Origin of the sequence: Neisseria montereyensis, assembly GCF_024834045.1 — a bacterium.
GTDB classification, from domain to species: Bacteria; Pseudomonadota; Gammaproteobacteria; order Burkholderiales; family Neisseriaceae; genus Neisseria; species Neisseria montereyensis.
The window spans coordinates 1-57,671 of the sequence record NZ_JANUXW010000008.1 but is presented as its reverse complement, the minus strand read 5'-3'; the positions used below and the strand labels follow the sequence as shown (position 1 = coordinate 57,671).

Annotated in this window: 52 protein-coding genes and 1 tRNA gene (1 of these 53 running past the window's edge); 30 read left to right on the top strand and 23 right to left on the bottom strand. The window is 45.5% G+C overall.

Annotated features, from left to right (window positions below; all coding sequences use genetic code 11):
* From tpiA to NXS09_RS08585, 5 genes are all read left to right on the top strand, one after another.
* Nucleotides 1–419, top strand: the 3' portion of a protein-coding gene (gene tpiA, locus NXS09_RS08605) for a triose-phosphate isomerase (RefSeq protein ID WP_259292139.1). 337 nt of this gene lie to the left of the window's left edge; only the last 419 of its 756 coding nucleotides appear in the window; its start codon lies off the left edge, out of view; its stop codon occupies nucleotides 417–419.
* Nucleotides 420–424: 5 nt separating this feature from the next.
* On the top strand, nucleotides 425–769 hold the full coding sequence (gene secG / locus NXS09_RS08600; RefSeq protein ID WP_259292138.1) for a preprotein translocase subunit SecG: 345 nt from the start codon (nucleotides 425–427) through the stop codon (nucleotides 767–769).
* 22 nt (nucleotides 770–791) lie between these two features.
* Nucleotides 792–877: transfer RNA gene (locus NXS09_RS08595), tRNA-Leu, on the top strand.
* Between the two features lie 398 nt (nucleotides 878–1,275).
* Nucleotides 1,276–1,491 carry a hypothetical protein gene (locus NXS09_RS08590; protein WP_259292137.1) on the top strand — a complete coding sequence of 72 codons (216 nt, stop codon included), beginning with the start codon at nucleotides 1,276–1,278 and terminating at the stop codon, nucleotides 1,489–1,491.
* 325 nt (nucleotides 1,492–1,816) lie between these two features.
* The gene (locus tag NXS09_RS08585; protein WP_259292136.1) at nucleotides 1,817–2,689 is read left to right on the top strand and encodes a YoaK family protein; all 873 of its coding nucleotides are present in this window, start codon (nucleotides 1,817–1,819) and stop codon (nucleotides 2,687–2,689) included.
* 143 nt (nucleotides 2,690–2,832) lie between these two features.
* Here the strand turns inward: NXS09_RS08585 and NXS09_RS08580 are convergent, their stop codons facing one another.
* The 7 genes from NXS09_RS08580 to NXS09_RS08550 form a co-directional block, all read right to left on the bottom strand.
* Nucleotides 2,833–3,996 carry a polyamine ABC transporter substrate-binding protein gene (locus NXS09_RS08580; protein WP_259292135.1) on the bottom strand — a complete coding sequence of 388 codons (1,164 nt, stop codon included), beginning with the start codon at nucleotides 3,994–3,996 and terminating at the stop codon, nucleotides 2,833–2,835.
* A gap of 376 nt (nucleotides 3,997–4,372) precedes the next feature.
* Complete coding sequence (gene dnaK / locus NXS09_RS08575; protein WP_259292134.1) at nucleotides 4,373–6,301, bottom strand: molecular chaperone DnaK; 1,929 nt, start codon at nucleotides 6,299–6,301, stop codon at nucleotides 4,373–4,375.
* Nucleotides 6,302–6,562: 261 nt separating this feature from the next.
* Complete coding sequence (gene grpE, locus NXS09_RS08570; RefSeq protein WP_259292133.1) at nucleotides 6,563–7,132, bottom strand: nucleotide exchange factor GrpE; 570 nt, start codon at nucleotides 7,130–7,132, stop codon at nucleotides 6,563–6,565.
* A 245-nt stretch (nucleotides 7,133–7,377) separates the two neighbouring features.
* The gene (locus NXS09_RS08565; RefSeq protein ID WP_434803017.1) at nucleotides 7,378–8,175 is read right to left on the bottom strand and encodes a cytochrome c1; all 798 of its coding nucleotides are present in this window, start codon (nucleotides 8,173–8,175) and stop codon (nucleotides 7,378–7,380) included.
* Nucleotides 8,175–9,524 carry a cytochrome b gene (locus tag NXS09_RS08560; protein ID WP_259292131.1) on the bottom strand — a complete coding sequence of 450 codons (1,350 nt, stop codon included), beginning with the start codon at nucleotides 9,522–9,524 and terminating at the stop codon, nucleotides 8,175–8,177. Before NXS09_RS08560 ends, NXS09_RS08565 begins: the two co-directional genes overlap by 1 nt.
* An 11-nt stretch (nucleotides 9,525–9,535) precedes the next feature.
* Nucleotides 9,536–10,120, bottom strand: a complete 585-nt coding sequence (petA, locus tag NXS09_RS08555) for a ubiquinol-cytochrome c reductase iron-sulfur subunit (protein ID WP_259292130.1) — start codon at nucleotides 10,118–10,120, stop codon at nucleotides 9,536–9,538.
* 122 nt (nucleotides 10,121–10,242) lie between these two features.
* Nucleotides 10,243–10,992 carry a Nif3-like dinuclear metal center hexameric protein gene (locus NXS09_RS08550; protein ID WP_259292129.1) on the bottom strand — a complete coding sequence of 250 codons (750 nt, stop codon included), beginning with the start codon at nucleotides 10,990–10,992 and terminating at the stop codon, nucleotides 10,243–10,245.
* A 334-nt stretch (nucleotides 10,993–11,326) separates the two neighbouring features.
* On the opposite strand from NXS09_RS08550, the gene NXS09_RS08545 reads away from it, so the two are divergent.
* Together NXS09_RS08545 and cysE are read left to right on the top strand one after the other, a co-directional pair.
* Nucleotides 11,327–11,599, top strand: a complete 273-nt coding sequence (locus NXS09_RS08545; RefSeq protein WP_259292128.1) for an oxidative damage protection protein — start codon at nucleotides 11,327–11,329, stop codon at nucleotides 11,597–11,599.
* Nucleotides 11,600–11,820: 221 nt separating this feature from the next.
* On the top strand, nucleotides 11,821–12,633 hold the full coding sequence (gene cysE / locus NXS09_RS08540; protein WP_259292127.1) for a serine O-acetyltransferase: 813 nt from the start codon (nucleotides 11,821–11,823) through the stop codon (nucleotides 12,631–12,633).
* A gap of 108 nt (nucleotides 12,634–12,741) precedes the next feature.
* On the opposite strand, the gene fumC is transcribed toward cysE, so the two are convergent.
* The 3 genes from fumC to NXS09_RS08525 all read right to left on the bottom strand — a co-directional run bounded on the left by fumC (nucleotide 12,742) and on the right by NXS09_RS08525 (nucleotide 18,415).
* Complete coding sequence (gene fumC / locus NXS09_RS08535; protein ID WP_259292189.1) at nucleotides 12,742–14,130, bottom strand: class II fumarate hydratase; 1,389 nt, start codon at nucleotides 14,128–14,130, stop codon at nucleotides 12,742–12,744.
* A gap of 228 nt (nucleotides 14,131–14,358) precedes the next feature.
* Nucleotides 14,359–16,215 (bottom strand): glycine betaine ABC transporter substrate-binding protein, encoded by a 1,857-nt coding sequence (locus NXS09_RS08530; RefSeq protein WP_259292126.1) that lies wholly within the window; start codon nucleotides 16,213–16,215, stop codon nucleotides 14,359–14,361.
* A 154-nt stretch (nucleotides 16,216–16,369) separates the two neighbouring features.
* A complete protein-coding gene (locus NXS09_RS08525) occupies nucleotides 16,370–18,415 on the bottom strand; it encodes a M3 family metallopeptidase (protein WP_259292125.1) in 2,046 nt (681 codons plus the stop codon).
* A gap of 309 nt (nucleotides 18,416–18,724) precedes the next feature.
* On the opposite strand from NXS09_RS08525, the gene NXS09_RS08520 reads away from it, so the two are divergent.
* The 4 genes from NXS09_RS08520 (at nucleotide 18,725) to NXS09_RS08505 (ending at nucleotide 22,579) form a co-directional block, all read left to right on the top strand.
* Nucleotides 18,725–19,033 (top strand): ArsR/SmtB family transcription factor, encoded by a 309-nt coding sequence (locus NXS09_RS08520; RefSeq protein WP_259292124.1) that lies wholly within the window; start codon nucleotides 18,725–18,727, stop codon nucleotides 19,031–19,033.
* Between the two features lie 21 nt (nucleotides 19,034–19,054).
* Nucleotides 19,055–19,825 carry an exodeoxyribonuclease III gene (xth, locus tag NXS09_RS08515; protein WP_259292123.1) on the top strand — a complete coding sequence of 257 codons (771 nt, stop codon included), beginning with the start codon at nucleotides 19,055–19,057 and terminating at the stop codon, nucleotides 19,823–19,825.
* Between the two features lie 142 nt (nucleotides 19,826–19,967).
* Entirely contained in the window at nucleotides 19,968–21,674 is a 1,707-nt protein-coding gene (locus NXS09_RS08510; RefSeq protein ID WP_259292122.1) for an ATP-dependent nuclease, read from the top strand.
* A gap of 56 nt (nucleotides 21,675–21,730) precedes the next feature.
* Complete coding sequence (locus NXS09_RS08505) at nucleotides 21,731–22,579, top strand: DNA adenine methylase (RefSeq protein WP_259292121.1); 849 nt, start codon at nucleotides 21,731–21,733, stop codon at nucleotides 22,577–22,579.
* 157 nt (nucleotides 22,580–22,736) lie between these two features.
* Here NXS09_RS08505 and NXS09_RS08500 read toward each other — a convergent pair whose 3' ends face one another.
* On the bottom strand, nucleotides 22,737–23,513 hold the full coding sequence (locus tag NXS09_RS08500; protein ID WP_259292120.1) for a ferredoxin--NADP reductase: 777 nt from the start codon (nucleotides 23,511–23,513) through the stop codon (nucleotides 22,737–22,739).
* A gap of 221 nt (nucleotides 23,514–23,734) precedes the next feature.
* Between NXS09_RS08500 and lspA the strand changes: the two genes are divergently transcribed.
* The 3 genes from lspA (at nucleotide 23,735) to NXS09_RS08485 (ending at nucleotide 25,483) form a co-directional block, all read left to right on the top strand.
* Complete coding sequence (lspA, locus tag NXS09_RS08495; protein WP_259292119.1) at nucleotides 23,735–24,241, top strand: signal peptidase II; 507 nt, start codon at nucleotides 23,735–23,737, stop codon at nucleotides 24,239–24,241.
* Between the two features lie 22 nt (nucleotides 24,242–24,263).
* The gene (gene ispH / locus NXS09_RS08490; protein ID WP_259292118.1) at nucleotides 24,264–25,202 is read left to right on the top strand and encodes a 4-hydroxy-3-methylbut-2-enyl diphosphate reductase; all 939 of its coding nucleotides are present in this window, start codon (nucleotides 24,264–24,266) and stop codon (nucleotides 25,200–25,202) included.
* Between the two features lie 74 nt (nucleotides 25,203–25,276).
* The gene (locus NXS09_RS08485; protein ID WP_259292117.1) at nucleotides 25,277–25,483 is read left to right on the top strand and encodes a hypothetical protein; all 207 of its coding nucleotides are present in this window, start codon (nucleotides 25,277–25,279) and stop codon (nucleotides 25,481–25,483) included.
* Nucleotides 25,484–25,586: 103 nt separating this feature from the next.
* On the opposite strand, the gene NXS09_RS08480 is transcribed toward NXS09_RS08485, so the two are convergent.
* Nucleotides 25,587–26,978, bottom strand: a complete 1,392-nt coding sequence (locus NXS09_RS08480) for a nucleobase:cation symporter-2 family protein (protein ID WP_259292116.1) — start codon at nucleotides 26,976–26,978, stop codon at nucleotides 25,587–25,589.
* A gap of 382 nt (nucleotides 26,979–27,360) precedes the next feature.
* Here NXS09_RS08480 and dapA point away from each other — a divergent pair, with 382 nt between their 5' ends.
* The 4 genes from dapA (at nucleotide 27,361) to rsmG (ending at nucleotide 32,985) form a co-directional block, all read left to right on the top strand.
* Nucleotides 27,361–28,236, top strand: coding sequence for a 4-hydroxy-tetrahydrodipicolinate synthase (dapA, locus tag NXS09_RS08475; RefSeq protein ID WP_259292188.1), 876 nt, complete (start codon nucleotides 27,361–27,363; stop codon nucleotides 28,234–28,236).
* Between the two features lie 24 nt (nucleotides 28,237–28,260).
* Entirely contained in the window at nucleotides 28,261–29,394 is a 1,134-nt protein-coding gene (locus NXS09_RS08470) for an NlpB/DapX family lipoprotein (protein WP_259292115.1), read from the top strand.
* A 315-nt stretch (nucleotides 29,395–29,709) separates the two neighbouring features.
* Complete coding sequence (locus tag NXS09_RS08465) at nucleotides 29,710–32,229, top strand: TonB-dependent receptor plug domain-containing protein (protein WP_259292114.1); 2,520 nt, start codon at nucleotides 29,710–29,712, stop codon at nucleotides 32,227–32,229.
* Between the two features lie 126 nt (nucleotides 32,230–32,355).
* The gene (gene rsmG, locus NXS09_RS08460) at nucleotides 32,356–32,985 is read left to right on the top strand and encodes a 16S rRNA (guanine(527)-N(7))-methyltransferase RsmG (protein WP_259292113.1); all 630 of its coding nucleotides are present in this window, start codon (nucleotides 32,356–32,358) and stop codon (nucleotides 32,983–32,985) included.
* 84 nt (nucleotides 32,986–33,069) lie between these two features.
* Here the strand turns inward: rsmG and NXS09_RS08455 are convergent, their stop codons facing one another.
* The 3 genes from NXS09_RS08455 to NXS09_RS08445 are packed head-to-tail and all read right to left on the bottom strand — an operon-like array spanning nucleotide 33,070 to nucleotide 35,070.
* On the bottom strand, nucleotides 33,070–33,564 hold the full coding sequence (locus NXS09_RS08455; RefSeq protein WP_259292112.1) for a DMP19 family protein: 495 nt from the start codon (nucleotides 33,562–33,564) through the stop codon (nucleotides 33,070–33,072).
* A 6-nt stretch (nucleotides 33,565–33,570) separates the two neighbouring features.
* Nucleotides 33,571–34,740: a lipopolysaccharide assembly protein LapB gene (gene lapB, locus NXS09_RS08450; protein WP_259292111.1), complete on the bottom strand. Its 1,170-nt coding sequence runs from the start codon at nucleotides 34,738–34,740 to the stop codon at nucleotides 33,571–33,573.
* 6 nt (nucleotides 34,741–34,746) lie between these two features.
* On the bottom strand, nucleotides 34,747–35,070 hold the full coding sequence (locus NXS09_RS08445; protein ID WP_259292110.1) for a LapA family protein: 324 nt from the start codon (nucleotides 35,068–35,070) through the stop codon (nucleotides 34,747–34,749).
* Nucleotides 35,071–35,444: 374 nt separating this feature from the next.
* Between NXS09_RS08445 and NXS09_RS08440 the strand changes: the two genes are divergently transcribed.
* Nucleotides 35,445–36,998 (top strand): AmpG family muropeptide MFS transporter, encoded by a 1,554-nt coding sequence (locus NXS09_RS08440; protein ID WP_259292109.1) that lies wholly within the window; start codon nucleotides 35,445–35,447, stop codon nucleotides 36,996–36,998.
* Nucleotides 36,999–37,101: 103 nt separating this feature from the next.
* Here the strand turns inward: NXS09_RS08440 and NXS09_RS08435 are convergent, their stop codons facing one another.
* The 6 genes from NXS09_RS08435 to NXS09_RS08410 all read right to left on the bottom strand — a co-directional run bounded on the left by NXS09_RS08435 (nucleotide 37,102) and on the right by NXS09_RS08410 (nucleotide 41,138).
* Nucleotides 37,102–37,341, bottom strand: coding sequence for a hypothetical protein (locus tag NXS09_RS08435; protein WP_259292108.1), 240 nt, complete (start codon nucleotides 37,339–37,341; stop codon nucleotides 37,102–37,104).
* 75 nt (nucleotides 37,342–37,416) lie between these two features.
* A complete protein-coding gene (gene pyrI, locus NXS09_RS08430; protein ID WP_259292107.1) occupies nucleotides 37,417–37,875 on the bottom strand; it encodes an aspartate carbamoyltransferase regulatory subunit in 459 nt (152 codons plus the stop codon).
* 19 nt (nucleotides 37,876–37,894) lie between these two features.
* Nucleotides 37,895–38,815, bottom strand: a complete 921-nt coding sequence (pyrB, locus tag NXS09_RS08425; RefSeq protein ID WP_151052911.1) for an aspartate carbamoyltransferase — start codon at nucleotides 38,813–38,815, stop codon at nucleotides 37,895–37,897.
* A 222-nt stretch (nucleotides 38,816–39,037) separates the two neighbouring features.
* Nucleotides 39,038–39,172, bottom strand: coding sequence for a hypothetical protein (locus NXS09_RS08420; RefSeq protein ID WP_259292106.1), 135 nt, complete (start codon nucleotides 39,170–39,172; stop codon nucleotides 39,038–39,040).
* Nucleotides 39,173–39,181: 9 nt separating this feature from the next.
* Nucleotides 39,182–40,036: a GNAT family N-acetyltransferase gene (locus tag NXS09_RS08415; protein WP_259292105.1), complete on the bottom strand. Its 855-nt coding sequence runs from the start codon at nucleotides 40,034–40,036 to the stop codon at nucleotides 39,182–39,184.
* A gap of 127 nt (nucleotides 40,037–40,163) precedes the next feature.
* Nucleotides 40,164–41,138, bottom strand: coding sequence for a KpsF/GutQ family sugar-phosphate isomerase (locus tag NXS09_RS08410; protein ID WP_259292104.1), 975 nt, complete (start codon nucleotides 41,136–41,138; stop codon nucleotides 40,164–40,166).
* Between the two features lie 86 nt (nucleotides 41,139–41,224).
* Here NXS09_RS08410 and tal point away from each other — a divergent pair, with 86 nt between their 5' ends.
* Nucleotides 41,225–42,280, top strand: coding sequence for a transaldolase (gene tal, locus NXS09_RS08405; RefSeq protein WP_259292103.1), 1,056 nt, complete (start codon nucleotides 41,225–41,227; stop codon nucleotides 42,278–42,280).
* A gap of 310 nt (nucleotides 42,281–42,590) precedes the next feature.
* Complete coding sequence (locus NXS09_RS08400) at nucleotides 42,591–46,112, top strand: Tle-like phospholipase domain-containing protein (RefSeq protein ID WP_259292102.1); 3,522 nt, start codon at nucleotides 42,591–42,593, stop codon at nucleotides 46,110–46,112.
* Nucleotides 46,113–46,206: 94 nt separating this feature from the next.
* Here NXS09_RS08400 and gdhA read toward each other — a convergent pair whose 3' ends face one another.
* Nucleotides 46,207–47,550: an NADP-specific glutamate dehydrogenase gene (gdhA, locus tag NXS09_RS08395; protein ID WP_259292101.1), complete on the bottom strand. Its 1,344-nt coding sequence runs from the start codon at nucleotides 47,548–47,550 to the stop codon at nucleotides 46,207–46,209.
* Nucleotides 47,551–47,903: 353 nt separating this feature from the next.
* Between gdhA and NXS09_RS08390 the strand changes: the two genes are divergently transcribed.
* The 9 genes from NXS09_RS08390 (at nucleotide 47,904) to hpf (ending at nucleotide 56,996) form a co-directional block, all read left to right on the top strand.
* Nucleotides 47,904–48,698, top strand: coding sequence for a thymidylate synthase (locus NXS09_RS08390; RefSeq protein WP_259292100.1), 795 nt, complete (start codon nucleotides 47,904–47,906; stop codon nucleotides 48,696–48,698).
* 141 nt (nucleotides 48,699–48,839) lie between these two features.
* The gene (locus tag NXS09_RS08385; protein WP_259292099.1) at nucleotides 48,840–50,474 is read left to right on the top strand and encodes an ABC transporter substrate-binding protein; all 1,635 of its coding nucleotides are present in this window, start codon (nucleotides 48,840–48,842) and stop codon (nucleotides 50,472–50,474) included.
* A 188-nt stretch (nucleotides 50,475–50,662) separates the two neighbouring features.
* Entirely contained in the window at nucleotides 50,663–52,288 is a 1,626-nt protein-coding gene (locus tag NXS09_RS08380) for a DNA recombination protein RmuC (protein WP_259292098.1), read from the top strand.
* Nucleotides 52,289–52,446: 158 nt separating this feature from the next.
* On the top strand, nucleotides 52,447–52,983 hold the full coding sequence (locus tag NXS09_RS08375) for a KdsC family phosphatase (RefSeq protein WP_259292097.1): 537 nt from the start codon (nucleotides 52,447–52,449) through the stop codon (nucleotides 52,981–52,983).
* Nucleotides 52,980–53,558, top strand: a complete 579-nt coding sequence (gene lptC, locus NXS09_RS08370) for an LPS export ABC transporter periplasmic protein LptC (protein WP_259292096.1) — start codon at nucleotides 52,980–52,982, stop codon at nucleotides 53,556–53,558. The genes NXS09_RS08375 and lptC overlap by 4 nt, the downstream gene beginning before the upstream one ends.
* Nucleotides 53,539–54,051, top strand: coding sequence for a lipopolysaccharide transport periplasmic protein LptA (lptA, locus tag NXS09_RS08365; protein ID WP_259292095.1), 513 nt, complete (start codon nucleotides 53,539–53,541; stop codon nucleotides 54,049–54,051). The genes lptC and lptA overlap by 20 nt, the downstream gene beginning before the upstream one ends.
* Nucleotides 54,052–54,255: 204 nt before the next feature.
* Nucleotides 54,256–54,984 (top strand): LPS export ABC transporter ATP-binding protein, encoded by a 729-nt coding sequence (lptB, locus tag NXS09_RS08360; RefSeq protein ID WP_259292094.1) that lies wholly within the window; start codon nucleotides 54,256–54,258, stop codon nucleotides 54,982–54,984.
* Nucleotides 54,985–55,192: 208 nt separating this feature from the next.
* A complete protein-coding gene (rpoN, locus tag NXS09_RS08355; RefSeq protein WP_259292093.1) occupies nucleotides 55,193–56,542 on the top strand; it encodes an RNA polymerase factor sigma-54 in 1,350 nt (449 codons plus the stop codon).
* A 133-nt stretch (nucleotides 56,543–56,675) separates the two neighbouring features.
* Nucleotides 56,676–56,996 carry a ribosome hibernation-promoting factor, HPF/YfiA family gene (gene hpf / locus NXS09_RS08350; RefSeq protein ID WP_259292092.1) on the top strand — a complete coding sequence of 107 codons (321 nt, stop codon included), beginning with the start codon at nucleotides 56,676–56,678 and terminating at the stop codon, nucleotides 56,994–56,996.
* Nucleotides 56,997–57,080: 84 nt separating this feature from the next.
* Here the strand turns inward: hpf and NXS09_RS08345 are convergent, their stop codons facing one another.
* Nucleotides 57,081–57,371 (bottom strand): ComEA family DNA-binding protein, encoded by a 291-nt coding sequence (locus tag NXS09_RS08345; RefSeq protein ID WP_259292091.1) that lies wholly within the window; start codon nucleotides 57,369–57,371, stop codon nucleotides 57,081–57,083.
* Nucleotides 57,372–57,671 lie beyond the last annotated feature (300 nt).

Genomic DNA, 57,671 nt, shown 5'->3' with positions numbered 1-57,671 from the left:
AACGCAAAAAAATCGTCAATGTTTTAAATGTCGGCCTCACCCCGTTATTGTGTGTCGGCGAAAGTTTGGAAGATCGCGAAGCCGGCCGCGAGCAGGAAGTGATTGCTCATCAATTATCCATTTTAGAAGGATTGGGCACCGACAATATCGCCGTCGCATACGAACCGGTATGGGCCATCGGCACGGGTAAAGTCGCCACAACCGATCAAATTGCCGCCATGCACGCCTTTATTCACCAACAAATCTTGTCTTTATGCGGCAACAATGTTAATATCCGCATCCTTTACGGCGGAAGTGTCAACGCAAAAAACGCAGCCGACATTTTTACCGTACCGCATGTAGACGGTGCTTTGGTAGGCGGCGCATCATTGTCTTACGACTCGTTTGCCGCTATTATTGATGCCGCACAAGAAGCATAGAGATTATGGAAGCCTTTAAAACCGTTATTTGGATTATCAACATCTTTTCCGCATTAGCCGTTATCATCCTTGTATTAATGCAACATGGTAAAGGTGCGGATGCCGGTGCCACATTCGGCTCCGGAAGCGGCAGTGCGCAAGGGGTGTTCGGATCAGCAGGTAATGCCAACTTTTTAAGCAGAAGCACGGCTATTGCAGCAACCATATTTTTTGCTACCTGCATGGCAATGGTTTATATTAATACCCATTCACCCAGACACGGTTTAGACTTCAGCACAGTCGAACAGAGTGCTCCGGAAAATACACAAAGCACTCCGACAAATACGACTCCGGCCTCACCGGGTCAATAATATTGATGGTTTTACACTTTACGCCGACATGGTGGAATTGGTAGACACGCTATCTTGAGGGGGTAGTGACCGTAGGTCGTATGAGTTCAAGTCTCATTGTCGGCACCATAAAAAAGAAACCGGCTCTCTATTTGAGAGTCGGTTTCTTTTTTATGGCATCCCATTCTATGTTCGGAAATATCTCTTGTTGATGTTTAATACTGCCAAATATACATTTATTACAAATATACCCAATCCGTATCTATCACTTTTATTACCAATATTATCTTACATTGCCATATCAATCATTAACATCAAAAAGATATCCTCAATACTCCCCAAAGTCCGCCACTTAAACAGCCATACGATAAAATTCAATATGAAATATATTTATATCATTGAATTAATTTAATATTTTTTAACTACATAATAAGTTTAATGTGCAAACTTTTCTAGATAGTTTCACTCTTATCAGCACATGTTTCGTGACATGCTATTTTTATTTCAATTCATAAGAGGATATATAGATGAAAAAATTTACTTTATTGATTTCAACCGCCCTAATGTCTGCCGCTGTTATGGCCGCTCCCGCTAACGGAACAGGTGCTAAGAAAGCAGATACTACAGTTACTGCAGCAAAAGCCGGCCAAACAAAAACCCAAGGCCAATCCACAAGCTCAACGGCTGATGCAAAACCCATTAATGCTTCTGATGCCAAAACTGCCAGTGGCGTAAACTTTTAAAAGACTGAGTAAAAGAAAAGATTAGGTTCTGTTTCTCAGATAAACACCTAATCACTATTTTCTTGATGAGTCGTTTTAACCACAAAAAGCCTGTTTCTCACAACAGGCTTTTTTCTTGAAAAATCAATTAAGAACACGTAATATCGCAAACACACAATACGCTGCCAAAAATAAGGCCGTCTGAATATATTTAGTTGAATAAGCTAAAATCATAAAAATAAATACTCGTTCAGATACAAACACTATATTATATTGAGGCTTTCTTCTTTCAGACGACTACATACAATAAATTACGCATCCATTTATTCAGATTTCACAATATTTCATGGCAGATAAAACATCCTCCCCTATCCGACCCAGACCCAAACCCCGATCAGCCCCACCCTTTTGGCAGGCTGACAAACCTTATCTACATGAACACAACATTAGTGACGTCCGCTTCCGTATTCTCGGCTATTTAATGGCATTATTGGCCGGAGCCATTAATGCCGGCGGATTTTTTGCCGTTGCCCGTTATACCTCCCATGTTACCGGAATTGTTTCCCAAGCAGCCGATATGGCTTATCTAGGGGAATGGAAAATCTTTATCGTGGCTATGTTGAGCCTCAGTTGTTTTATTCTCGGAGCAGCACATTCGAGCTGGATTGTATTGTGGGCAAAACGAAGACGCTTTCGCGGCGGATTTGGTTTTTCCATGTGGGTAGAAAGCTTATATTTACTGATTTTTGGGATATTAGGGGTTACCGCATTCCAATGGGACAACAGCGATATGCCTTTATTTGCTATATTTTCATTGTGTTTTATTATGGGGATGCACAATACGGTAATCACCATTTTATCCGGCGGAGCCATCCGCTCAACCCATATGACCGGCACAGCAACCGATTTGGGAATTGAAATTTCCAAAATGCTGTATTACAGCCGCAGCGATAATCCCAAACTGCCTCATGTTAAAGTTAACGTCCCCAAAGCCAAGCTTCTCAACGGGTTACTTATTGCCTTTATCACCGGCGGTATTATCGGCGCATGGGGCTACCATACCGTCGGCCACCATTTTGCCTTACCTGTTGCACTAATTTTATTTATACTGGGTTTCGGTTCCGTCGGCTACGATGTGAAATTAAGGCTGAAATTAATATTTATACGCCGTCTGAAACGCCATAGAATGCGTAGAAATAAAAAGTCTCATACCAAATAAAATATACACACAAATAAAGAATCTTAAAGCATAAAGGCCGTCTGAATCATATAGCCCCAAATTCACTCTATTCGTTACACGAAAAAAACACGGCATCAACAGATGCCGTGTTTTTACCTATCACTTAATACATTCAAACGGCCTTACTGACCGGCTTTCAAGCCTTGCCACAAACGGACACCCAATTTAACGGCATCAGCAGATTTAGGCAAAACAACAAAACTGTTCGCCTTCACCTCATCACTTGGAAAGATAGAATTATCTTCCGCATATTGTTTATCCATCAGTTCGCGGGCAGGTTTGCTGGCAGGTGCATAGGTAACGGCATTACCATTTTGTGCTGCCACTTTAGGATCCAAAGTATGGCTGATATATTTATGCGCATTGGCAACATTTTGTGCATCTTTCGGAATCATAAACGAATCAATCCAGATACCCACACCTGTTTTCGGCGTCAACACTTCAATATCCACACCGTTACCCGCTTCTTTGGCACGATTTTTGGCAATATTCAAATCGCCGCCATAACCAATCGCCACGCACAGATTACCGGCTGCCATATCGTCGATATAGCCGGACGAGCTGAAACGCTTCACATCAGGGCGCACTTTCTTCATCATATCCACAGCCGCCTTCAAATCATCGGCATTTTCACTGTTGGCATCTTTGCCCAAATAATTCAAAGCCAAAGGAATTTGCTCGGTAGGGCTATCTAAAAAGCTGATGCCGCATGATTTCAACTTGGCCGTGTATTCGGGATTAAATACCAAATCCCATTCATTTTCAGGTAACTGGTCGGTGCCAAGGGCTTTTTGAACCTGATCTTTATTTATTGCCAAGGTATTAATGCCCCAAAAATACGGTACGGCATATTTATTACCCGGATCCACTTTATCCATCATCGTCAATAATTCGGGATCAATATTGCCATAGTTGGCGATTTGGTTTTTATCGATTTCTTGATAAGCTCCGGCTTTAATCTGACGGCCTACATTGGCAATTGACGGCGCTACCAAATCATATCCCGATTTACCGGTCAGCACTTTAGCTTCCAGCGTTTCATTGCTATCATAATAGTCATAACGTACTTTGACGCCGTTGGCTTTTTCAAATTCGCTAACGGTTTCCGGCGCCACATAATCCGACCAGTTATAAATATTCAAATCACCCGTTGCCTGCACGATTTCTTCCTGCCCCCCGCTTGCTGCCGTGTTATCTGCAGCTTGTTGCGTATCACCACTTCCCGAACCACCACATGCAGCCAGAACCAAGCCTGCCAGCGCAGAAACTAACCAAGTTTTTTTCATCTTTCATATCCTTCAAATACTGTACCGTAACAGGCACAAAAATTACCATACCACAATTACCCAAACCGTATGCAGCAAATACCGAGCACTCGGTAATAGAGCGCATTAAACGGCAAAATACTTTCAAACGCAAGGCTTTACTATAAAAAAACAAACATTTTTTAACAGAAAAACCATACCACTTCCATTAAACAACATCACACTGCATTATCCGATTATCGTCCGTAAACAAATATCAAAGCTTCCTAATCTGTTCAGACGGCCTTTGCCTATGCCTCCGAATAAAATACAAACAGCCGAACCCTAATAAAAGGTTTCGGCTGTTTATAATTATCCAATAAACAATGGATATTTTTTAATTTGAGAATAAAAAATCTTAATCTTTCTGATCTTTCACTTCTTCAAACTCAGCATCTACAACATCATCATTGTTGTTTTTAGCACCGCCTTCGGCTTGTCCCTCTGCAGCATTGGCTTCAGCTTGTGCTTGTGCATAAACCATTTCGCCTAATTTTTGGCTGGCAGCGCCCAAAGCTTCCGCTTTAGCATCGATATCGGCTTTATCTTCACCTTTCACCGCTTCTTCGGCAGCTTTCAAAGCGTCTTCGATTTTGGCTTTTTCATCGGCATCCAATTTATCACCATAGTCACCCAATGATTTTTTCACAGAATGAATCAAAGCTTCGGCTTGGTTGCGTGATGCTACCAACTCGGTCAGTTTTTTATCTTCTTCCGCATTGGCTTCGGCATCTTTAACCATACGTTCGATTTCTTCCTCGCTCAAACCTGAAGAACCTTGGATGGTAATATTCGCTTCTTTGCCGGTACCTTTATCTTTGGCGGATACATGCAGAATACCGTTGGCGTCAATATCAAAAGTTACTTCAATTTGCGGCATACCGCGTGGAGCCGGAGCGATATCGCCTAAATTGAAATTACCCAATGATTTATTGGCAGACGCACGTTCGCGTTCACCTTGCAACACATGAATGGTTACTGCACTTTGGTTATCTTCGGCAGTTGAGAACACTTGTGACGCTTTAGTCGGAATGGTGGTGTTTTTATTAATCAGCTTCGTCATCACACCGCCCATGGTTTCAATACCCAAAGACAGCGGGGTTACGTCAAGCAATAATACATCGCTACGGCCGCCACCTAATACTTCACCTTGAATAGCGGCACCGATGGCAACAGCTTCATCAGGGTTCACGTCTTTACGCGGCTCTTTACCAAAGAATGCTTTAACGGCATCTTGCACTTTAGGCATACGGCTTTGGCCACCGACCAAAATCACATCATCAATATCGCCCACGCTTAAACCGGCATCTTTTACGGCTACACGGCAAGGTTCGATAGAACGTTCAATCAAATCTTCAACCAAGCTTTCGAATTTGGCACGGGTAATTTTCATTGCCAAGTGTTTCGGGCCTGTTGAATCCATAGTGATATAAGGCAGATTCACTTCTGTTTGTTGGCCGCTAGACAATTCGATTTTGGCTTTTTCGGCAGCTTCTTTCAAACGTTGCAATGCCATTACATCTTGTTTTAAATCAATGCCTTGCTCTTTTTTGAATTCGGCAATGATATGATCAATCAAGCGTTGGTCGAAGTCTTCACCACCCAAGAAAGTGTCACCGTTGGTTGCCAAAACTTCAAATTGTTTTTCACCGTCAACATCGGCAATTTCAATAATTGAAATATCGAATGTACCGCCACCTAAGTCATACACGGCAACTTTGCGATCGCCTTTGGTGTTTTTATCCATACCGAAAGCCAATGCGGCGGCAGTCGGTTCGTTGATAATACGTTTTACATCCAAACCGGCAATACGGCCGGCATCTTTGGTCGCCTGACGTTGGCTGTCGTTAAAGTAAGCCGGAACGGTAATCACAGCTTCTGTAACGGTTTCACCCAAATAAGCTTCCGCAGCTTGTTTCATTTTACGCAATACTTCGGCAGAAACTTGAGGAGGCGATAATTCTTTACCTTGCGCTTTCACCCAAGCATCACCATTACCGGATTTAATGATTTCAAAAGGCATTAAATCAAGGTCTTTTTGTACTTCTTTATCTTCAAATTTATGACCGATTAAACGTTTGGCGGCATAAATAGTATTTTTAGCGTTGGTAACGGCTTGTCGTTTGGCCGGCGCACCTACCAAGATTTCGCCACCGTCAAGATATGCAATCACAGAGGGCGTGGTTCTGGCACCTTCTGCATTTTCAATTACTTTGGTTTGGCCGTTTTCCGAAATAGCCAAACAAGAGTTGGTTGTACCTAAATCGATACCGATAACTTTTGCCATTTATGTTGCTCCTTCAAATTTAAATAAATAATTTATAAACTTTATTCGAGGTTGTCCTCTTGTCGGATTCGTAAATAAGGCAGTTTCATAACTTTTCAAGCCTGAAATATCATTTTTTTCATTAAATATTGATTCAATATTGATTTTTAATTCAAATGCTTGATTTACTTATCCACAAGTTTTTTCAGACGGCCTGCCTTAATGGCACATCATCTAAAAAAATTAACCGCTATCCCTTAATCATATTTTGTAAAAAAATGATTAACTGTCGCTTTCTTTTTTCTTGGCCACCGTCACCATAGCCGGACGCAGTACACGGTCGGCGAGTTGGTAGCCTTTTTTCATAATACCTACAATAGTATTCGGCTCCTGTCCGCTCTCAACCGTTTGTATGGCCTGATGGAAGTGCGGATCCAATTTATCGCCTTGAGCAGGATTGATTTCAGTGATTTGAGTATGTTCAAATGCTTTATTCAATTCATTTAAAGTCATTTGCACACCTGTTTTTAAAGCATCAAAATTACCACTTTGATCAAGCAACGCCATTTCTAAATAATCTTTAACCGGCAACATTTCCGCGGCAAATTTCTGGCCGGCATATTTATGTGCGGCCTGAATTTCTTCTTGGTGACGACGGCGCAAATTTTGCTCATTAGCCAATCCGCGCAATTGCTCCTCTTTTAATTTAGCCTCTAATTCTGTCACTTTCGCTTCCAAATCTTCATAAGAGGGCTTTTCCTGCTGTTGCTCTTCTGCTTCTGCTTCATTTTCATTGGCTTCAGATGTTTCTAATACATCTTCAACTTCCGTAGTTTGGTTTTGTTCGGTCATTTTTATTTTCCTATATGTATAGAGAGAAAATTAATGGTTTTTATATAAGGCCGTCTGAATAATATTCAAGCAGTTCACACGGAATAATCCAACCATTATTCACTAATAATCGATATGCATTGATAAACCCTACAAACCGTATCCGAAACACAAGAAACCCACCAAATGCCTTATATTTATTTTGAGGCAAATAAAAAAGGCAAAGCTCATAATCGGCTTTGCCTTTTTAATAATAGAAATACAATTTAATGTACGTCTTTCCAATATTCTTTTTTCAAGAAGTATGCCAACGGCAACATGAACGCTATCAGGAAAATCAATACCAGATAACCGGTACGTTTACGCTGCAACTGAGCCGGTTCGCCCATATATACCAAGAAGTTGACTAAGTCTCGCGCATAATCGTCGTATTCTTTAGTAATCACTTTACCATTAGGCAAACGACGAGATTGAAGCCCGGTTGACTCCCAATACAGCTTGGGCACCATATTGCCATGCTCGTCTTCTTCCATCACCGGCTGTCCGTCTTTATCCAACTCTACCGCCTGCACACCTTGGTGCTGCCATAGCGGATGCGGCATACCGACTTTATCAAAAACAATATTATTCCAACCTGTCGGCCGCGTCGGATCTTTATAGAAACCGCGCATATAGGCATAAAGATAATCGGCACCGCGCGAACGGGCAATCAGTGATAGATCCGGAGGAGCGGCACCAAACCATTTGGTTGCATCTTGGGGATCCATTGCAGACTGCATCACGTCACCGACTTTATCGGTGGTAAACATCAGATTTTTCTTAATCTCATCCTCAGTCAACCCAATATCCTGTAAGCGGTTAAAACGCATACTGGTTGCCGAGTGACAAGATAAGCAGTAGTTTGTAAAAATCTGTGCACCACGTTGCAAACTGACTTGATCTCTCAAATCGATATCGACTTTTTCATACTCTCCGCCTTCTGCGGCTACTGAGCTTAACGGTACTGCCAACAATAAGGCAGCAACCCATGTTGTTAAAACTTTTTTCATTTTCGCTGCCCTCATTAGATATTGCTCGCAAACAGATATGCACCAACCACGGTAATGGCAACATAAACAAAGAACATCAGTTTTTGCTTGCCTGTACTCATAGTGACACGTTCCGGAACCGGACGATTTTTATCCAATTTCGTGTAGAACGGCATACCCAGGAAGAATACAAAATAAATGAAAGACAGAATACGGGCGACAAGTGTCCGGGTATCGGTTGCAACCATCGCACCTAAAATACCCAAGCCGATAAAGGAAATGATAAACAACACCAGCATCACCTTGAAAATCGGGCCGCGATAGCGCACAGATTTAACAGGCGAGCGGTCAAGCCAAGGTAACAAGGCAATCAAGACTACTGCCGCACCCATACCGATTACACCCCAAACCTGTGTACCAAAGAAAGAAGGAATCGCACGCAAAATGGCATAGAACGGTGTGAAATACCATACCGGTGCAATATGCGGCGGTGTTTTCAACGGGTTGGCCGGATCAAAGTTCGGCGCTTCAAGGAAGTATCCGCCGCCTTCAGGCGCAAAGAACAGAATGGCACAGAATACAATCAGAAATACCACCACACCTAAAATATCTTTAACCGTATAGTAAGGGTGGAAAGGAATACCGTCTAACGGAATACCGTTTTCATCTTTGAGTTTTTTGATTTCAACGCCGTCCGGATTATTAGAACCTACCTCATGCAAGGCAATCAGGTGGGCGGCAATCAAGCCTACCAACACCAGCGGTACGGCAATCACATGCAATGCAAAGAAACGGTTTAAGGTTACATCGGATACGTTGAAGTCACCACGAATCCAAGTCGACAAATCAGGGCCGATAACGGGAATGGCGGAAAACAGGTTAATAATCACCTGCGCACCCCAGAAAGACATTTGTCCCCAAGGAAGCAAATAGCCCATAAAGGCTTCGGCCATCAAGGCAAGGAAAATCAAAGAACCGAACACCCACACCAACTCACGCGGTTTTTTAAATGAACCGTAAATCAACCCGCGGAACATATGCAGATAAACTACGATAAAAAACATGGAAGCACCGGTAGAGTGCATATAACGGATAATCCAGCCACCAGACACATCTCGCATAATGTATTCGACGGCAGTAAATGCGGCAGGCAGATGGTAGCTGTTCAGATTACCATCCGGCTTATAGTTCATGGTTAGAAAGATACCACTGACAATTTGGATAACGAGCACCAACATTGCCAAAGAGCCGAAAAAGTACCAGAAGTTAAAGTTTTTAGGCGCGTAATACTCGGTTACGTGCTCTTTCATCATTGAAGACAAAGGGAACCTTGCGTCCACCCAGCCTAACAATGATTTTTTTTCATTATTGGTTTGGTTTGCCATGATAAGTCCCTTTATTTGTCGTCGCCAACCAGGATGGTGGTGTCGCTCGAATATTTATAGGGGGGAATAACCAGATTGGTAGGTGCGGGAACGCCTTTGAACACGCGACCGGCCAAATCGAATTTAGAGCCGTGACACGGGCAGAAAAAACCGCCTTTCCAACCCGGGCCCAAATCTGCCGGGGCGACATCGGGCCGAAAAGTAGGCGAACACCCCAAATGGGTACAGATACCGATAGCAACAAAAATATTTGGCTTAATCGAACGGGTTTCGTTTTGACAGTATTCCGGCTGATGGTCAACCTCCGAATTGGGATCGACTAACTCACCATCCAGACTGGCTAAGTCTTTTTGTTGCGTTTCAGTGCGGTTTAAAACCCAAATCGGCTTACCCTGCCATTCGGCGGTAATAAGCTGCCCAGGTTCGATTTTACTCACATCCACTTCGACAGGAGCGCCTGCGGCTTTTGCTTTTTCCGAAGGGAAAAAACTGGCCAGAAACGGCGTTGCAACGCCAAGCGCGGCTACACCGCCCGCTCCGGCTGTCGCCAGCGTTAGGAAGCGGCGGCGGCTTTGGTTGATTTCTTGATTTTCCATTATTCAGTCATCCTAATTATTGGGAATACCGAGCCATTAAACTCTTTAATTCTACCTGATTTTGTAGGGATACTTAAAGCATTATTTAAAATAAGGTAAAAGTTTTCGTGTATTTTTTGACTTTATGCCGGATTTTGTTCATCGAAAAATACATTTGCAATATTGAATTGTGCTGCCAAGGCATCGCCTAACGCCCGAATACCGTAGCGTTCGGTTGCATGGTGTCCCGCACTGATAAAAGCGGTGTCGGTTTCATTGGCCAGATGAAATTGTGCTTCTGAAATTTCACCGGTCAGATAGACATCGGTTCCTTCGTCGATGGCCGTCTGAAAGAAACCCTGCGCCCCGCCCGTACACCAAATAATCCGCTCTACCATACGGTTGCCTTGTCCTACCGCTATCGGGGCGCGCCCAAGATTTTGTTGCAACTGCCGGCAAAGTTCGTCAAGTGTTTGCGGCTGTTTCAGACGGCCTGAGTTCAATAAATTCTGCTCGCCAAACTGTTTTTCCGTTTCCCAATTCATCAATTTGGCCAGTTGGGCGTTATTGCCTAATATCGGATGGGCGTCTAGAGGTAAATGATAGCCTGCCATATTGATTTCATTTTTGAGCAATGTTGCGATACGGGCTTTTTTCCAGCCGGTGATGGTGACAGGCTCGCTCTTCCAAAACAATCCATGATGCACCAACAGCATATCGGCACCTTGTTCTACTGCATAGTTAACAGCTGCCAAACTTGCAGTAACGGCGGTCACCACTTTTCGAATTTCGTTTCTACCCTCAACTTGCAAACCGTTCGGCGCATAATCCTGAAACAACGCCGTTTGCAAAGTTTGACTACACCAGTCCAATATGGTCTGTCGCGTGATCATACATTTTCTTTCTTTTAATTAACGGTTAAGGGTAAATATAGAGATTTGAATTTAAATACTTTACCATTACAACCCTAAACAACTGTTGATAAAAATCAGATTGAGCTTTACTTTTTTAAATTTAGACCCATAAACAAAATACTCTGTTCACCCAAAATGCTTCATTTCCAACCTCGGGCGCATTGTACTGTAAAAGCTTTGATTAATGGCCTAAAGAAGTCGATAGACAGCAAACCGATATAAATCGACCAAGATAATGTGCCCCTAGATATACAAAGCTGTACCGCTCCGTTAAAATCTAGGCCGTCTGAAACACACTAAAAAGGAAATAGCCATGTCCCGTATGGTTTACTGCGTCAAGTTGGGCAAGGAAGCGCCCGGTATGAAATTCCCTCCGCTGCCTAATGCTCTGGGCAAACGAATTTTTGAAAACGTATCACAAGAAGCGTGGGAAGCCTGGACCCGCCACCAAACCATGTTGATTAACGAAAATAGATTGAGCTTGGCCGACCCCCGTGCCCGTGAATATCTTACCCAACAAATGGAAAATTACTTTTTCGGTGACGGTGCCGCCGATCAGGTAGACGGCTATGTGCCCGAATCCTAATACCGTCCCGAAGTAAGTTTGCTTAATTCTTAAGAATAGATATAGTTTATTTATCTTACGAAACTCACAGCCTGCCGAAGTCCTATTCGGTAGGCTGTAAATATATCGCCATCGTCAACGACATCAATATTCGCCCGTCCACCCGTTTGCATTCAAGCTTGCCAAGCGCCGCAAACTTATAATATAAATGTGTTTCCCCTTATTTTTCAGACGGCCTTATTATGAAAAAAGACCACTTAAACAGCCAAGACTTCGATTTATGGCAGACACTCCGCGAAGAAACCAAACAAGCCGTCCAGTCCGAGCCGTTGCTGGCCAGCTTCCTACACCAAACCGTATTGCGTCATCAATCGCTCGATTCGGTTTTGGCCTATCATTTATCAAGCAAACTTTCCAGCCCGGTTATGGATGCGCGCGCCCTGTTTGAAATGTACCAACAGGCATTATGTAGCGACCGCGATATTATCGAAGCTGTTAAGTTGGATTTACTGGCCTGTTACGAGCGCGACCCGGCTTGTGACGAATATTCGCTACCTTTGCTCTATTTCAAAGGTTTTCATGCCATTCAAGCGCACCGCATCAATCATTGGTTGTATAACGACGGCCGTAAAACATTGGCTTATTTCCTGCAAAACCGCTCATCTGAAGTTTTTGGTGTCGATATCCACCCTGCCGCCCGCTTTGGTCACGGCTTGATGCTCGACCATGCGACCGGATTTGTGGCAGGCGAAACCGCTGTACTCGGCAATAATATTTCAATTCTGCATGGTGTCACCCTTGGCGGCTCAGGTAAAGAAAGTGGCGACCGCCATCCGAAAGTCGGCGACGGCGTGATGATCGGTGCCAATGCTTCGATTTTGGGCAATATCCGTATCGGCGAACATGCCAAAGTCGGCGCGGGCAGCGTAGTTGTTTCCGATGTACCGCCGCACAGTACCGTTGTCGGCGTTCCGGCAAAAACCACCGGAAAATCCGCCAACAATCCTGCCGAAGAAATGGATCAAAGCATGGATTTTATTGATTTTATGATTTAGATTCTATTGCGCCCACATCCGCCTCAATATCTTTCCAAACCAATACTTTAAAATAATAGAAAGGCCGTCTGAAATATTTCAGACGGCCTTTGATTTAATGACTTTTGATTAACGCGGCGCAACCATATCTTCAGGTTTCACCCATTTATCAAACTCTTCGCCAGTCAACAAGCCCAGCTCGATCGCTGTTTCACGCAGAGACTTGTTGTTTTTGTAAGCGGTTTTCGCTACTTTGGCCGCATTTTCATAACCGATATGGCGATTCAATGCAGTTACCAACATCAAGGAATGATGCAGGAAGTAGTCGATTTTTTCCGGTACTGGTTCGATACCTACGGCACAGTTGTTGTTGAAGCTGTTGCAGGCATCGCCAAGCAAGCGGATAGATTGCAGCAGGTTGTAGCCGATAACAGGCATATAAACATTCAACTCAAAGTTACCGGAAGCACCGGCCATGCTGACAGTCAAATCATTACCGAATACTTGGCAGCACACCATTGTCATCGCTTCGCACTGAGTCGGATTCACTTTACCCGGCATAATAGAAGAACCCGGCTCGTTTTCAGGAATCTTAATCTCGCCCAAGCCGCAACGCGGGCCGCTAGACAACCAACGGATATCATTAGCGATTTTATTCAAGCTGGTCGCTAAAGTTTTCAATGCGCCTGAAGCAAAAACACTGGCATCGCGACCGGCCAATGCTTCGAATTTATTCGGTGCGGTCACAAACGGCAAACCGGACAATTCAGCCAACTTAGCAGCCGCTTTGACAGCATATTCCGGATGGCTGTTCAAACCGGTACCGACAGCAGTACCACCCAAAGGCAATTCATACAAGCCTTTCAAAGCATCATTCAAACGATCCAAACCATGATCCAATTGGCTTACATAACCTGAGAACTCTTGGCCTAAGGTCAACGGTGTCGCATCTTGCAAGTGCGTACGGCCGATTTTTACAATAGATGCGAACTCTTGGGCTTTTTTGTCTAAAGTGTCACGCAAAGCTTTAACCGCAGGAATCAACAAACGGTTGATTTCAATAGCAGCGGCAACATGAATAGAAGTTGGGAACGAATCGTTGGTTGATTGCGCATGGTTCACATGGTCGTTGGGGTGAACCGGTTTGTAAGCCGCCAAGCCTGTTCCGGCAATCTCATTGGCACGGTTGGCCAACACTTCGTTCATATTCATATTGGATTGTGTGCCCGAACCGGTTTGCCACACGACCAAGGGGAACTGCCCGTTTAATTTACCGGCCAACACATCATCGGCCGCCTGAACAATCAAATCCGCCTGTTTTTGCTCGATACGGCCCAAAGAAGCATTGGTATAAGCCGCTGCTTTTTTCACCAAAGCCATCGCATTGATTAACGGTTGCGGTAAAGTTTCGCCACCGATTTTAAAGTTATCGCGGCTGCGTTGGGTTTGTGCACCCCAATAGGCGTCCGAGGGGACTTCCACCTCACCCATCGTGTCGTGTTCGGTACGGGTATTCATCATATTGCTCCTTTATTAAATTGTTTACATAAAATACCGTCAGGCAGCTATCCTACATAAAACAAAAAGCAGATACAACTATCATGTTTAAAATAACTGTTTCCTAATATCAAACCAATACCTGCTTCCTTGATAAAACAGCGGTTTCGGCGAACATCCGGGCGATATATAACCAGGCCGTCTGAAAACGTTTCAGACGGCCCATATCAAGATTCAAACAATTCTAAACTACTCATGGCGGCTACCTTTTTCCCGGCTGCCATAAGCCTGCGTGATGCGGTCGATAATAATCGCCAAAATCACAATCGCCGCCCCCGCTTCGACACCCTGTCCGATATTCAGCGTTTGAACCGCCTGCAAAACATATTCGCCCAAACCGCGCGCACCAATCATAGACGCCAGCACCACCATGCCCAACGACATCATCACCGCCTGATTAATACCCGCCATAATGCTGGGCTTGGCCTGCGGCAACAACACCCATTTGAGCAACTGCCAACGGTTGCTGCCGAAGGCAATCGCCGCTTCAATCATTTGCGGGCTGACTTGGCGGATACCGAGCGCGGTCAGGCGGATAAGCGGAGCCAATGCATACACCACCGTTGCAAACAGCGCCGGCACTTTACCGATACCGAACAGCATCAATACCGGAATCAGATACACAAAACTGGGCATGGTCTGCATCACATCCAATACCGGCGACAGCCATTGGTACAGCCGTTTGCGGTAGGCGGTAAAAATACCGACTGGAATACCGATTATCATGGTAAGCAACACCGATGCCGTCAACAAGGCAATGGTTTGCATTAAAGCTTCCCACAAACCAAACGAGCCGATAGTATAAAACCCGAACATACACAATAAGGCAAACCACCATTTACGCGTCGCATGCAGCCCGATAGCGCCGACCACCAAAATCACCAACCATGCGGGAACAGTCTGCAACAACCGTTCCAACGGCAGCAAAATCCGTAACGTCACTTCGCCGGCGCTACGTAGTTGGTCACCGTGTTTTTGTACAGTATTTTTCAGGCTTTTATTCAGGCCGTCTGAAATAGACCAAGTACGGAAAATCCCACTGCTTTCCGGTGCAGCCACACCGAGTGCCTCACTCAGACGAACCGCCGCCTCTTCAGAAACCCATTGCCGCCAAACTTGGGGATTTTGCTGCAAGAAAAGCTGCGCCTGCTCTTCACCGCTGCGTTGGTTTTCAGACATTTCCAAAATGGCGCGGTTAAGCATATCCGGCTCGAATTGCAGCCGCTTAATCATCTCAACCAAATCGGGATGCGCTTCCATAAAAGGCGTGGAAACCGCCACTGCCAACTTGGAAACCGGATAACCGGATACACAACGGTTTTGACTGTTGGCATCTAATATGGTCGCCCAGCATGCGGCATTATGTTCGGGAAATTCCAGCGGTTCGAAACGGTATTTGGCCATTAAGCCGGTCGGCTGCCAGTAATAAAACAAAATCGGTCTTTTTTGTTCGTATGCCGACGTTATCTCTGCATCCAATGCCGCGCCGGTACCGGGGCGGACATTATCAAACACCTCGCCCAATCCTGTATTATCCAGCAGGCGGCTATTGGCAATTTCACACGTCCAACCCGACGGACAATTCAAAAACCGCGCCCGTTGCGGCGCTTCGGGATCGGGGAACAAATAAGCAAATTTTTTCAAATCATCTATGCTGTTTAAATCAGGATGTTCTTGCTTCACATAGTCCGGCACATACCATCCCTGCGTAGCCCCGCCTTTCAGCGTATCCCCGATAACCGCCGCTTTATGCTCCTCAATGGCTTTTTTCATCACCGGCGAACGGCCAATCCATTGCTCGGCAATAATCTGAATATCATCCTGCGACAATGCCGTTATCAGCGCCGTAGTCGTACCCGGCACCGTAGAAGTTTGGCAATCATAGCCATCTTGCAAAATGGTATTCAAAACCGCCGTTGTAAACTGGCCGCTTTCCCAATCCAATCCGGCCAATTTAATCGTTTGCCCGTCCTGACAGGCCGCGGCAGCAAAAGGCGCGGTAACCATCATCACCAGAACAAAACACAAATATTTAAAAAAACTCATAAAACCAACCTTTGGCAGTGTGCAACCCCAGCCCTAACCATCCATGTAAGCATCATTATCACCGGATTATACGGATACTGAATGCTCAAAATCAAAAGCCCCCTCAGGCTTAACCATCTCCTAAAGGGGGCTTATATCACTCTATACAGACAACTTAAGCGGCTTCAACATCAAATCCGCTATGACGAAGCAACGCATCAATTTTCGGTTCGCGGCCTCGGAAGGCTTTAAACGACTCCAACGCACTACGCGAACCGCCGACTGCCAAAACTTCCATCCAGAAGCGTTTGCCTGTCGCTTTCACATCATCGCTTTCTTCAAAGGCGGCATAAGCATCGGCAGACAATACTTCCGCCCAAGCATAGCTATAATAACCCGCCGCATAACCACCGGCAAAAATATGGCCGAAGCTGTTGGCAAAACGGTTGTAGCTCGGCGGCTGGACAACGGCCACTTCACGGCGCACATTATCCAATACTTTCGGCCAATCTTTCAGACGGCTCGGATCATTTTCGCTGTATATCAACATATCGAACAGTGCGAATTCCATTTGACGCACCAAGAACATACCGCGTTGGAAGTTTTTGGCCGCCACCATTTTATCGAACAACTCGCGCGGCAACACGGAACCGTCATCTTCGTGAGACGACATTTCCGCCAATACATCGTATTCCCAAGCAAAGTTTTCCATAAACTGGCTCGGCAGTTCGACCGCATCCCATTCCACACCGTTAATACCGGAAACACCCAACTCATCCACCTGAGTCAGCAAATGATGCAGACCGTGGCCGGTTTCGTGATACAGCGTGGTGATTTCATTATGGCTCAAACGCGATTCTTTGCCGTTCACAGGCGGGGTGAAATTGCAAACCAGATACGCTATCGGGGTTTGCATCTGGCCGGTTTTCTTGCCGGAAATAAAACGTCTGCGGCCACGGTAGTCATTCATCCACGCTCCGCCGCGTTTGCCTTCGCGCGCATATAAATCCATATAAACGCCGCCGATAATGCCGCCGCCTTTTTCCAATTCAAAATAGCGTACGTCTTTGTGCCAAACGGGTACGTTTTTCTCAATAAAGTTCACGCCGTACAAACGGTTTATTTGGGCAAACAAACCTGCCAGCACTTTGCTCACCGGAAAATATTTTTTCACTTCCGTTTCGCTAAAGGCATATTTGGCCTGGCGGAGTTTTTCACCGGCATAGCTCAAGTCCCATACCTGCGGCTCGGCAATGCCCAAGTTTTCACGGGCAAACGCTTGCACTTCGGCCAAGTCTTTTTCGGCAAACGGTTTGGCACGGCGGGCCAGGTCATGCAGAAAATCCAAAACTTGTTCGGGCGTATCGGCCATTTTGGTGTATAGCGACAGCTCGGCAAAATTCTTAAAGCCCAATAACTGCGCCTCTTCCAAAGCCACTTCCAAACGGCGGTTGATATTGTCGGTATTATCAAATTTACCATCGCCCAATTCGCTGGCACGGGTAACATACGCATGGTAGAGCTTCTCGCGCAGCTCGCGGTTATCGGCATATTGCATCACGGCAATATAGTGCGGCATTTGCAAACCGATTTTATAACCTTCCTTATCCTCAGCCTGCGCCGCGGCGGCAAACATAGCCAAGGCATCGTCCGGCAAACCGGAAAGTTCGTCCGCATTGTCAAAATAAAGGGCAAAGGCATCGGTTGCGTCTAAAACATTTTGGGAAAATTGCGCGCCTAATTGGGCGCTTTCGGTTTGCAATTGGGCAAACGCTTCTTGCTGTTCCGGCGGCAATTCCGCACCGCTTAATACGAAATCACGCAAATCGTGATTCAGTTTGGTTTGTTGTGCTGCCTCCAATTTGGCGAATTCGGGGGATGCTTTAATGGCTTTAAAGCGTTCGTACAGCTCGATATCCTGCCCGATTTCCGTAAAAAATACCGTTACTTCCGGCATCAATTCGTTATAAACGGCACGCAGTTCGGGCGTATCGGCAACCGAATTCAAATGCGCCACTACCCCCCAAATACGGCCGACCCGTTCGGTGATATCGGTTAACGGCTCTACCGTATTCGCCCAAGTAATTTCACTTTGCGCCTTAATCGCCGCAATTTCCGCCCGCGCTTCATTCATCACGGTTTCCATCGCCGGACGGATATCGGTGGTTTGAATATCCGGATAACGGGGTTCGTCGGCCAGATTCAATAATACGTTACTCATGGTTTTCCTTTTCATGGTTTCAGACGGCCTCTCTTGATTACAGGCCGTCTGAACAAATATTTTTACGGTATTTGCAAAAGTATATAGTACCGTTACCTTAAATTAAAAGGCAGAGTAAAGCAGAAATCGCATCATATATAGAATAGATAGCTTAAAACTATAATAAAAAACACCACCGCAACTTTATTTATGACTTCAATGTTAAACCGCTTATCATGGCAGTAAATTAAATGTATATTTCTTTAAAAGATTGGTTTCTTTGAAGCAGATTAGTATAGAATAAGTCAAAAACCTAGGTTAACTATAACTATGGAAACATCATTGCAACACACATCAAACGTAGCTTCGCAGCTCAAACTAATCGCCAATCCGCAACGGTTGGATATTGCCCTGCTGCTGTTGGAAAGCGAGCTTAGTGCAGCGGAAATCGCTCAAGCAACCGAAACGCACGTTACATCCGTATCCAATCATTTAAATAAACTGCGCAGTGGCGGCGTGGTAGACTTTACCCGTTATCACCGTGTGATAGAGTACCGGCTCGTCTCACCGCTGATTATCAATGTCTTAAAAACCATTCGGGAGCTACAAAACCCGAAAGGGCCGTCTGAAACACCTTAAACAAGATTGCGAACCGATTCAATGAAAATTGCCACTTGGAATGTTAATTCCCTCAATGTCCGCCTGCCGCAAGTGCAGGACTGGCTGCAACAACACACTCCCGATATTCTCGTTCTACAAGAATTAAAACTCGATCAAGACAAATACCCCGCCGCCGTTTTCCAAATGGGCGGCTGGCAAACCGTTTGGAGCGGGCAAAAAACCTATAACGGTGTGGCCATTATCAGTAAAGAGCAGCCGCAAGATGTGATTGTCGGCCTGCCCGCTCTGCCCGACGACCCGCAACGGCGCGTGATTACCGCCACCATCGGCGGCATACGCGTGATTAATGTGTATTGCGTGAACGGCGAAGCGCCCGACAGCCCGAAATTCCAATATAAAAAACAATGGTTCGAAGCACTGACAGAATTTGTGCGCGACCAAATGGCACAGCATGAAAAATTAATCTTACTCGGCGATTTCAATATCGCCCCGACCGACTTGGATTGCTACGACCCTGAAAAATGGCATGAAAAAATCCACTGCACCAGCATCGAACGCTCATGGTTCCAAAAACTGCTGGATTTAGGCTTAACCGACAGCCTGCGCCACCGCTATCCCGAAGAGGTGATGTATACATGGTGGGACTATCGGGGCGCTATGTTCCAACGCAAACAGGGGTTGCGTATCGATCATTTATTGGTCACCCCCACCCTGCGCGACAGCCTGCAAGACGTACAGGTTGATTTAGAAGCCCGCGCCCAAGAACGTCCCAGCGACCATGCACCGGTTTGGGCAGAGTTTGCGCTTTAAAAATAGCTTTGACATTTAAAACATATTAAATCTAGGATATCCATAATCCTTGAAACTTTTCATATTATTTTTTCAAAGGAGATGACATGAAATATACTCTTCAAATCAATTATGCATTCTGTCATTACAAAAGGATATACCAATGATTAATCGCATTATTTTTAATCACTATCGCCGTTTAAAAGCTCCTTTAGAATTATCTTTTCATCAAAATATCAATGTACTTTCTGGCATGAATGGTACATGCAAATCTTCTATTTTATATTTAATCAGCAATGCTTTTAAGGCTGAGAATACAAAAACTACACTACTTAGCCCTAAATCTCAATTATTAATTATCAATAAAATTTCTGCTCAAATTAATCCTAAAATTGAACTATTAACAAAAGGTGACCGCAAATATAACAATCCTGCTCCTAATCATTCGGGAGCACTGTTTAAGATTGAATATGACAAAAATATAAAAATAGAATTTAGGCGACATAACTCTACTGAGCATGCAAAGTCTCGCTTTAGACTCATTCCTTCCCATGCAACCAAAGGGGAGGGACTGCCAACACTTCGTACAGTTTATCTAAGCCTTACAAGGCTGGTACCATTTGGTGAGTTAAGTGATGACACACCACAAAAAAAAGTCCACAAAGAACTTCCTAATGAGTACAACGATATTTTCCATACTCTAGTTAATGAAATTGCTGGCATTAAGATTCAAGAATCTAAGTCACAAATTATTGAAAACATTAAAACGCGAACAGAATATAATACTAATCAAGATGGTATTGACTCTAATACAGCTTCTGCTGGTGAAGATAACATTATTGTAATTCTCAAAAACTTAGTATTACTACGTTATTACTATGAACACTCCCCGAATTACCATACCGACAATTATCGCACCGCCTCCATATTACTAATTGATGAGCTGGATGCTACATTACATCCTGCAATGCAACTACGTCTACTAAATGTACTAATTCAATACTCTGAGGCATATAAAATACAAGTATTTTTTACTACTCATAGTCTATATTTGCTTAATAAATTATTAAGCGGCTCTTACAAAAAATATGTTAAAGTTAATTATCTAACTCACCAAGGTGATCATATTACTCTATTACCTGAGCCAAGTATTCAAAAAATTGAACGACATTTACAAGAAATTCAACAAAGAAGTTATAGCTATATTGCAAAGATTCCTATTTTTACTGAAGATGAAGAAGCACGGGTTATTTTAAATAGTATATTTGGCTATTTTGCAACACATTGCAAATATTTTAATCAGTTACGTACACATTTCCATTTCGTAGAGGCTAGTATTGGCTGCAACGTCTTGAAACAAATCTTCCAGGATACTTATCTTGATACCAATACCATGAACTCCATATGCATCTTAGATGGGGATAATACAGGACAGAAACAAACCAAACGTAATATCATTGTATTACCTGGCAGCAAAAGCCCTGAAAAAATGATTTTTGATTATTGTGAAGATTTATCAAATGGACGTGAATTTTGGGATAGTAATCCAGCTCTATCATCGGGTTTTACAAAGCAAAGATATACAAATGAAATCCAACCTCATATTTTAGACATACAAACGCAACTTAATACTACTAAAAATGAAGGTGGATCCACCAAGGGAATGGAGAGGACTTTAAATAAAGAACTTTTTAAGCAGCACCGTGAAGAGTTCACACTTATTTTAGATTATTGGTTAGATAATCATTATAATGAATTGGAACAATTCTATCGTGATTTACGTTTCTGCTTCCGACAAGTTGCATTATTACATAAACTTGATCCAGAATCATGGCCTCAAGAAGCCAAATTACAAACTCAAAGGATCTAACGCTACCTAAGATCACCCTATATGATATTGAAAATCTTTCTAATAAAGTTTAATTTATGGCCGGACACTCAAAACCCCTTACCCCTTTACGCTACCCCGGTGGCAAAGGGGCTTTTGCACCGTTTGTTAAATCAGTAATTGAGGCTAATGATTTAAAAGGTGGCCATTATTTAGAACCATTTGCAGGTGGTGCGGGCGTTGCATTGGATTTACTTTTTAACGGCTATGCCTCTGACATTCATATCAATGATGCTGATCCCGCAATTTATCATTTTTGGCGTTCCATGGTTAAAGATACAGATAATTTTTTGCGGTTACTTGAACAAACCCCTTTAAACATTAATGAATGGGAGCATCAAAAAAATATTCTTAACCAACCTGATAATTATTCATCATTAGAACATGGCTTTGCTGCTTTCTATCTCAACCGTACAAACCGGTCCGGTATCCTGAAAGCAGGCGTAATCGGGGGCAAAGCTCAAAACGGGACATACAAGTTGGATGCACGCTTTAATAAAGTTCGTTTAGCCAGTTTGATTACTCGTATTGCTAAATATTCGGCATCTATCCATATTTATCACTTAGATGCATTAGATCTGCTTGGACAGGTAGATGATTTATTGCCCCCGCAATCATTAGCCTATCTTGACCCCCCTTACTATGTAAAAGGACAAGGACTTTACCGAAATTTTTACAACCATGATGATCATGTTGCTATCTGTCAAGCATTAGCCACAATCAACACACCTTGGATTGTATCCTACGACAATTGTGATGAGATTAAAGAAATATACAAGGATTATCGACAAGATGAGTATTTTTTAGCTTATTGTGCTTATAAAAAAACCAAAGGCTCTGAAGTAATGATTTATAGCGACAGTATTAATATCCCCGCTAGGAAATAATCAGGTTCATAAAAAAGTTTAATATCCACTTTGTAATTATTTATTCCAAACTATTCGAAAATATATAAATTTTAAATAACATATGGAATACTAGAACGCTTCTATAATAAAAACTGCTGACACATATCAGCAGTTTTTATTATTTATATTTCCCAATTTAAAACCCGTTTTCCATCATAATCTGCCCCGGCACACGGTTGCGGTGCATGGCGAAGCCCATATCCATCAGGGCTTGGAAAGTATCTTTCACCATAGCGGGATTGCCGCATACCATAAAACGGGTATCTTGCGGCGTAAACGGCAGTTTCATGGCATCGGCAAGTTCGCCGTTTCGCAGCAACTCCGGCAACCGTTTGCCAAGCGCGCCATCGGCAGCCTCGCGTGTGACCACAGGCACAAAGTGCAGTTTGTGGAAATGCTCGTCAATCAGCGGGTGTTCGGCCAAAGCGGCAATACGGCCGCTAAAAATCAACTCGTCGGCATAAGAAACGGAATGTGCCAAGCCGATATGTTCGAAACGCTGCCAGATTTCAGGCTGTTCCAAAATCGATAAAAACGGCGCAATGCCCGAACCGGTACACAGCAAAATCAAATCCTTGCCATCGGGGAAGCGTTCGGGTAGTAAAAATCCGGTCGCGGTTTTGTCCAACAATATTTTATCGCCCTCTTTTAAAACAGCCAGCTTGGCAGACATCGGGCCGTTTTCAATTAAAACCGCAAAATATTCCAAAGTATCCGCATATTCCGCAGAAACCACCGAATAGGCGCGCCAGATAAAGCCTTCACCATCGTGGAATCCCAAGCGCGAAAACTGGCCGGCGGCAAAGCGGTAGGCTTCGGGGCGGGTAATGGCAAAAGTCATCAGTTTCGGGGTGTGGTGTTTTACCCATAATACGGTTTCTTCGGTGTATTTGGCTTCCGGTGCAGCAGTCATATCGGTTTCCTGTTTGAAGTGTTTCAGACGGCCTGTTTAAATAAACAGCGATAACATATGGTTCGGATTATACCTAAAGGCCGTCTGAAACACATGGCGTGTAAAGCGGATAAATCAAGCGGATTGGTAAGATTATTTTAGAATAATAAAGTGCAAATCGACCACGCCGCCTTGTGATTCGGGTAAAATGCGTTTTTTGTTATCCACATCACAACGTACGCATGACCACTCAGAAACCTTCTAAAATCCGATACTGGCTGTTGGCCGCTGTTGCCATTGTGTTCGACCAAATCACCAAACTGGCGATATTGAAAAATTTTCAATTCGCCGAACGCCTGAATATTATCCCCGATTTTTTTGACCTGACTTTGGTTTACAACACCGGTGCCGCATTCAGCTTTTTGGCCGATGCCGGCGGCTGGCAAAAATATGTTTTCTTGGCTTTGGCGGTCGTTATCAGTTTTTATCTGGCGCGCGCCATTATCCGGGACGATTTCGGCACATGGGGCAAAATCGGTGCTGCCATGGTTATCGGCGGTGCGTTCGGCAATGTTATCGACCGTTTGGTTTACGGCCACGTTGTTGATTTTTTGTTATTTTATTGGAAAGACTGGTATTATCCGGCTTTTAATATTGCCGACAGCTTTATTTGCGTCGGCGCCGTTCTACTGGTTTTAGACGGTTTTAAACATAAGAAAAACGATACCCAAACTCAAGAGGCCGTCTGAAAAGACGTTTAATGAAAATTTTATGATAAAAAAAACCATTATCTTAGCCAACCCGCGCGGCTTTTGCGCCGGTGTGGACCGCGCCATCAGTATTGTAGAGCGTGCATTAGAAGAATTCGGCGCGCCGATTTATGTACGCCACGAGGTGGTACACAATAAATTCGTTGTCGACAATCTGCGCGAAAAAGGCGCTATTTTTATCGAAGATTTAGCCGATGTGCCGGAAGGGGCAACGCTGATTTATTCCGCACACGGCGTTTCCAAAGCGGTTCAGGACGAAGCGGCCGAACGTGGTTTTCAAGTATTCGATGCCACCTGCCCGCTGGTCACGAAAGTACACAAAGAAGTTTCCCGCTTAGATTCGCAGGGTTATCAGATTATTATGATTGGCCATGCCGGCCACCCCGAAGTGGAAGGCACAATGGGGCAATTGCCGAAAGATACCATGCTGTTGGTCGAAACGGTGGATGATGTTGCCCGTTTAAATGTGCGCAATCCCGATAAGCTCGCCCATGTCAGCCAAACCACCCTATCGGTGGACGAAACCCGCGATATTATCGAAGCTTTGCAAGCACGTTTCCCGAATATCCGCAGCCCGCATAAAGAGGATATCTGCTATGCCACCACCAACCGTCAGGAAGCCGTCAAAGACTTAGCTGCCGAATGCGATATTGTGATTGTGGTCGGCTCGCCCAACTCATCCAACAGCAACCGTTTGCGCGAAGTGGCGGCTTTGCGTGGAGTGGATTCTTATATGGTCGACAATGCCGGCTATCTGCAACGCGAATGGTTTGAAAACAAAAGCCGTGTCGGCGTAACCGCCGGCGCGTCGGCACCGGAAGTTTTGGTACAGGAAGTGATTGAAACCATTCAAAGCTGGGGACACGATACCGTACGCGAAGGCGAAGGCGTAGAAGAAAGCATTGTTTTTGTATTACCCAAGGCATTGCGTAAAGAATAAATGATTTTTTACTGAATTATGAACGCTTTTATAGTATGCTGTAAAAACCGGCAACTCAAATAAAGGCGAATAAAATGAAATATTTATTCTTAAGTCTTAGCGTATTGTTATCATTATCGGCCTGCTCGGTTATGGATGAATACTATGGCAACGGCCCATCGGCCGAAACATGTTATGGTTTAGGCAATCCGGCCTGCGTTCGGGAAGGTCATCGTGACAGCGTAGAAATGCGCCCGGAAATGACGGTAGATGAACTGAATAAATCCCGAAGTGGGCAATAATTAGCGGGCATCACCCGTTAAAAACTGAATAAGCTTTACTAAAATGTCAGGCCGTCTGAAATCATTTTCAGACGGCCTTATTCATTACTATCAATACTATCAATCAAATATCCGAATCATCGGTTAAATACACTTTTTCACCATGATCACGCGGCATAATCAGATTCATCAGCAAGGCTGCCACGCCGCCCATACAAATCGGATTTTGAAAAAGCTCTTTCACCGGCAGCAGGGCGAACACTTCCGGCTTAAAGCTCACCCCCAAACCCAATCCGATAGAAGTCGCCGCAATCACCGCTTCCCTGCGGTTAATACCGTTGGTCATAATAATCCGTACACCGGCAATGGCAATCAGGCCGAACATCAACACCATCGCACCGCCAATCACAGGGCTCGGAATCGTTGTAAAAGCACGGCCGACTATGGGGAACAAACCTAACAACACCAAAATCACCGCAATGTATTTACCGACATGGCGCGAAGCCACACCCGTCATCTGAATCACACCGTTGTTTTGGGCAAACGTTGTTAGCGGAAGCGAACCGAGCGCCGTTGCAATCACGGAAACCAAACCATCTGCCAACACACCGCCGCGCAAACGTTTCCGAAATACTGCACCCTCATAATCCTCGCCGGATACCATTGCCGTTGCCGTTAAATCGCCGACAGCTTCAAAAATACTCAGCAGATACACCAATCCCGCCACCAGAAACGCGGTCCATTGAAAATCAAAACCGTATTTAAACGGCACCGGCACGGTTATCAGCGGCAAATCGTTTAATACGGAAAAGTCCACCATTCCCAAAAACAAGGCCACCACATAACCGGCAATCATCCCCACCGCAATACCGCTCATGCGCAATAGCGGGTTTTTCAGGCTGTTAAAAAACAGCACCACCACCAACACAAACGCCGCCAATGCGATATTCTGCCAAGAGCCGAAAGTATTATTACCCATCGCAGCAAAGCCGCCGCCGAATTCGGTAATCGCCACACCAATCAGGCTCAAACCAATCATCATTACCACCACACCGCTCACCGTCGGCGTAATCACTTTTTTCAGATAAGGCAGCAACCATGCCGAACCGGCCACTAAAAAAGCGCCGACAAAGGCCACGCCCAACAGCGCCGACACCATGGCATGTTCGTCCAGCCCCTGCTCCTGCATGCCCAAACCCAAAGAAATCATCACGCCGACAAAAGAGAAGTTCACCGACTGAATCGACAACAGCCCCGACCCGACCGGCCCGAAGCGGTTCACCTGAAGAAACGTGCCGATACCCGAAGCCACCATCGCCATCGAAACCAGATAAGCCGTCATCTCGGGCGGCAATTTCAACGCCCCGCCGACAATCAACGCCGGCGTAATCATCGGCACAAAAATCGCCAATAAGTGCGTGATGGCGCTCAGAAGTGCATTCGCAAACGGCGGTTTATCTTCCAACCGGTAAACCAAATCAATATCATGGTTTTTCGGGTTTGGCGCAGCAGCCATATTTCATTCCTTTTCATATAAAATTTCGATGGTTTGAATCAAACATATGAAAACCTATCCAATCACACAGGCATCCGCCCTGATTTATCAGCAATTGGCAGTTTAGTTATATGTAATCAAACGATAAAAAATGTAAGCATGAATTGTAAGCAATTTGGCCGCCTACTTCAATTTTCATCACCCCTTTACCACCGAAAAACATTGCCTGTTCAGCATAACAGCATAGAAACAGGCTATCCGAACATGCTTATCGGCTTTCAGACGGCCTCAAAAACCTTTGCAAACCTTTGCAGGCCGTCTGTAATCAATGTTTCACATCAATTACAAAGTAGGCTACAATCAATCTAATTTTACCGAACGTTTGAGAAATAAAGGCTTTACCATGTTAAAAGGTAGTTTGGTTGCCCTGGTTACCCCAATGAATCAGGATGGCAGCGTCAATTTCGACCAACTCAAAACCCTTATCGACTGGCATATAGAAAGCGGAACCGATGCCATTGTTGCCGTAGGCACAACCGGCGAAAGTGCCACTTTACCGGTCGAAGAACATTTGGCCGTTATCGAAGCCACCGTCCGCCATGCCGATAAACGTATCCCCATTATTGCCGGCACCGGCGCCAACAATACCGCCGAAGCCATCGAGCTTTCCAAAGCCGCCGAGCGTTTGGGGGCGGACTGTACGCTTTCCGTCGTCCCCTATTACAACAAACCTTCGCAAGAAGGCATGTATCAACATTTCAAAGCCATTGCCGAAGCCACTGCCATCCCCATGATTCTTTACAACGTGCCCGGGCGTACCGTTGTGAACATGACCAACGAAACCATTTTAAGACTGGCCGAAATCCCCAATATTATCGGGGTGAAAGAAGCCAGCGGCGATATCGCCCGCGAAACCGACTTAATTAACCAAGCACCCGAAGGTTTTGCCGTTTATTCAGGTGACGACCCCACTGCATTGGCTTTTATGCTATGCGGCGGCGACGGTGTGATTAGCGTAGCCGCCAATGTTGCGCCTAAAGAGTTTGCCGATATGTGCCACGAAGCGGCTGCCGGCAATAATGCCCAGGCCCGCTTATTAAACAAACAATTGATTCCCGTTTATGACGTTATGTTTTGCGAACCCAGCCCGGCCGCACCCAAATGGGCACTTTCCCAATTAGGCAAATGCAACCCTTATGTGCGCCTGCCCATTGTCGAACTTTCTTCAGACGGCCAAGCCAAAGTATATAACGCCTTGAAAAAAGCCAAACTGATTTAACCATAGGAATATAGGAATAACCGTATGAACCGTATCAAGCCGGTAATATTAACCACTGCGCTTATCAGCCTTGCAGCCTGCTCAAGCAACAAACAAGAACAACCGCAACTGGACTATCAAAGCCAAACCCGCAAGATTGTCAGTCTTGACGTACCGCCTGATCTCACCAACCCCGATCAAGGCAATATGTACAACATTCCGGCCGGCAGCGGTGCCGTACGCGCCAGCGATCTCAACCGTAGAAATACGGCGCAACAACAAGCCGCCAACCAAACCGTCCTACAAGGCGTTAAAGGCGTTCATTTGGAACGCGACGGCAGCCAACGCTGGTTGGTTATCGACGGCAAACAACCTGCCGAAATCTGGCCGTTGTTGAAAGTATTCTGGCAGGAAAACGGCTTCAATATCCAATCGGAAGAACCCGCTATCGGCCAAATGGAAACCGAATGGGCAGAAAACCGCGCCAAAATCCCGCAAGACGGCTTGCGCCGTTTGTTTGAACGTGTCGGCTTAGGTGGTATTTACTCCACCGGTGAACGGGATAAATTTATCGTCCGTGTCGAACAGGGTAGAAACAATACAACCGATGTATTCTTTGCCCATAAAGGCATGATAGAGGTATATACCGATAAAGAAGAAGATACCACCATGTGGCAGCCGCGCCCTAACGACCCGAACCTTGAAGCTGCTTTCTTGGCCCGCTTTATGCAATATTTGGGCGTAGATGCGGCACAAGCCGAACAAGCTCTGGGCAATAGTGTTGCCGCCTCACGCACTGCTTCCGATTTGGCTACAATTGAAGGTAACACCCTGTTGTTACAAGGCAACTACGACCGCAACTGGCGCCGTACCGCATTGGCACTTGACCGTATCGGCTTAACCGTTATCGGCCAAAATGCAGAACGCCATGCGCTATTGGTGCAACCCGCCCCTCAAGAAGGCCAAGCGGTTACCGAAACCAAACCCGGCTTCTTCAAACGGATCTTCGGTAGAAAAAAAGCAGCCGAACCCGTACAACAAGAACGACCGGAATTAATCGTTTATGTAGAGCCGGTGGCCAACGGAACCCGTTTACATTTGCTAAACAGAGACGGCACTGCCTATCAGGGACGCGACGCCTCAACTTGGTTGAGCCGACTGCATACCGAACTACGCTGATTCATTCAATCCACTATACTCAAAACGGCTTTCGATATACGAAAGCCGTTTTTCTTTACGATATACAATAAAAATATCTATATCTTTAACCACAATAGCCAGTGTTCCCCTATATGCCGAATAGCGCCGGAAAGATTACATCATCGCGGTTCTTATCTGCCAACTCATCAATCAATAAGATCAAAATACACGGTATCTGAAAACAAGACATTATTCAGATAATCAACATATAGTAAATATATTGCTTCCTAATTATTGACAATCTCTTTACAATTGTTATGATATAACATTTCATTCATAAAACTAATGAATCAAATGGCAAATCAAAAAACTTATTGGGCATTTCTGCTTCCTATTTCATCCGTAGCTTTGGCCAATCCATCGGAAACAGCAGTACAAACGGTGGAAATGGATACCATTTCCGTTCAGGCCAAGCGTTATTCCAACCGTGTCGGCGGGCAACAGATATGGAATCAACAAAAATTAGCCGATTATCCTAAAAGCAATAGTACGATCAACGACTTATTGAGAACCACACCCGGCGTACAATTTTCCAAAACCGAAGGAACCGCCGATAGTGTCGGTGAAATCTCGCCGCCCAATATTTCTTTTCACGGCGAGAAATTTTATAACAATCAATTTACTATCGACGGCGTGGGCAACAACAGCAATTTCAATCCGGCACACAATGGCTCGGATACCCAGCTTGATGCCGACACCATTAATTCTCACACTACCGGCGAATTACCTGCCGGACACCCACAGGCTTTTTGGGTCAGCCCTTCTTTATTAGAACGTTTATCGGTTTATGACAGCAATGTTCCTGCCAAATACGGCCGCTTTACCGGCGGCGTGGTCGATGGAAACCTAATCAAAGCCGACAAAACCCAAGCATCGGGAAGTTTGTCGTACCGGACATCCCGAGATCAGTGGACGCATTACTATATTGATCCGCTTTATGCCGACGAATACCGTGCCGGACAATCACCCGACACACAGCCCAAATTTAGGAAACATGAATCCAACCTGATAGTGAACCAACCAATCGGTGAAGATTCCGCTGTTTTATTTGCCTATAACCGCCAGCAGTCATCCATTCCGCTTTACCATCAACATCTAAACCAATACACCAAACAAAAGCGCTTGGCTGAAACGTTTTTATTGAAAGGCACACACTATCTCGATGAAAACAATGTTCTTTCCGCCACTGCGATGTATTCCCCCCACTCCGCTACATATTATCCGGCGAACTATAAAGACGGGCGGTTTACCAACAGCGGCGGCGGTTGGCGCGTTGACTTAGACTGGGAACACGATGCCGATTTTGGCAAAATGTACAGTAAACTGAGCTATCGGCGTACCGAAGAAAAAACGGCATACGATCACGACAACCTTTATCGTTACCGCGACAATACGCCATCCATCAATTGGACGACACACCCCGAAGTGGAAGAAGCCGCACGAGGCGGCATCGGCACCAGCCGCTCTTTCGGCAATCATTGGAATATCCAACAAAATTTTGAATTCAACACGTTAAACTGGGGCGAATCCAACCACACCCTCAATGCAGGCTGGGAAGCCGAATATGCAAACCAAGGCTTTGAGCGGAAAAAACCCACTATTATATACAGTGGTTCGACGTACACCGACCGCCAAGATTGTACCGACTGTATTCCCGGCGAACAGTTTTTTACCGGCTATGCATACAATTACCCAGCCCACATCAAGGTTGGCACACACAATCTTGCCCTATACCTAGAAGACCAAATCGAAACCGAAAACTGGCTGTTAAGGCCCGGTATCCGGTTGGACTATAACGGTTTTCTCAAAAATACCGATATTGCGCCCAGATTCGCCTTCCAATACCGCCTACCCATTAAAGCGGCTGATCTACATCTAATCGGTGGTGCCAACCGTTATTATGGCCGCGAGATGCTGACCTATAAACTACGCAGCGCCTATGTTTTCCAAAGAAATTTCGACCGTTTCGATATCGATGATCCGTGGACGTCGCGCGAACTGGCCGAACCCCGCTACGACACCAGCGAGCTCAAAACCCCATATAGCGACGAACTCAATCTCGGTATCCGTCAATATATCGGCAATAGCGAATGGCAGCTTAAATGGGTTCGCCGTAAAAGTAGAAATCAATTCCTCACCCAAGAGCGTATCGGCGACGATGGCCTAACCTACCGTGTTTTAAGCAATACCGGACGTGCCGACAATGATACTTTCACCTTCAATGCCGGCCTAAACCGCCCTTGGCAATTGGGTGCGGTAGAGCTGGATTGGCAAGTCGGCGCCGAATACAACAAACGCCGCTCGAATCAAATCGGCACTTTCCAAAATTATGACTGGGACGAGTGGAATGTTAAAAAAGTGATAGTTGACGGCACTTTGAAAAACCCCGACCAACTACCGGCTATGGACTTTAACCAACCGTGGACAGCTTTTCTCGAAACCCGGTTGGCCATACCGAAATGGCATTTCAAATGGCTGCAACGCCTGCGCTATTCCGCCCCGCATGCTGAATACATTCAAGAAAATATCCGCTGCACCCCCGACAGAGCCAACCTTTGCCAAGGCTATGTCGGCAATCTGAGTAAGTTTGATCGGATTCGCTACAACAGATCTTTATTGGCCGACTGGCATTTCTCATGGGAAAAACCACTGGCAAAAACACAAATGTTAGAACTCAATTTCGATATATTGAATGTATTCAACCGTAAAATTGTCGGTAGAAAAATAAATACCCCGGAATGGCAAGAGAAAAAGCGCGATCTCTCTTATAAAATAGGCCGTCAGTTCTGGTTTGGTGCCAAATACTCTTGGTAATATATCCATCTTAAAGGCCGTCTGAAAAGTTTTCAGACGGCCTTTCAAACATTTCATTCAACAAACGGATATTTTCAGATAAGATTACGTTTGCTTGAAAATCGGAAAAACGAGGATAATAACAATATGGATGATAACAAACAGAAATTGCAAGAAGGTCTGAACAAACTAGGCCTCACCCTTTCCACCGTACAACAATTGCTGTTGCTCGAATATGTTTCGCTATTAAAAAAATGGAACAGCACTTATAACCTAACCGCCCTGCGCGACGAATCCACCATGATTAGCCATCATGTGTTAGACAGCCTCACCCTGCTGCCTTATATCGAAGGCACGCAAACATTAATGGATGTCGGCTCAGGCGGCGGTATGCCGGGGATTCCCACCGCTATCTGTCGGCCGGATTTGCAAATCACCTTATTAGATTCCAATACCAAAAAAACCTCTTTTTTACAGCAGGCCGTGATTGAATTGGGCTTAACTAATGTTACCGTTACCGGCGGACGGGTAGAAGCGATGCACGATAAAAAAGTAGATGTTGTCACCAGCCGTGCCTTTGCCGAATTGGCCGACTTTATTACTTTAACCAAGCATCTGCTCAACGACAACGGCTACTGGGCCGCCATGAAGGGCGTTTATCCTTATGAAGAATTGGAACATATTCCTGATTGGGTTGAAGTGGTGAAAGTAGAAAAAATCGAAGTGCCTATGTTGGCCGCCGAACGGCATATGGTGATTATGAAACCGAAATCATAAAGCAGATAACTATTATATTAAAGGCCGTCTGAAAGATTATTTTCAGACGGCCTTTAATCATCTTGTAAATAAAGCGTTTCATTACTATGCACGATGACCGACCGCAACAAACTTTTCCTGATTCGCCAGCACATATTCAACAGCGGCAGCTAAGTCTTCATCAGCCGCTTCGTAATAATCACCGTCTGCTTCTTCAAATACATCAAACTGCGCTCGGATTTCATCCAACGGCTTATCTTGCTCGGCCAGCTTTTCTATGGCTTCACCATACTTAAGATAAAGGGCTTTTGCTTTATCTATCACCTTTGGGGTCGGTTTGATACGCCAGCGGCGCAAACTGTCTGCCACGGGGTTCATAAAAATATATTCGCCATAGCCTGCGGCAATCAGCTGCAAAAATCCGCCTTCCTGCACTTGGCTGTCGAGATAGCAATACGCCAGCAGGGTATGCTGTTCGTCATTAAGCGCATCCATCCCGTGCGCTTCGCTGTATTCGATATAAGCCGCTGCCAAAGTATAAAGAAACTCGGCAGGGTTTTGCGGATCCAAGCTGTTTAAATCGATTATCTGTTCAGCCATACAAACCTACACCTCGATACGGTTGGGGGTAAACGTTTCCCATTTGTTGCACGCCGGGCAATGCCAGAAAAACACTTGCGATTTAAAATGGCAGTTGCGGCAACGGTACATCACCGATTTTTGCAATTGCCGCCCGATAACCGAACGCATCATATCGGCATCGGCTTTCCATTCGGGATTCAATTCGCTCAATTGCAAACCGAGCAAACGGTATACACCGCTTAAATCGGGCTTCTGGCGCACCAACTCAACGGCCGTTTGCGCCGCTTGGCTTTCTCCTTCCAGCAACAAGGATTTTTCATAAATCACATTGATTAAGTCCAGCTGGGGAAAGGTTTTCATATAACCAATTAAAATATTCAAACCCTCACGCGGTTTGCCCAAAGCATCATAGGCATCATACAAGCGCTCGCCGACCATGCTCAGATATTCGTGGTTTTGCTTTTCGATGGCGGTATAGGCATCAATAGCGGCACCGAAATTGCCCTGCTTCTGTTCGACATCACCCAAAATCATATTGGCACGGGTACATTTTTTATTGATATCCAACGCCTTATGCGCATATCCGCATGCCGCTTCAAAATCGGAACGAAACAGGGCAGCCTGCGCCAGTTCGCAATAGAATTGCGCAGTTTCAAACTGATAGGTGCGCTCGTCGTGGCTCAACAATTGCGCCATTTCAATGGCTTTTTCCCAATCGCGGTCTTGTTGGTAAATGCCCAATAAAACCTGCCGTGCTTCTTTGGCCATATTGCCGTTTTGCAAATTCAAAAAAATCTGCTCGGCACGGTCTACCAATCCGGCACTTTGGTAATTCTGCCCCAACTCAAACAACACCCGCTCACGCTTATCGCCCACGGTATCGGGCGAATCAAGCAAAGCCTGATGCATGTGGATGGCCTTATCATTCTCACCGCGCTGGCGGTACAGCTTACCTAAAGTCAGGTTCAAATCATAAGATTGCGGCTGTTGATCAATCACCTCTGCCAATTCCCGTGCGGCTTTGCCGGTTTTTCTATCCACTAAGGCATCAAGGCTTTTATAAAAACCGCTGGGCACGGATTTGGCCTGCTTCAATACGGTTTTCATATCCACCCGTGCGGCAAACCAACCCATAGCAAAAAATACCGGTAATAAAATAATCGGCAACAGCAACATCCAGATTTCGGTTTCCATGCAGACTTATTCCTTGTGTTCGGTCGGCATGGTCGTGTTGGCGGCAGGATTGTGCGGCACCAATAAATCCTGTTCGGTCAGGCGGGCAGTTTTTTTCACTTCAGCACGCAAACGGTTATTTTCACCGCGCAGAGTCAGCAAACGGCCGAATAATGCGAATACGCCGAAAATCGCACCCACCACAAACGCGCCGAATAAAACGACGATTAAAGGCGTATTGATGCCTTGTGCCGGTAAATAGAAAAATGCTACCTGTTGGGTATTGCTGATAGCCAGCAATAACAAAATCAATAAAATAAGTAATTTGATAATGCCGGAAATAATTTTCATCAAATTCTCCGATTCTTTATTCTCTAAAAGTTAGCGGCCGGATACCTATCAGCGGCATCCGATTAATTTAACAGTTTAAACGATTTAACTGTTTTCGTGTATATATGCATGGTTTCCCCGATATGTCGGATACTCTGCCTCAAACCCGAAACTCATCGGCCAATATAAGCCATATAACGAAGTACACCTTTAAAATCATTAAATTACCATACCGCAACGCTGGAATTCCATGCTTGATATACATACCCTATTGCTTTGTCTATTCGGTTTTAGGCCGTCTGAAATAAATCTTTTCAGACGGCCTCCATACTTCATTGATACAATATCGCTTTTCGTTTTCTTAAAACTGCCGCAATGCGGTTTGATTGTTGATTATGGCGCAAAACCCTTCTAAAAAAACTTGGCTTTCGGCCATAGGCGCTTATGGCGACCGCCGTGCCATCACATTATTCTTTCTCGGCTTTTCCGCCGGTATTCCGATTCTGTTGATTTTTTCCAGCCTGTCGTTATGGCTGCGCGAAGCCGGTGTCGACCGCAGTACCGTTACCATGTTCAGTTGGGCGGCATTGGCCTATTCGTTTAAATTCGTGTGGGCGCCACTGATTGACTCGCTACCGCTACCCCTACTCACACGGGTATTGGGCAAACGGCGCGGCTGGCTGCTATGGTCTCAGTTGGCGGTGATTGCGGCTATTTGCTGCATGGCGTTGGTTGACCCTGTTAACGATACCGCGCTGGCCTATATGGCCGCAGGGGCGGTATTGCTGGGCTTTTCTTCCGCCACACAAGATGTGGTGATTGATGCTTACCGTATCGAAGCGGCCGCCGATAATGTGGCGATGCAGTCGGTTACCGCCGCTACTTACAATGCCGGCTATCGGCTGGGGATGATAGTTGCCGGTGCCGGTGCGCTGTTTTTAGCCGCTATGCTCGGTTCACACGAACAAGCTTATGTTTATCGGGCTTGGCAGCAAACTTATTTCATTATGGCGGGGGTTATGGGCATCGGCGTGCTGACTACGCTGTTGATGCGCGAACCGCCGGTATCCGATATACGGAATATATCGCGCCCGACTGCCGACAATCTGCGGCTGGTGTTTCTGTTTGTTGTTTCGGTAGGCGGTTTTGTGGCGGTGTTCGCACAAGTAGGCCGTATGCTGCCGGAAACGGCGAGCCCGATATCGGGGCTTTTATGGGAAGCATTACGACTATGTAGCGCCGTTATCGCCGCCGCACTGATTGGCAGCGGTATTGTGAAAAGCGGTTTGGTACCGAAACAATTGGCTGTTGACACTTGGATTCATCCGATTACCGATTTTTTCAAGCGCTACGGCGAATCCGCCCTATTACTGCTCGCACTCATCGGCGTTTACCGTATTTCGGATATTGTTGCCGGGGTGATTTCCAATGTGTTTTATCAGGATATGGGGTTTAGCAAAGAAGAAATTGCCGCCGCCGTGAAAACATTCGGCGTGGTAATGGCGGTTGCCGGTGGTTTCTTGGGCGGCCTGCTGTCGCAAAAGTTTGCATTGATGAAAATGATGATGGCCGGAGCGGTCTTGGCTTCCATCACCAATCTGCTGTTTGTCGTGCTGGCCTATCGCGGCCATGATGTCGCTTTTATGTATTTGGCGGTCGGCTTCGACAATCTCGCTTCCGGTTTGGCCGGCGCGGTCTTTATTGCGTTTTTATCGGCTTTAACCAATATCCGTTTTACCGCCGTTCAATATGCTATTTTCAGTTCGCTGATGACCTTACTGCCCAAAACATTAGGCGGCTATTCAGGGGCAATGGTCGATAAAATCGGCTACCCCGGCTTTTTCACCCTAACCACCCTGCTCGGCGTACCCGTACTAATCTTGGTATATTGGGCGGAAAAACGTTTGTTTGGAAAAACACCCGCCGAAGCCGGTAGAGAAAAACCATAAAACCCCAAAATATATCGAAACAGGCCGTCTGAAAACGTTTCAGACGGCCATAAGTTCAAATCTAATCATCAGAATACCGCAATCAATAGACAAATCATTCTGCCTAGATGCACTTACCTTGTTTTACGGATTCCGGCTCTTTTTTCAGGTGGATATACAGGAAATACAACAAGGCCGAGATACCCCCGCTTATTCCATGCCTACTTAAGGAAAAACCATCGCTAATCGGTATGCCGTCGAATCCGGCAAACCAATGCAGCAAGTCAAACACCAAAGATATACCGAAGCCGATAAGTAATAATATTTTCCAATGACGATAAGTATTTTGAATATTTATTTGCATATAGGTGATCCAACCTAACTTTTTATCTAGTCTGTTTTCAGACGGCCTTAGTTGATTTTATTATATAAAAAATGACTATGCTTCGGTAACAAACTCACGCGAATAGGTTTTTTCGCAATAATGGCATTTTAATTTGGTTTGCCCGCCGGCACTTTTCACATAAAAACGGCTTTTCACCGGTTCGCCGTGGCTGGCACAATTCGGATTCGGACAGCGGAATACTTCGCTAATGGTATCCGGTAGGCACAAATGGCGTTTTTCGACTACTTTGAATTGCTCAATCACATTCACGGTGGCTTCCGGCGCAAACAATGCCAAACGGTTAGACGCCTGTTCGTCTAAATGAACACCTGAAATTTTAATAATGTCTTTGCTGCCGTGGCTGCGGCTCGGTAGATTGAAGCCTACAGTAACGGCATTACCCGGATGCAGCAATTTGAACTGCCTGAGAATCGCCAAGCCCTGCCCGGCAGGAATGTGGTCGATAACGGTGCCGCTTTCAATGGCTTCTACGCTGTATTGTTTTTTTTCCATGATTTTGCCCTTTTCACACTCAAACTTCTTCATTCAAAATCAGCGATAAAATCGCCATGCGCGCATAAACGCCGTTGGTGGCCTGCTGGAAATAATAGGCATAAGGCGTGCTGTCGACATCGGGGTGTATTTCGTCCACCCGCGGCAACGGATGCAGAATACGCAGATTGTCTTTGGCATTGCCCAACATCGATGCGTGCAGGTTGAATTTACCTTGGATTTTGGCAAACTCCTGCTCATCAAAACGCTCGCGCTGAACACGGGTCATATACAGAATATCGGCCCACTCAATCGCCTCTTCCAACGAAGACATCACCTGATAACGGCAACCGGCTTCATCCAACTCTTCGGTAATATAGGTCGGCATGGCCAAACTCGGCGGGGACACAAAAGCAAATTCGCAATGCCAGCGTTTTAAGGCTTGGGCAAGCGAATGAACGGTACGCCCGTATTTCAAATCGCCGCACATGGCAATTTTCAGGTTTGACAACGTTCCCTGCGTTTCATAAATGGTTACCAAATCCAACAGTGTCTGGCTGGGGTGTTGATTGGTGCCGTCGCCCGCATTAATCACCGGCACGCTGGAAAATTCGGCCAACACCCTTGCGGCACCGTCTTTGGGATGGCGTTGGATAATGGCATCGGTGTAGCTGGAAATAATACGGGCGGTATCGGCTAATGTTTCCCCTTTTTTCGCGCTGGTACTGGCGCCGTCGGAAAAACCGATCACTTTACCGCCCAACCGTTGCACGGCCGTTTCAAAAGACAAACGGGTACGGGTTGAAGGCTCGAAAAAACACGACCCGATCAAGCGCCCTGCCAATAAATCGCTACGCGGCCGGGCTTTCAAATCCAGCGCGGTATGTAGCAATAATTCCAATTGCGGCGTGGTCAGATCAGAGATGGAAATGACATTCTGACGGTAAAGCGGATTAGGCATGATATTCCCTTATTCCATAAAAAAGCCCGTTCAAATACGGGCGCAATATTCAGAAAACAACAAAACCGCTGCAACATGCAGCACGGTAAATACAGCAGTGTGCGAATAATATAGGCATAGCGGTTTGGCAAACAGAAATTTTATCGAATTATCGCACAAACAAGAGGCCGTCTGAAAGTATTGTTTCAGACGGCCTCTTGTTTTACAAATACGAAATAATGGTTATCGGCCGACACTGATATGGGAAGTTTCCACACCGCCTTTGATTTCACCATAAACCTCGGTGCCGCCCGAACCGGGCTGCGATGCACAGGCAGCCAATAATAAAACCGCCAATAAAGGATAAAGTTTACCCATACCGCCTCTCTAGTCTAAATAATCAATAAAATGAAATGCATCAATTTCAAAACCGTTTTCTAAATACAAACGGTGCGCCGGCGTACAAGCCGTACCGACATTCGCCTTAACATGAACCTCACGAATGCCCGACTCTTTGGCAATGCTTTTCACTTCTGCCAATAAACGGGCGGCATAACCTTTAGAACGGCCTTGCGGTATCGTGACAATATCATCAATGTGGATATGACGGCCTCCGGATAAATTGGTTTGCTCACGGAAACCGCATACGGCAACCGCGTTGGCCTTACCCTCTTCAAAAATACCCAACAAACGATACCCCTGAGGGCGTTGTTGTTGGTTCACCTGTTCGACAAAACGGGCCACATCTTTAACGGATGTCCGTAAAATACTCAAGGCGGCAAAAGCCACTTCTGTTTCTTGCTCGCCGATCTCTCGCAACACGGTGCTGGCGGCATGAGCTTCAGCCTCGGCTTCAGGCTGTTTCACTTCTTCGGCAGCAGGCTGCACTTGCGCTACAGATGGCGCGGTTTCTGCTTTTTCAGCTTGCGCCGCTTTGGCTTTGGCTTCCTGTTCGGCCGCTAATGTATCATAGTCCAACACGCGCAAATCATTATCGGCGGCAAAATCCATCAGAAATCGGAACATCGGCGGATTAATATTTTCCAACTGCCTATCAATCGCGACACAACGAACTTTATCAATCAATACCGGACGGACAAATTCGTCATAAGAAAGCCGGTGGCCTTTATCGAAAGAAGACAGAATACCGGACAACCGCTCCGCCCAGTCGCTGGGTCGGAATACTTTACCGTTGCTGGTTGTGCCGTAAATAATGATTTCGTGCGGATTAAAAACTAACATGGACGGCTCTCCAAAGTGGTGGCTTTTGGCAAAACAAACAAGATTATACCTGAGAGCCGCGCCACTCAAAAATATTATTTCAGACGGCCGCTACCCGTCTTGATTTTATCTATTATATTCAATCGGTTCAAACAATCCGCGCTTTAAGCATGTCATGCATATTCAATGCACCCAAAAGCAGGTTGCTTTCATCTACCACCAATAAACCGTTGATATGGCTCTGTTGCATTTGTTTTAAAGCTTCGGTAGCCAGTTTGTCTGCCGCAATGGTTTTTGGGGAAACGTGCATAATATCGTCTACTTTAAACCCGCCGAAATGATCATGTTGTTGAAACAAACGGCGCAGGTCGCCATCGGTAAAAATACCTTTCAGACGGCCTTCTTCATCCACCACCGCCAACATACCCAAACCTTTTTCACTCATATGAATAATGGCATCTTTTAATAACGTACCGCTCACTACCGCCGGTAAATCTTCGCCGCCATGCATAATATCGGCCACACGCAATAATAAGCGTTTACCCAAACTGCCGGCAGGGTGACTTAAAGCAAAATCATCCGGCGTAAACTCCCTCGCCTTCAACAATACCACCGCCAACGCATCCCCCAAAGCCATAACGGCAGTCGTGCTGGAGGTCGGCGCCAATCCAAACGGGCACGCTTCATGGGAAACAGCGGCGGTAATATGAATATCGGCATGCCGTGCCATCGTTGAATGCGGTTTGGCCGTAATACTGATAAAGGTAATATTTTTACGTTTTAAAGCCGGAATAATAGCGATAATTTCATCGCTTTCCCCTGAATTGGAAATCGCGATCACCACATCACCATCAACAATCATCCCCAAATCACCATGAGCGGCCTCGGCGGGGTGGACAAAAAAGGCCGGTGTACCGGTAGAAGCCAAAGTCGCCGCGATTTTACGGCCGATATGCCCCGATTTACCCATACCTGTAACCACAACACGCCCGTTACAATGCAAAATAGCTTCGGCCGCCCGGATAAAATCACCATTTAACGCCGCAGAAATTTCATTCAGGCTTTCCGCCTCAATCCGTAAAACCTCGTGGGCCCAATCTAAATATTGTTCTTTATCAGACATAATTTGTTTTCCCTTAGGGCTATCCAAACAAACAGATTCGGGTTAGGATTTCCCATTACTTAGTATCAATTATAAGGATTTCAGAGATGACTATTTTATCGGACATTAAAGCATTGGGCCAACAAATCTGGCTTGATAACCTGTCTCGCTCACTGATTCAAAGTGGCGAATTGGCAAAAATGTTGCAACAGGGGGTATGCGGCGTTACATCCAACCCTGCTATTTTTCAAAAAGCTTTTGCAGGCGACGCCCTTTATGCCGAAGAAATTACCAAGCTGAAACAACAAGACCTTACCCCCAAACAACGTTATGAAACACTGGCGATTGCCGATGTTCAAGCCGCTTGCGATGTTTGCCTGCCCGAATACGAATCAACCGGCGGTAAAACCGGTTTTGTCAGCCTTGAGGTGGCGCCCAACTTATCACACGACACCGAAGGCACCGTTGCCGAAGCCAAACGCCTGCACGCCGCCATCAACCGCAAAAACGTGATGATTAAAGTACCGACTACCGACGAAGGTATAAAAGCCCTAACCCAATTGGTTGCCGACGGTATCAGCATCAACCTAACCTTAATCTTTTCACGCCGACAAACCTTGAAGGCCTATGAAGCCTATGTTGCCGGAATCGAAAGCCGTCTGAAAGCCGGCCTGCCTATCAACAACATCCAAGTAGTAGCCAGTTTTTTCCTTTCCCGTATCGACAATGCCATCGACACCACCCTACCGGCACACCTGCAAGGCAAAATCGCCATTGCCTTGGCCAAAACCGCCTATCGCGACTGGCAAAACTTTTTCGGTAGCGAGCGTTTCAAAGCACTCGAAGCTCAAGGCGCCAACCCCGTACAACTCTTATGGGCATCTACCGGCGTAAAAAACCCCAGCTATCCCGACACATTGTATGTAGATAATCTGATAGGCCCCGATACCATCAACACCGTCCCCGATGCCACATTAAAAACCTTTATCGACCACGGCACGGCAGCACAAACATTAACGCAAGATGTTGAAAGCGCCGAAGCACAATTGGCCGAAACCGAAAAACTAGGCATCGACTTAGAAGCCCTTGCCGCCCGCTTGCAGGAAGACGGTTTGAAACAGTTTGAAGATGCATTTGATAAACTTTTAGAACCGTTAAAATAACAGTTTAATTTATAATAAAAATATTATTTTATACTATAAATATTCATAAAGAATCATTTAAATAAAATATGATAAATAATTAAAAGGCCGCCTGAATATATTTCAGACGGCCTTTTAATATATAAAACCCACTTAACATATTTAAAAAACATTAACAATAATATAAAATATTGCATCAATATATTATATTTGTTAATTTCCATTAAAAATTTCATATAAACCACATAAAAAAATGGATTTATCATAAATAATATATTGTCATAGGTTTTAATTTAAATAAATGTTTAATAATATAAAAGGAGTTTTATAAATGTCCGAAGTAAAACAAATTATCAACGATGACAACGATTCAGTCATCATCATTGGCACACGCCGCGATGACACGTTATACGGCAGTCTCGGACACAATATTTTTTATGGTGGTTTAGGTAACGATACATTTCATATTACCAACAGCAACGACCAAATTATTGAAGAAATCAACGCCGGAAACGATACGGTTTACAGCAGCGTAACCTATACCGCACCCACCAACGTTGAAAACCTCACCCTCACCGGTTCCGGCAATACCTACGGCTTCGGTAACAATGCCAACAATATCCTTACCGGCAACAACGGCAATAACCGTTTAAGCGCCGGACGTGGCGAAGACATTCTCTACGGCATGGGCGGTAATGACTTACTGTTGGCTGGCGACGGAAACGATACCTTGTATGGCGGAAATGGTAACGACTATATGCGCGGTGATAATGGTGACGACAAACTATATGGTGGTGCTGGTAACGATATCTTAGACGGTGGCACCGGAAGCGACACGATGCAGGGCGGTACCGGAAACGATGTTTATTATGTAGACAACCCAAACGACCGAATTACCGAAGAAATCAGCGCCGGAACCGATACGGTTTACAGCAGCGTAACCTATACCGCACCCACCAATGTCGAAAACCTCACCCTTACCGGCTCCGGCAATACCTACGGCTTCGGCAATAATGCCAACAATATCCTTACCGGCAATAGTGGCAACAACCGTTTAAGCGCCGGACGTGGCGAAGACATTCTCTACGGCATGGACGGCAATGACTTACTGTTGGCAGGTGATGGAAACGATACGCTGTATGGCGGAAGTGGCAACGACTATATGCGTGGTGATAATGGCGACGACAAACTGTATGGAAATGAGGGGAATGACAACCTACTTGGTGGAAATGGTAACGATATTTTAGACGGCGGTACCGGAAACGATGTTTATTATGTAGATAATTCAAACGACCGAATCACCGAAGAAATCAACGCCGGAAACGATACGGTTTATAGCAGCGTAACCTATACCGCACCCACCAACGTTGAAAACCTCACCCTCACCGGTTCCGGCAATACCTACGGCTTCGGCAATAATGCCAACAATATCCTTACCGGCAACAGTGGCAACAACCGTTTAAGTGCCGGACGTGGCGAAGATATTCTCTACGGCATGGGCGGTAATGACTTACTGTTGGCAGGTGACGGAAACGATACACTGTATGGCGGAAGTGGCAACGACTATATGCGCGGTGACAATGGCCATGATTATCTTGATGGCGGTTCGGGTAATGACCGTCTACTTGGCGGCGCAGGAAACGACCGTTATTTCTTTGATAAATATTATGGCCATGATGTTATTGAAGACAATAACGGTAACAACACCGTACGCTTTGGCAACGGTATCCGCCCTGAAGATTTGTCTATCCGCCTTGATAACGGCAATAACACCACAGATTGGGTAATTACTCTCAAATCGACCGGCGACACCCTCACCATTAAAAACCAATCCGGCACATCGGGCTCTGCCGTTTCAGCTTTTGAATTCGATTCGGGTCGATTGTCTGCCGCCGAATTTATCCAAAAAGTGGATTACACCCCTTCCCAATCCGAAACCGTTACCCGTATTTTTTATAAAAACGGTGCGGAGTTGGAACTCATAGGCGAACAGGCACAGAACTTTCAAACGGCCTCTATGAAATATTCGATTGATAACATACCGCCTAAACACACAAACAATATTCTTTACCGCCCTGCAATACAAAGTAGCTTTGATTCTATTAATGCCTATATCTATCGAAACAAGGAGCTTTCAGATAGAAATATTATTTCTTCTTACCAGAAAGATAGTGATGGTGACGGACTAATTGATTCAAAAGACCTTTTCCCTCATAGCTGGAATGTATCTGATCGCGACCTCAGAATGTTTTCTACCTTGGCATATGAAAGTGATCAAACACTTCAAGCAGCATTTAACCGACAATCTCAGTCAGTTATCCAACAAATTAATACTGATACGAAAAAATTTAACAATCAAGCAGATGTTGCTGAATTAAACCAATATTGGGATGTTTTAAAAGTTCATAATTCTAATGATGTATTTGGCAGTGGTTTAGATTATGCTATTTTTGGAAATGGCAAAACAGCAACAGGATATGAAAATGTCGTAATTGCTTTTCGCGGAACATCTAATTTGAGAGATCTAACTGCGGATCTAAAAATAACCCTCAACATCGCCCCAGACCAAGTAAAAGATCTTCACCACGCCATAGAAGATATTATGTCTTTCCATCCTACAAAAATATATTCAACCGGCCATTCATTAGGTGGCTACTTAGCACAATACTTTGCAGCCCACAATCTACAAATAGAACCTACACTGGAACCTAACTTCATCCGTAGTGCTTTATTTAATCCAGCGAAATTGAATGCAGGAACATTCTCAAAATTGCTTTTCCTATCCGAAGCTAACAAGGGTTTACGCAACGCAGTAGAAAATACTAAAGCACTATTAAAAACGCCTATTTATGACAATGGTGATATTCATGCAAAAACCACTTCGTTTGTTATTGAAGGAGAATGGGTAAGCGGAGAAAAGGGAACTTATAAGCCAACAGTATTTTTTCATGATACCCGTTCATTTGGAAAGCATGATATGGTTAGCTTTTATGCTAACAATATCAAACTTCAAAAGTATTTTTCCCAAGGCTATCGTACTGATGCACATTATCGGAATATAGATACCGATCATGATGGTTTATCAGATATACAAGAATACCGTATTGGAACAAATCCAAATATTTCAGATACCGATCATGATGGTTTCCCTGATGGTATTGAAGTGAAATTAAATGCCAATGCTTTCGATACATCTATCACACCTCATGCCACTGGCACTTCAGTCATCCATATTGACGACAAACCGATACTGGCCATTGTGCAAACCGAAGATACCGACGGCAATATTATCCATGTAAAAGGTGTAGAAATGCAGCCGCAGCAAGAAGACGGTCAACTGGTTTATCTGCCTAACGGAAAAGAAGTAGATTTGGGCCACGACGGCTTCGATTGGTCTGCCTTCGACAATTCCGAACATCATGAAGGTACGGCTGTTCTACAGGGCACAACCAGTGACGATGTATTGAAAGGTAGTGCCGGTAATGATTATCTTTGGGGCAACTTGGGCAACGACACCATTATCGGCAGCGAAGGGAAAGATGTATTTGCGTTTACAGCCGAAGATATCCGCTCAGGCTCGATTGACCATTTATCCGATTTCAACAGCCAAGAAGATTTATTGGATTTAAGCGGTATGAAATCATTGTTTATCGATTACGGAAGCCAACTAAGCTGGTCTGATTTATTGGTTAACGATGCCGTTATGTTCGATACCAACCAATCTCATCTTCATTTCAACACCACCGATCAAACATTGGCCTATCACAGTGCAGGAGCAGACAGTAGTATTGTTTTTGCCAAGTTCGATAGCGAACAAGCCGCCGGTTTCAGCGCAGCCAATATTATTGCTTAAATAATAACTGCATAGATCCAACAAACTGTTAAATGAAGGAAAGGCCGTCTGAAAATCTTTCAGACGGCCTTTTATATCTTTAGAAAGCAACCGGTTAAACCACACCTTGCGCCAGCATAGCGTCGGCCACTTTCTTGAAGCCGGCAATATTGGCACCGTTCAGATAGTTGATAAAGTCGCTTTCTTTACCATTGGCCACACAGTTTTCATGGATATTTTCCATAATACCGAAGAGTCTTCTATCCACTTCTTCACGGCTCCAAGATAAGCGGATATGGTTTTGGCTCATTTCCAAACCTGAAGTGGCCACACCGCCGGCATTAGAAGCTTTACCCGGAGCATACAGGATTTTCGCATTGATAAAGGCTTCGATGGCCTCTAATGTAGAAGGCATATTGGCACCTTCGGCGACACAGAAGCAGCCGTTAGACAACAATGTTTTGGCATCTGATTCATCCAACTCGTTTTGAGTCGCGCAAGGCAGTGCCACATCGCAAGCCACGCCCCAAGGTTTCTTATCGGCAAAGTATTGCAGGTCTTGCTCTTGGGCGTATACGGATAAGCGTTCGCGGCGAACTTCTTTCAATTCGATCAATGCGGCCAATTGCGCTTCGGTCATACCGCTGTCGGGGAATAATACAAAGCCGTTGGAATCGGAAACGGTCAATACTTTCGCTCCTAACTGAATGGCTTTTTCAGCCGCATATTGAGCCACATTACCGGAGCCTGAAATCAGCACCCGCTTCGCCCCCATGCTGTTACCTTTGACTTTCAACATATTGTCGGCAAAGTAAACCACACCATAACCTGTTGCTTCCGGGCGGATTAAGCTGCCGCCATAGTTCAAACCTTTACCGGTCAACACGGAAGTAAATTGATTGCTCAAGCGTTTATATTGCCCAAATAGGAAGCCGATTTCACGACCGCCCACACCGATATCGCCGGCCGGCACGTCGGTATCTGCACCGATATGGCGGTAAAGTTCGCTCATAAACGATTGGCAAAAACGCATCACTTCGGCATCGCTCTTGCCTTTAGGATCAAAATCAGAACCGCCTTTACCACCGCCCATCGGCAATGTGGTCAGCGCGTTTTTAAACACTTGCTCGAATGCCAAAAACTTCAACACGCCCAAGTCGACCGTCGGATGGAAGCGCAAACCGCCTTTATAAGGACCGATAGCCGAAGACATTTGTACGCGGAAACCACGGTTTACTCGTACTTCGCCTTTATCATCTACCCAGGGCACACGAAACATCACCACACGTTCGGGCTCAACCAACCGCTCCAGCAGATTGTATTGGGTATATTTCGGATTTTTTTCCAAAAAAGAAGCCAAGCTGCTGAAAACTTCTTCTACGGCTTGATGAAAAACAGGCTGATTAGGGTCGCGCTGTTTGATTTTTTCAAAAAGGTCATTAAGATTAGCAGACAACATACATACACTCCAAAGTAGTTAGTTAGTTAGTTATTGCTTTATTGATAAAAGCGGAATGAATTTGAAGTTAAAATATAAACTTGTTCAGCTTCATTGCCAAGCTAAAATTTTTACAATTTATCGGTTATCTTTTTTAATGCTTTCATTTTTATAGAAATGAAATCCAACTACATAATAACGTCAATCACTTTAACTGTTTTTTGACAATACCGATTTATGCGGTATTTTCCCCATAAAATATGTTACCCGTATCGCTTTTAAACAGCGGAATGGTACAATATGCCTCTTCATACACACAGCGCCCAAACGCAGCTTCGGGCCGATACGTTTATTCAGATATTCAGAGGATTGTTATGAAAGCCTATCTCGACCTGATGCGCCATGTACTCGAACACGGTGCAGATAAATCCGACCGTACCGGTACGGGTACCCGTTCCGTATTCGGCTATCAGATGCGCTTCGATTTGCGGGAAGGTTTTCCGCTGCTAACCACTAAAAAACTGCATTTACGTTCGATTATCCACGAGCTGCTTTGGTTTCTCAAAGGCGATACCAATATCCAATATTTAAAAGACAATCAAGTGTCTATTTGGGATGAATGGGCAGATGAAAACGGCAATTTAGGCCCGGTTTACGGCTATCAGTGGCGCAGCTGGCCCGCCCCCGACGGCAGACATGTCGACCAAATCGCCAACGTTATCCAACAAATTAAAAACAATCCCGACAGCCGCCGCTTAATGGTTTCGGCATGGAATCCGGCCTTAATTGAAGAAATGGCGCTTCCGCCGTGCCATGCTCTGTTTCAGTTTTATATTGTCAACGGCCAACTTTCCTGCCAACTTTACCAACGCAGCGCTGATATTTTTCTGGGCGTGCCGTTTAATATCGCCAGCTACGCCCTGCTGACCATGATGGTTGCCCAAGTGTGCGGTTTGGAAGCGGGTGAATTTATCCATACCTTCGGCGATGCCCATCTATACAGCAATCATTTCGAGCAAGCCGAACTGCAATTAAGCCGTACCCCGCGCGCGCTGCCGAAAATGAAACTCAACCCGGAAGTGACCGATTTATTCTCGTTCCGCTTTGAGGATTTCGAACTGACGGATTACAACCCCTACCCGCATATCAAAGCTCCGGTAGCGGTATAAGGCCATCTTATTATTTATAAATTAATAAACCTTATAGGCCGTCTGAAACAACCATCCGTTTCAGACGGCCTCTTATCTGATTTCGGTTTCATTGCAAAATAATTTCGGTTATATTCAGGCATCTGCCAATAGGAGGCCATTATGCCGTTTTCCCCGTTCCGTTTTTCCGCTTATGCCGTCGCCGCTATCCTACTTACCGCATGCGGCCAATCATCCGACAATCCGCAACAATCGGCGGGAACACAGCAGCCTTCCGCCTCTATCGTTACCCGAAATAATGTTACCGAACCGCAATCACTTGATCCCCATCAGATTACCGGTGTACCCGAAATCAATATTGTGCGCGACCTATTGGAAGGATTAGTAGAAACCGATGAAACGGGTGCCATTATTCCGGCCGTTGCCGAATCATGGGAAAGCGCCGACAATAAAACATGGACTTTCAAACTGCGTCCCGACGCCCGCTGGAGCAACGGCGATCCCGTTACCGCCGAAGATTTTGTTTACAGTTGGCGGCGTTTGGTTGATCCGAAAACTGCATCCCAATACGCTTCTTATCTTCAGGCGGCCAAAATAGCGAATATAGACGACATTCTTGACGGTAAAAAACCGGCCGACAGCTTAGGCGTTAAAGCTGTTGATCCGCATACTTTACAAATCACCCTCACCGCCGCCGTGCCCTATTTCCCCCAAATGCTCTATCATGCCGCCACCAAACCGGTGCACCGTGCAACCGTGGAAAAATACGGTGTTAAATGGACACAGCCTGAAAATTTTGTCGGCAACGGCGCCTATGTGATGGATAAATGGGTCGTCAACGAGCGTATCGAACTGGTAAAAAATCCCCAATACCGCGATGCCGATCAGGTCAAAATTGAAAGAGTGGTATTTTTACCGATCGGTTCGCAAACCGATGACGTTGCCCGCTATGAAGCCGGTGAAGTCGATATTACCGACGCCCTACCACCCGAAATGTATGCCGGCCTGCAAGAGAAATACCCGCAACAACTCAAGCGCAGCCCATATTTATGTACCTACTATTTTGAAATCAACAACCAAAAGCCGCCTTTTGACGACGTGCGCGTCCGTAAAGCCTTATCGCTGGCACTCGACCGCGACATCATCGCCACCAAAGTACTCGGGCGCGGTGAAGAAGCCGCCTACAACCTGACCCGTGTCGGCACCAGCGGCTTTGTGCCTTATGATCCCGAATGGCGCAAACTCGCCTATCCCACCCGCGTTGCCGAAGCCAAAAAGCTATTAGCCGAAGCCGGGTATGATGAAAACCACCCGCTCACTTTTAATTTCCTCTACAACACTTCCGAACAGCACAAAAAAATCGCCATTGCCGCCGCGTCCATGTGGCAGCAGGCCTTCGGTTTTGTGAAAGTCAATCTCGAAAACCAAGAATGGAAAACCTATCTCGACAACCGGCGCAACGGCAACTATCAAATCGCCCGCGCCTCTTGGTGCGGCGACTATAACGAACCGTCCACTTTTTTAAACACCCTGCAATCCGACAACAGCAGCAACCGCGCTTTCTATAAAAATCCCGAATACGATGCCCTACTCGCAAAAACCCTGCAGGCAGGCATCACCGATCAACAACGTGCCGAATACTATACGCAGGCCGAAGCCTTAATCGACCGCGACACCGCCATTATTCCCGTTTACGGTTATGTCAACTCACGCTTGGTCAAGCCACGCATCGGCGGATATTCGGATAAAGACGTATTAAACGAACTGCCCAGCAAGCGCTTGTTTATCCAACCATAACCCTTTATTTTCAAATAAAGGGCCGTCTGAAATATCACCTTTCAGACGGCCTTTTACTTCTTTAATAGTAGAACGATAGTGCAAGCCGTCTGAAAACCCATCAAGCCCTATCCGTTATACCCCTTTTGAAAGCCGGCATTTCTTTGTTATAGTGCATACCGCTTTGTTTTTCAGACGGCCCTATCATTATGAACGCCAACGACTTTACCCTCTACCTAATACTCACCGCCATTGCCGCCTTATTGCTCGGCATATTATTGACTTGGCTGATATTACGCAGCAAACACCGCAACGAACAAAACCACCTAAATCAGCAATTAACCGAACGCACCCGCCAGTATGAAACCGCCACGCAACAACATGCCGAAGCCGAGCATGCCTTAACCGAATTGCAACAACAGTTTCAAACGGCCCAAACCCATCTGGCCGCCGCCGAAACCCGCAACCGCCAAATCGAACCCTTGCAAAACGAACTGGCACAAAGCCGTCAACACCAACAAGAAACACAAGACAAACTTCAAGAAATCCACAGCCGTTTGGCCGCCGCACAGCAACACATCAACAGCCTGCAAGAGCGCGAGCAAGAATTAGGCCGTCTGAAAGAAGACTACCAAGAATTGCAACAACAACTGGCCGACACCCGCATACGCAACGAGCGCCTGCACACCCAAATTGATCAGGAACGCGCCGCCCAACAGGAAAAAATCGAACTGCTGACCGAAGCCCGCCAAAGCATGACCGACCAATTCCAAAACCTGGCCAACAGCATTCTCGAAGAAAAAACCAAACGCTTCACCGAGCACAACACCGAAAGCATCCACCGCCTGCTCACCCCGCTCAACGAACGCATGGGCAAATTCAGCGAATTGGTACAAACCACTTATGAAAAAGAAGCCAAAGAGCGGCTAACTCTTGAAAACGAGCTCAAGCGCCTGCAAACCCTCAACACCCAACTGCATACCGACGCCAAAGCCCTCACCGACGCACTCACCGGCGTACAAAACAAAACACAAGGCAACTGGGGGGAAATGGTATTGGAAACCGTTTTGGAAAACTCAGGCCTCACCAAAGGCCGGGAATACATTGTCCAAGCCGCAGGCACCCGCCGCGAAGAAGACGGCAGCACCCGCCGCCTGCAACCCGACGTTTTGGTCAACCTGCCCGACAACAAACAAATCATTATCGACAGCAAAGTATCGCTCACCGCTTATGTGCGCTACACACAGGCACAAACACCGGCCGAAGCCGAACGCGAACTGGCCGCCCATATCGCCAGCGTACGGGCGCATGTGAAAAGCCTGTCGCTAAAACAATACAGCGATATAGAAGGCGTGAACACATTGGATTTTGTCTTTATGTTTATCCCGGTCGAGCCTGCCTACCTGCTTGCCCTACAACACGACGATACCCTCTTCCAAGAATGCTTCGACAAACGCATTATGCCCGTCGGCCCCAGTACCCTGCTGGCCACCCTGCGTACGGTTGCCAATATCTGGCGTAATGAACAACAAAACCAAAATGCCCTCACCATCGCCGAAGAAGGCGGCAAACTCTACGATAAATTCGTCGGCTTTATCGCTACTTTAGAAAACGTCGGCAAAAATATCGAACAGGCACATACCCATTACCAATCGGCCTTCAAACAACTTTCCGAAGGCCGCGGCAATCTGGTTAACCGTGCCGAAAAACTGCGTAAGTTAGGGATAAAAGCCAGTAAACAACTGGAAAAAAGTTTGGCCGAAAAAGCCGCCGGCGAAGCCTTAAATCTACCCGAAACCCCGAACAACACTCAGGAAGATAATACAAGCGTATAAGATTATCCGACTGCACCTAATTTAGGTTGTACACCATTTATAGCCTATAAAACACACCGTAAAACCCGATTTTCCAACCTTGATCTTTTTCAGACGGCCTTTTATCCGCTTTAATGTTAAAATACCTATTTTAAACGCCGTCTGAAAAGATATTACCCATGCAAAAACTTTCTCCGGAAATCCAAGAGCGCGCCGCCAAAATCAAACTTCTGATTATGGATGTGGACGGTGTGCTAACCGACGGACGTATTTTTATCCGCGATAACGGCGAGGAAATCAAATCCTTCAACACGCTTGACGGACACGGCCTGAAAATGTTGCAGGCCAGCGGCGTTCAGACGGCCATTATTACCGGCCGCGACGCCCCTTCCGTCGGCGTACGCGTGAAGCAACTCGGTATCCGCTACTACTATAAAGGCATTCACGACAAACGTGCCTCCTATGCCGATTTATGCGCACAAGCCGGCGTGAGCGAACAAGAATGTGCCTTTATCGGCGATGACGTGGTCGATTTGCCGGTGATGGTGCGCTGCGGTTTACCCGTAGCCGTTCCCGAAGCACATTGGTTTACCCTACAACACGCCGCCTATATCACGCAAAAAAGTGCCGGTAAAGGCGCCGTTCGCGAATTGTGCGACCTGATTATGCAGGCACAAGGCAACTTGGAAAATGCTTTGCAGGAGTATATAAAATGATGAAATGGCGGCACGGCTTGCTGTTTCCCTTAATCCTAGCCATTTGTCTAGGCGGCCTTTCCGCATGGTTGGGGCGCATCAGTGAGGTCAACATCGAAGAGGTCGAGCTCAATCCGAACGAACCGCAATATTCTATGGTAGATATTGACGGCAGACGTTTCGACGAACAAGGCCGTCTGAAAGAAAACCTGAATGCCGAAGTGGCATGGCAATTGCCCAAGAGTGACGAAGTGACTTTTGAAAAGCCACAACTGATATTCTACGACAACGGCAAGCTACTTTACAAAGTAGAAAGCAATGAAGCGGGCTATGATACCGAAACCCGCACGGTTGTTTTTAAAGAAAACGTGGTATTAACCAAAACCGCCGAAACACAACGCCCTGCCGGTATTTTAAAAACCAGCAACCTCACCGTAGATACCCAAACAAAAATTGCCGAAACCAAAGCACCGGTCGAATACCGCTATGGCGATTCCTATGGTACGGCAAATGGCATGGTTTATGACTACAATAAAGGTTTCCTGAACCTGCCCTCCCGAGTGAAAGCGATTATTTATGACCCGAACAATATTTAATACCGCCCTTTTAGCCGTCACATTGGCCGTACCGGTCTCAGCATTCGCACTGGAAAGCGACCGCAGACAACCGATTCAAATCGAAGCCGACCAAGGATCCCTCGATCAGGCCAATCAGGTAACCACCTTCAGCGGGAACGTGATTATCAAACAAGGTTCGTTGCATATTAATGCCGGTAGCGTGCGCGTATCACGCAACAGCAGAGGCGAACAAACCATCTCCGCCAGCGGCCGCCCGGTAAGGTTCGGACAAACTCTAGATGGTGGCAAAGGTACGGTAAACGGCCAAGCCGACAGAGTCGAATATGCTTCCGCCACCAATATTGTCAACCTAATAGGCAATGCCAAAGTACAACGCGGCGGCGACAGTGCCGAGGGTGCCGCCATTACATACAACACCCGCACCGAAGTCTATACCGTAAACGGCAGTAAAGCCGCCGGCATGAGCGGCAACCGACGCGTTACCGTCGTCATCCAACCTTCCGGCAAATAATTTATACCGGCCGTCTGAAAACAATAGCTTGTTTCAGACGGCCTGAGATTATTCACTATCGGAAATATATCCGTTATCTCAGGCATACCGAATAAATGTGCTTGAATACTCATAATCAATATACAAATCTTCACAAATATTGAATAAATATTTCAAAAGTTATTAAAATAAATTATAATAGTAACCATCATTAAAGAGTGCCCCATGACCCAAAGCTGTTTAAACGTACAAAACCTGCAAAAAAGCTTCAAAAAACGCCAAGTAGTCAAAAACTTTTCACTGGAAATTAAAAGTGGCGAAGTTGTCGGCCTGCTCGGCCCCAACGGTGCAGGTAAAACCACCAGCTTTTATATGATTGTCGGTCTGATTGCAGCCGATGCAGGAAGTGTAATGCTGGACGGACAAGAAATCCGCCATTTGCCGATACACGAACGTGCCCGTTTGGGGCTTGGCTATTTACCGCAAGAAGCATCAATTTTCCGAAAAATGACGGTAGAGCAAAATATCCGTGCTATTTTGGAAATCAGCCTCAAAGATAAAAATAAAATTGATGCCGAACTAGAAAAACTGCTGGCCGATTTAAATATCGAGCGGCTGCGCAATAATCCCGCCCCATCGCTATCTGGCGGTGAGCGCCGACGGGTCGAAATAGCCCGCGTATTGGCCATGCAGCCACGTTTTATCTTGCTTGACGAACCGTTTGCCGGTGTTGACCCCATTGCCGTGATCGATATTCAAAAAATTATTGAATTTCTCAAAACACGCAATATCGGCGTATTGATTACCGACCACAACGTACGCGAAACCTTAAGAATTTGTGATCGCGGCTATATCATTAGCGAAGGTGCCGTACTCGCTTCAGGACATCCTGAAGAATTAGTCGGAAACGAACAAGTTAAAGCCGTTTATTTAGGTGAAAATTTTGACTATTAAACATTAGCTACCGCCAATAAAATTTTTATAGACAGGGAGTTATCTGAATCAATAAACAATAAAAACCTATATCCGATCAGGAGGGTAAAACATAACAACATACCGGTTAAACATTATATCAACACACACCGGGAAACATTATCTGCCATATTGGCACACATTACATTTTGCCCTAAATTGCTGCGCACTTACTCACGAAGCTAAAAATATGAGCCAACACTTAGGATTAAAACTCAAACAAACCCAGCAGTTAAACCAACAACTTCAACAATCGTTGCGTATCCTGCAAATGTCAGGTTTAGAACTGGATAGAGAAGTTGAAGACTGGCTACAAGACAACCCGCTTTTAGAGCGGGTCGAAACCCACGATACGGCCGATGCGGAACCAGGCCGCTTATCTGCGGCACTGCCTGCAACCCGTGGAATCGGCGGGGAAGATGCGGAAGATATCTGGGCAACCATCGCTGAAAAAGACAATTTCAATAGTTATCTGCATAAACAGGTATGCGAGCACCCTTTAAACGAGGCAGAAGCCGCAAGAGTACATATCCTTATCGACTTTTTAGATGAGCAAGGCTATCTTACCGACAGCCTTGATGAAGTGCTTGATCACACGCCTTTAGAATGGATGTTGGAAGAAACCGACATGCATGAAGCATTGGATATTCTGCAAACATTCGATCCTCCCGGCGTCGGAGCAAGTAATCTTACCGAATCCATGCTATTACAACTCATGCGCCTGCCTACTTCTCCTGCCCGCCAGCTTGCCGCTAAAACGGCGCAGCTTCATTTAGATGATTTAAGCCGTAGCCGCCAGCAAAACATAACCAAAATGCGCAAATGGTTTCCCGATACCGATATCGATACCATTCAGACGGCCTTAGATTTAATGACCAATCTCAATCCCTATCCTGCATACGGATTTTCTTCTGCCGAGCCGACACCCTATATACAACCTGATATTATTGTAAAAGAAACCAAAGAAGGATGGGCTATCAGCAGTAATGAAAAAATATGGCCTAAAGTAAAATTAAACAATGAATATTGCAACTTATTAAAAGAAGTTGGTGAAATCAGCCCCGAATGGAAAGAAAAACTCCAAGAAGCCCGTCAGAAAATAGATAGTTTGGCATTGCGTAAAAGTACCGTTTTACGTTTGGCCGAATACATTGTAGCCAAACAAGAAGACTTTTTTATATTTGGAGAAATCGGCCTTACCCCTATGTTAATCAAAGATGCTGCTGCCGAACTTGGTATTGCCGAAAGTACAGTATCGCGAGCAGTAAACCATAAATATTTATCTTGCCCACGCGGAGTGTTTGCGTTACGCTATTTCTTCACACAAGCCGTTTCATCGGAGGACGGAGAAGGCGTAAGCCAAAGTGCGGTAAAGGCTATTATTGCCAAATTAGTTGAAACAGAAGATAAAAGCAAACCACATTCCGATGAAACTTTAAGCCAATTATTAAAACAACAAGGCATAGAAATGGCCAGACGAACCGTTGCCAAATACCGTGAATCATTAAATATTCCGGGAGCACATCAAAGAAGACCTTAATTTCATCAAACCTAAATATATTCATACAAAGATAATTAGGTTTTTTCAGACGGCCTACAAATAAAAATCAATTCAATAAGCTTTTCCCCCACCTTTATCAGAGGTGGTGCAACTTAACTGAAGGAGTAACGCCATGAATTTAAAAATTAACGGTTTGAATTTTGAAGTAACCGAAGCCATTAAAAATCATGTAGCCGGCAAATTAGAGCGCATAAGCCGTCATGCCGACAATATAATTTCTGTCGTTATCACCTTATCGGTAGAAAAACTAAATAATCAAGCAGAAGCCGATGTCCATTTGGCAGGCAAAGATTTACATATACAAACCGTTGAATCCGATATGTATGCTGCAATTGATATTCTAATGGATAAAGTTGATCGTGCTATTTTAAAACATAAAGGAAAAAGTGGTGATGTACGTTCTACTGTTAAACCACAACCAGTAGATGAATAATACAAACTGATAATAATTAAACAGCCGGTCTCATTAATGAGTCCGGCTGTTTGTATTCTCTCTGAGCCTTACGGCGCAACTACCTTACTTTTTCAAAGCGGGTTTGGCCTTACGTTTGCTAGGTTTGTCAGAAGTCACCGCCTCCTCCCGCACCTTCGCTAAAATACCGTCACCAATCCCCTTCACATTCTTCAACTCCGATACCGTCTTAAACGCACCGTTCTCATCACGGTACGCCACTATCGCCGCCGCCTTCGACGGACCAATCCCCGGCAGCTCCGCCAACTCCTCGGCACCCGCCGTATTGATATTCACCGCCGCTCCCGCCATCGTCACCGATAACGCCGCCAATACCCCCAACAAATAACGCTTCATCTCTACTCCTTTTCCATAATGTATTAAATGCTATCTTCTTCTCAAATAACAACCCCATCATAAAGCAGTACATCAGCATAAACAATTATTGTCACTACCTTTACCATATCTGTTGTTATGACGTCACAATAAAACGCCATGGCTGTCTTTCAGTATCCATCCCCATATCTTTGAATAAAGTAAAACCCCTGATAGTTTCCTATCAGGGGTTCGGTATAAGTGTCTGGCAGTGTCCTACTTTCACATGGGTATCCACACTATCATCGGCGCTGAGTCGTTTCACGGTCCTGTTCGGGATGG

Excerpts from the sequence above, each read along its gene's own strand:
- gdhA (WP_259292101.1), bottom strand. The coding sequence starts at position 47,550 with ATGTTGTCTGCTAATCTTAATGACCTTTTTGAAAAAATCAAACAGCGC.
- NXS09_RS08485 (WP_259292117.1), top strand. The coding sequence starts at position 25,277 with ATGAAATATTTATTCTTAAGTCTTAGCGTATTGTTATCATTATCGGCC.
- NXS09_RS08585 (WP_259292136.1), top strand. The coding sequence starts at position 1,817 with ATGGCAGATAAAACATCCTCCCCTATCCGACCCAGACCCAAACCCCGA.
- secG (WP_259292138.1), top strand. The coding sequence starts at position 425 with ATGGAAGCCTTTAAAACCGTTATTTGGATTATCAACATCTTTTCCGCA.
- NXS09_RS08440 (WP_259292109.1), top strand. The coding sequence starts at position 35,445 with ATGGCGCAAAACCCTTCTAAAAAAACTTGGCTTTCGGCCATAGGCGCT.
- grpE (WP_259292133.1), bottom strand. The coding sequence starts at position 7,132 with ATGACCGAACAAAACCAAACTACGGAAGTTGAAGATGTATTAGAAACA.
- dnaK (WP_259292134.1), bottom strand. The coding sequence starts at position 6,301 with ATGGCAAAAGTTATCGGTATCGATTTAGGTACAACCAACTCTTGTTTG.
- NXS09_RS08415 (WP_259292105.1), bottom strand. The coding sequence starts at position 40,036 with ATGTTAGTTTTTAATCCGCACGAAATCATTATTTACGGCACAACCAGC.
- NXS09_RS08410 (WP_259292104.1), bottom strand. The coding sequence starts at position 41,138 with ATGTCTGATAAAGAACAATATTTAGATTGGGCCCACGAGGTTTTACGG.
- pyrB (WP_151052911.1), bottom strand. The coding sequence starts at position 38,815 with ATGCCTAATCCGCTTTACCGTCAGAATGTCATTTCCATCTCTGATCTG.
- NXS09_RS08520 (WP_259292124.1), top strand. The coding sequence starts at position 18,725 with ATGGAAACATCATTGCAACACACATCAAACGTAGCTTCGCAGCTCAAA.
- lptC (WP_259292096.1), top strand. The coding sequence starts at position 52,980 with ATGATGAAATGGCGGCACGGCTTGCTGTTTCCCTTAATCCTAGCCATT.
- pyrI (WP_259292107.1), bottom strand. The coding sequence starts at position 37,875 with ATGGAAAAAAAACAATACAGCGTAGAAGCCATTGAAAGCGGCACCGTT.
- NXS09_RS08470 (WP_259292115.1), top strand. The coding sequence starts at position 28,261 with ATGAACCGTATCAAGCCGGTAATATTAACCACTGCGCTTATCAGCCTT.
- NXS09_RS08380 (WP_259292098.1), top strand. The coding sequence starts at position 50,663 with ATGAACGCCAACGACTTTACCCTCTACCTAATACTCACCGCCATTGCC.
- NXS09_RS08480 (WP_259292116.1), bottom strand. The coding sequence starts at position 26,978 with ATGGCTGCTGCGCCAAACCCGAAAAACCATGATATTGATTTGGTTTAC.
- lapB (WP_259292111.1), bottom strand. The coding sequence starts at position 34,740 with ATGGAAACCGAAATCTGGATGTTGCTGTTGCCGATTATTTTATTACCG.
- NXS09_RS08390 (WP_259292100.1), top strand. The coding sequence starts at position 47,904 with ATGAAAGCCTATCTCGACCTGATGCGCCATGTACTCGAACACGGTGCA.
- NXS09_RS08345 (WP_259292091.1), bottom strand. The coding sequence starts at position 57,371 with ATGAAGCGTTATTTGTTGGGGGTATTGGCGGCGTTATCGGTGACGATG.
- hpf (WP_259292092.1), top strand. The coding sequence starts at position 56,676 with ATGAATTTAAAAATTAACGGTTTGAATTTTGAAGTAACCGAAGCCATT.
- NXS09_RS08580 (WP_259292135.1), bottom strand. The coding sequence starts at position 3,996 with ATGAAAAAAACTTGGTTAGTTTCTGCGCTGGCAGGCTTGGTTCTGGCT.
- NXS09_RS08465 (WP_259292114.1), top strand. The coding sequence starts at position 29,710 with ATGGCAAATCAAAAAACTTATTGGGCATTTCTGCTTCCTATTTCATCC.
- dapA (WP_259292188.1), top strand. The coding sequence starts at position 27,361 with ATGTTAAAAGGTAGTTTGGTTGCCCTGGTTACCCCAATGAATCAGGAT.
- rsmG (WP_259292113.1), top strand. The coding sequence starts at position 32,356 with ATGGATGATAACAAACAGAAATTGCAAGAAGGTCTGAACAAACTAGGC.
- xth (WP_259292123.1), top strand. The coding sequence starts at position 19,055 with ATGAAAATTGCCACTTGGAATGTTAATTCCCTCAATGTCCGCCTGCCG.
- NXS09_RS08445 (WP_259292110.1), bottom strand. The coding sequence starts at position 35,070 with ATGAAAATTATTTCCGGCATTATCAAATTACTTATTTTATTGATTTTG.
- fumC (WP_259292189.1), bottom strand. The coding sequence starts at position 14,130 with ATGAATACCCGTACCGAACACGACACGATGGGTGAGGTGGAAGTCCCC.
- lptB (WP_259292094.1), top strand. The coding sequence starts at position 54,256 with ATGACCCAAAGCTGTTTAAACGTACAAAACCTGCAAAAAAGCTTCAAA.
- NXS09_RS08525 (WP_259292125.1), bottom strand. The coding sequence starts at position 18,415 with ATGAGTAACGTATTATTGAATCTGGCCGACGAACCCCGTTATCCGGAT.
- NXS09_RS08435 (WP_259292108.1), bottom strand. The coding sequence starts at position 37,341 with ATGCAAATAAATATTCAAAATACTTATCGTCATTGGAAAATATTATTA.
- NXS09_RS08505 (WP_259292121.1), top strand. The coding sequence starts at position 21,731 with ATGGCCGGACACTCAAAACCCCTTACCCCTTTACGCTACCCCGGTGGC.
- NXS09_RS08385 (WP_259292099.1), top strand. The coding sequence starts at position 48,840 with ATGCCGTTTTCCCCGTTCCGTTTTTCCGCTTATGCCGTCGCCGCTATC.
- NXS09_RS08530 (WP_259292126.1), bottom strand. The coding sequence starts at position 16,215 with ATGAGTTTTTTTAAATATTTGTGTTTTGTTCTGGTGATGATGGTTACC.
- NXS09_RS08545 (WP_259292128.1), top strand. The coding sequence starts at position 11,327 with ATGTCCCGTATGGTTTACTGCGTCAAGTTGGGCAAGGAAGCGCCCGGT.
- NXS09_RS08400 (WP_259292102.1), top strand. The coding sequence starts at position 42,591 with ATGTCCGAAGTAAAACAAATTATCAACGATGACAACGATTCAGTCATC.
- rpoN (WP_259292093.1), top strand. The coding sequence starts at position 55,193 with ATGAGCCAACACTTAGGATTAAAACTCAAACAAACCCAGCAGTTAAAC.
- NXS09_RS08510 (WP_259292122.1), top strand. The coding sequence starts at position 19,968 with ATGATTAATCGCATTATTTTTAATCACTATCGCCGTTTAAAAGCTCCT.
- lspA (WP_259292119.1), top strand. The coding sequence starts at position 23,735 with ATGACCACTCAGAAACCTTCTAAAATCCGATACTGGCTGTTGGCCGCT.
- NXS09_RS08560 (WP_259292131.1), bottom strand. The coding sequence starts at position 9,524 with ATGGCAAACCAAACCAATAATGAAAAAAAATCATTGTTAGGCTGGGTG.
- NXS09_RS08590 (WP_259292137.1), top strand. The coding sequence starts at position 1,276 with ATGAAAAAATTTACTTTATTGATTTCAACCGCCCTAATGTCTGCCGCT.
- lptA (WP_259292095.1), top strand. The coding sequence starts at position 53,539 with ATGACCCGAACAATATTTAATACCGCCCTTTTAGCCGTCACATTGGCC.
- ispH (WP_259292118.1), top strand. The coding sequence starts at position 24,264 with ATGATAAAAAAAACCATTATCTTAGCCAACCCGCGCGGCTTTTGCGCC.
- NXS09_RS08455 (WP_259292112.1), bottom strand. The coding sequence starts at position 33,564 with ATGGCTGAACAGATAATCGATTTAAACAGCTTGGATCCGCAAAACCCT.
- petA (WP_259292130.1), bottom strand. The coding sequence starts at position 10,120 with ATGGAAAATCAAGAAATCAACCAAAGCCGCCGCCGCTTCCTAACGCTG.
- NXS09_RS08550 (WP_259292129.1), bottom strand. The coding sequence starts at position 10,992 with ATGATCACGCGACAGACCATATTGGACTGGTGTAGTCAAACTTTGCAA.
- NXS09_RS08420 (WP_259292106.1), bottom strand. The coding sequence starts at position 39,172 with ATGGGTAAACTTTATCCTTTATTGGCGGTTTTATTATTGGCTGCCTGT.
- NXS09_RS08565 (WP_434803017.1), bottom strand. The coding sequence starts at position 8,175 with ATGAGGGCAGCGAAAATGAAAAAAGTTTTAACAACATGGGTTGCTGCC.
- tal (WP_259292103.1), top strand. The coding sequence starts at position 41,225 with ATGACTATTTTATCGGACATTAAAGCATTGGGCCAACAAATCTGGCTT.
- NXS09_RS08500 (WP_259292120.1), bottom strand. The coding sequence starts at position 23,513 with ATGACTGCTGCACCGGAAGCCAAATACACCGAAGAAACCGTATTATGG.
- NXS09_RS08375 (WP_259292097.1), top strand. The coding sequence starts at position 52,447 with ATGCAAAAACTTTCTCCGGAAATCCAAGAGCGCGCCGCCAAAATCAAA.
- cysE (WP_259292127.1), top strand. The coding sequence starts at position 11,821 with ATGAAAAAAGACCACTTAAACAGCCAAGACTTCGATTTATGGCAGACA.